The 46,937-nt window shown below is 37.8% G+C and carries 55 protein-coding genes, 1 pseudogene and 2 CRISPR repeat arrays; of the genes and pseudogenes, 18 read left to right on the forward strand and 38 right to left on the reverse strand.

Translation table 11 applies throughout. The features are described from left to right. Positions 1–4: 4 nt before the first annotated feature. On the reverse strand, positions 5–811 hold the full coding sequence (locus V1L66_RS13005; protein ID WP_333006656.1) for an SDR family NAD(P)-dependent oxidoreductase: 807 nt from the start codon (positions 809–811) through the stop codon (positions 5–7). 400 nt (positions 812–1,211) lie between these two features. Between V1L66_RS13005 and V1L66_RS13010 the strand changes: the two genes are divergently transcribed. Beyond that, positions 1,212–1,403 carry a hypothetical protein gene (locus V1L66_RS13010; protein ID WP_016991486.1) on the forward strand — a complete coding sequence of 64 codons (192 nt, stop codon included), beginning with the start codon at positions 1,212–1,214 and terminating at the stop codon, positions 1,401–1,403. 45 nt (positions 1,404–1,448) lie between these two features. On the opposite strand, the gene V1L66_RS13015 is transcribed toward V1L66_RS13010, so the two are convergent. The 6 genes from V1L66_RS13015 to V1L66_RS13040 form a co-directional block, all read right to left on the reverse strand. After that, entirely contained in the window at positions 1,449–1,661 is a 213-nt protein-coding gene (locus tag V1L66_RS13015) for a hypothetical protein (RefSeq protein WP_016991485.1), read from the reverse strand. Between the two features lie 36 nt (positions 1,662–1,697). Then, positions 1,698–2,249 carry a DUF1697 domain-containing protein gene (locus tag V1L66_RS13020; protein WP_333006657.1) on the reverse strand — a complete coding sequence of 184 codons (552 nt, stop codon included), beginning with the start codon at positions 2,247–2,249 and terminating at the stop codon, positions 1,698–1,700. A 94-nt stretch (positions 2,250–2,343) separates the two neighbouring features. After that, positions 2,344–3,381 (reverse strand): aminotransferase class V-fold PLP-dependent enzyme, encoded by a 1,038-nt coding sequence (locus V1L66_RS13025; protein ID WP_333006658.1) that lies wholly within the window; start codon positions 3,379–3,381, stop codon positions 2,344–2,346. A gap of 696 nt (positions 3,382–4,077) precedes the next feature. Beyond that, positions 4,078–4,260 carry a hypothetical protein gene (locus V1L66_RS13030; protein WP_243456430.1) on the reverse strand — a complete coding sequence of 61 codons (183 nt, stop codon included), beginning with the start codon at positions 4,258–4,260 and terminating at the stop codon, positions 4,078–4,080. A 71-nt stretch (positions 4,261–4,331) separates the two neighbouring features. Next, on the reverse strand, positions 4,332–4,886 hold the full coding sequence (locus V1L66_RS13035) for a hypothetical protein (RefSeq protein ID WP_036080962.1): 555 nt from the start codon (positions 4,884–4,886) through the stop codon (positions 4,332–4,334). Between the two features lie 179 nt (positions 4,887–5,065). Beyond that, positions 5,066–5,455, reverse strand: a complete 390-nt coding sequence (locus tag V1L66_RS13040) for a KGG domain-containing protein (RefSeq protein ID WP_016995470.1) — start codon at positions 5,453–5,455, stop codon at positions 5,066–5,068. Positions 5,456–5,681: 226 nt separating this feature from the next. On the opposite strand from V1L66_RS13040, the gene V1L66_RS13045 reads away from it, so the two are divergent. From V1L66_RS13045 to V1L66_RS13060, 4 genes are all read left to right on the forward strand, one after another. Then, entirely contained in the window at positions 5,682–6,302 is a 621-nt protein-coding gene (locus V1L66_RS13045) for a hypothetical protein (RefSeq protein WP_333006659.1), read from the forward strand. 165 nt (positions 6,303–6,467) lie between these two features. Beyond that, complete coding sequence (locus V1L66_RS13050) at positions 6,468–7,175, forward strand: DNA alkylation repair protein (protein ID WP_333006660.1); 708 nt, start codon at positions 6,468–6,470, stop codon at positions 7,173–7,175. Positions 7,176–7,317: 142 nt separating this feature from the next. After that, positions 7,318–7,809: a DUF2975 domain-containing protein gene (locus V1L66_RS13055; protein WP_258858791.1), complete on the forward strand. Its 492-nt coding sequence runs from the start codon at positions 7,318–7,320 to the stop codon at positions 7,807–7,809. Positions 7,810–7,952: 143 nt separating this feature from the next. Then, a complete protein-coding gene (locus tag V1L66_RS13060; RefSeq protein WP_333006661.1) occupies positions 7,953–8,561 on the forward strand; it encodes a copper amine oxidase N-terminal domain-containing protein in 609 nt (202 codons plus the stop codon). A 50-nt stretch (positions 8,562–8,611) separates the two neighbouring features. Here the strand turns inward: V1L66_RS13060 and V1L66_RS13065 are convergent, their stop codons facing one another. Together V1L66_RS13065 and V1L66_RS13070 are read right to left on the reverse strand one after the other, a co-directional pair. After that, positions 8,612–8,890, reverse strand: coding sequence for a hypothetical protein (locus V1L66_RS13065; RefSeq protein WP_036080983.1), 279 nt, complete (start codon positions 8,888–8,890; stop codon positions 8,612–8,614). A 107-nt stretch (positions 8,891–8,997) separates the two neighbouring features. Next, positions 8,998–9,774, reverse strand: coding sequence for an N-acetylmuramoyl-L-alanine amidase (locus V1L66_RS13070; RefSeq protein ID WP_333006662.1), 777 nt, complete (start codon positions 9,772–9,774; stop codon positions 8,998–9,000). A 369-nt stretch (positions 9,775–10,143) separates the two neighbouring features. Between V1L66_RS13070 and V1L66_RS13075 the strand changes: the two genes are divergently transcribed. After that, a complete protein-coding gene (locus V1L66_RS13075; protein ID WP_333006663.1) occupies positions 10,144–11,064 on the forward strand; it encodes an aminoglycoside phosphotransferase family protein in 921 nt (306 codons plus the stop codon). Here the strand turns inward: V1L66_RS13075 and V1L66_RS13080 are convergent. The 4 genes from V1L66_RS13080 to V1L66_RS13095 form a co-directional block, all read right to left on the reverse strand. Next, the gene (locus V1L66_RS13080) at positions 11,050–11,862 is read right to left on the reverse strand and encodes a DnaD domain protein (RefSeq protein WP_333006664.1); all 813 of its coding nucleotides are present in this window, start codon (positions 11,860–11,862) and stop codon (positions 11,050–11,052) included. The genes V1L66_RS13075 and V1L66_RS13080 overlap by 15 nt on opposite strands. A 215-nt stretch (positions 11,863–12,077) precedes the next feature. Further along, positions 12,078–12,497 carry a hypothetical protein gene (locus V1L66_RS13085; protein WP_333006665.1) on the reverse strand — a complete coding sequence of 140 codons (420 nt, stop codon included), beginning with the start codon at positions 12,495–12,497 and terminating at the stop codon, positions 12,078–12,080. A 106-nt stretch (positions 12,498–12,603) separates the two neighbouring features. After that, entirely contained in the window at positions 12,604–12,912 is a 309-nt protein-coding gene (locus V1L66_RS13090; RefSeq protein ID WP_004228634.1) for a hypothetical protein, read from the reverse strand. A 567-nt stretch (positions 12,913–13,479) separates the two neighbouring features. After that, complete coding sequence (locus V1L66_RS13095) at positions 13,480–13,764, reverse strand: DUF5316 family protein (RefSeq protein WP_016993979.1); 285 nt, start codon at positions 13,762–13,764, stop codon at positions 13,480–13,482. A 122-nt stretch (positions 13,765–13,886) separates the two neighbouring features. Here V1L66_RS13095 and V1L66_RS13100 point away from each other — a divergent pair, with 122 nt between their 5' ends. The 3 genes from V1L66_RS13100 (at position 13,887) to csaA (ending at position 14,898) form a co-directional block, all read left to right on the forward strand. Next, a complete protein-coding gene (locus V1L66_RS13100; RefSeq protein WP_238542916.1) occupies positions 13,887–14,222 on the forward strand; it encodes a hypothetical protein in 336 nt (111 codons plus the stop codon). 77 nt (positions 14,223–14,299) lie between these two features. Then, complete coding sequence (locus V1L66_RS13105) at positions 14,300–14,476, forward strand: hypothetical protein (RefSeq protein ID WP_004228639.1); 177 nt, start codon at positions 14,300–14,302, stop codon at positions 14,474–14,476. 89 nt (positions 14,477–14,565) lie between these two features. After that, on the forward strand, positions 14,566–14,898 hold the full coding sequence (gene csaA, locus V1L66_RS13110) for a chaperone CsaA (protein WP_004228641.1): 333 nt from the start codon (positions 14,566–14,568) through the stop codon (positions 14,896–14,898). A gap of 11 nt (positions 14,899–14,909) precedes the next feature. On the opposite strand, the gene V1L66_RS13115 is transcribed toward csaA, so the two are convergent. Then, positions 14,910–15,791 (reverse strand): AraC family transcriptional regulator, encoded by an 882-nt coding sequence (locus V1L66_RS13115; RefSeq protein WP_036081006.1) that lies wholly within the window; start codon positions 15,789–15,791, stop codon positions 14,910–14,912. A 297-nt stretch (positions 15,792–16,088) separates the two neighbouring features. Between V1L66_RS13115 and V1L66_RS13120 the strand changes: the two genes are divergently transcribed. Further along, positions 16,089–16,436, forward strand: coding sequence for a hypothetical protein (locus V1L66_RS13120; protein ID WP_312126097.1), 348 nt, complete (start codon positions 16,089–16,091; stop codon positions 16,434–16,436). Between the two features lie 5 nt (positions 16,437–16,441). Next, complete coding sequence (locus V1L66_RS13125) at positions 16,442–16,654, forward strand: hypothetical protein (RefSeq protein WP_312126099.1); 213 nt, start codon at positions 16,442–16,444, stop codon at positions 16,652–16,654. 37 nt (positions 16,655–16,691) lie between these two features. Here V1L66_RS13125 and V1L66_RS13130 read toward each other — a convergent pair whose 3' ends face one another. The 3 genes and pseudogenes from V1L66_RS13130 to V1L66_RS13140 all read right to left on the reverse strand — a co-directional run bounded on the left by V1L66_RS13130 (position 16,692) and on the right by V1L66_RS13140 (position 18,264). Further along, positions 16,692–17,249, reverse strand: a complete 558-nt coding sequence (locus V1L66_RS13130; protein ID WP_333006666.1) for an isochorismatase family protein — start codon at positions 17,247–17,249, stop codon at positions 16,692–16,694. A 64-nt stretch (positions 17,250–17,313) separates the two neighbouring features. Beyond that, positions 17,314–17,951: pseudogene (locus tag V1L66_RS13135) on the reverse strand (O-methyltransferase). Further along, the gene (locus V1L66_RS13140; RefSeq protein ID WP_026023463.1) at positions 17,935–18,264 is read right to left on the reverse strand and encodes a hypothetical protein; all 330 of its coding nucleotides are present in this window, start codon (positions 18,262–18,264) and stop codon (positions 17,935–17,937) included. The pseudogene V1L66_RS13135 and the gene V1L66_RS13140 overlap by 17 nt, the downstream one beginning before the upstream one ends. 136 nt (positions 18,265–18,400) lie before the next feature. Between V1L66_RS13140 and V1L66_RS13145 the strand changes: the two genes are divergently transcribed. Beyond that, on the forward strand, positions 18,401–18,634 hold the full coding sequence (locus V1L66_RS13145) for a hypothetical protein (protein WP_333006667.1): 234 nt from the start codon (positions 18,401–18,403) through the stop codon (positions 18,632–18,634). 172 nt (positions 18,635–18,806) lie between these two features. On the opposite strand, the gene V1L66_RS13150 is transcribed toward V1L66_RS13145, so the two are convergent. From V1L66_RS13150 to V1L66_RS13160, 3 genes are all read right to left on the reverse strand, one after another. After that, complete coding sequence (locus V1L66_RS13150) at positions 18,807–18,962, reverse strand: hypothetical protein (protein WP_016993988.1); 156 nt, start codon at positions 18,960–18,962, stop codon at positions 18,807–18,809. Between the two features lie 358 nt (positions 18,963–19,320). Beyond that, positions 19,321–19,941: an SDR family oxidoreductase gene (locus V1L66_RS13155; RefSeq protein WP_333006668.1), complete on the reverse strand. Its 621-nt coding sequence runs from the start codon at positions 19,939–19,941 to the stop codon at positions 19,321–19,323. A 76-nt stretch (positions 19,942–20,017) separates the two neighbouring features. Beyond that, positions 20,018–20,404 (reverse strand): hypothetical protein, encoded by a 387-nt coding sequence (locus tag V1L66_RS13160; RefSeq protein ID WP_016993991.1) that lies wholly within the window; start codon positions 20,402–20,404, stop codon positions 20,018–20,020. 513 nt (positions 20,405–20,917) lie between these two features. Between V1L66_RS13160 and V1L66_RS13165 the strand changes: the two genes are divergently transcribed. Then, positions 20,918–21,148: a hypothetical protein gene (locus V1L66_RS13165; protein WP_016993992.1), complete on the forward strand. Its 231-nt coding sequence runs from the start codon at positions 20,918–20,920 to the stop codon at positions 21,146–21,148. A 115-nt stretch (positions 21,149–21,263) separates the two neighbouring features. Here V1L66_RS13165 and V1L66_RS13170 read toward each other — a convergent pair whose 3' ends face one another. Next, the gene (locus V1L66_RS13170) at positions 21,264–21,563 is read right to left on the reverse strand and encodes a hypothetical protein (protein ID WP_016993993.1); all 300 of its coding nucleotides are present in this window, start codon (positions 21,561–21,563) and stop codon (positions 21,264–21,266) included. A gap of 159 nt (positions 21,564–21,722) precedes the next feature. Further along, positions 21,723–21,923 (reverse strand): hypothetical protein, encoded by a 201-nt coding sequence (locus tag V1L66_RS13175; protein ID WP_036081021.1) that lies wholly within the window; start codon positions 21,921–21,923, stop codon positions 21,723–21,725. Between the two features lie 75 nt (positions 21,924–21,998). On the opposite strand from V1L66_RS13175, the gene V1L66_RS13180 reads away from it, so the two are divergent. After that, positions 21,999–22,304 (forward strand): hypothetical protein, encoded by a 306-nt coding sequence (locus V1L66_RS13180; RefSeq protein WP_016993994.1) that lies wholly within the window; start codon positions 21,999–22,001, stop codon positions 22,302–22,304. Here V1L66_RS13180 and V1L66_RS13185 read toward each other — a convergent pair. From V1L66_RS13185 to V1L66_RS13195, 3 genes are read right to left on the reverse strand one after another with little or no spacing between them, the layout of a single operon-like run. Then, complete coding sequence (locus tag V1L66_RS13185; protein ID WP_312126110.1) at positions 22,301–22,984, reverse strand: DUF1963 domain-containing protein; 684 nt, start codon at positions 22,982–22,984, stop codon at positions 22,301–22,303. The two genes, V1L66_RS13180 and V1L66_RS13185, sit on opposite strands and share 4 nt — an antisense overlap. After that, positions 22,974–23,549 carry a DNA-3-methyladenine glycosylase I gene (locus tag V1L66_RS13190; protein WP_312126111.1) on the reverse strand — a complete coding sequence of 192 codons (576 nt, stop codon included), beginning with the start codon at positions 23,547–23,549 and terminating at the stop codon, positions 22,974–22,976. The genes V1L66_RS13185 and V1L66_RS13190 overlap by 11 nt, the downstream gene beginning before the upstream one ends. A 27-nt stretch (positions 23,550–23,576) precedes the next feature. After that, on the reverse strand, positions 23,577–24,173 hold the full coding sequence (locus tag V1L66_RS13195) for a class I SAM-dependent methyltransferase (RefSeq protein ID WP_016993996.1): 597 nt from the start codon (positions 24,171–24,173) through the stop codon (positions 23,577–23,579). A gap of 125 nt (positions 24,174–24,298) precedes the next feature. Between V1L66_RS13195 and aac(6') the strand changes: the two genes are divergently transcribed. Then, positions 24,299–24,733, forward strand: a complete 435-nt coding sequence (gene aac(6'), locus V1L66_RS13200; RefSeq protein WP_312126115.1) for an aminoglycoside 6'-N-acetyltransferase — start codon at positions 24,299–24,301, stop codon at positions 24,731–24,733. A gap of 64 nt (positions 24,734–24,797) precedes the next feature. Here the strand turns inward: aac(6') and V1L66_RS13205 are convergent, their stop codons facing one another. The 12 genes from V1L66_RS13205 to V1L66_RS13260 form a co-directional block, all read right to left on the reverse strand. Beyond that, positions 24,798–24,989, reverse strand: coding sequence for a hypothetical protein (locus V1L66_RS13205; RefSeq protein WP_016993998.1), 192 nt, complete (start codon positions 24,987–24,989; stop codon positions 24,798–24,800). A 455-nt stretch (positions 24,990–25,444) separates the two neighbouring features. Continuing rightward, positions 25,445–26,986, reverse strand: coding sequence for a right-handed parallel beta-helix repeat-containing protein (locus V1L66_RS13210; RefSeq protein ID WP_312126117.1), 1,542 nt, complete (start codon positions 26,984–26,986; stop codon positions 25,445–25,447). A gap of 214 nt (positions 26,987–27,200) precedes the next feature. Further along, positions 27,201–30,543: direct repeats of the CRISPR family, unit length 29 nt; unit sequence CTTTATATTCCACTTAGTTAATGTAAAAC. Positions 30,544–30,794: 251 nt separating this feature from the next. Next, a complete protein-coding gene (gene cas2, locus V1L66_RS13215; RefSeq protein ID WP_009371077.1) occupies positions 30,795–31,058 on the reverse strand; it encodes a CRISPR-associated endonuclease Cas2 in 264 nt (87 codons plus the stop codon). A gap of 1 nt (position 31,059) precedes the next feature. Continuing rightward, positions 31,060–32,046: a type I-B CRISPR-associated endonuclease Cas1b gene (gene cas1b, locus V1L66_RS13220; RefSeq protein ID WP_333006939.1), complete on the reverse strand. Its 987-nt coding sequence runs from the start codon at positions 32,044–32,046 to the stop codon at positions 31,060–31,062. Next, entirely contained in the window at positions 32,043–32,555 is a 513-nt protein-coding gene (gene cas4, locus V1L66_RS13225; protein WP_333006938.1) for a CRISPR-associated protein Cas4, read from the reverse strand. Before cas4 ends, cas1b begins: the two co-directional genes overlap by 4 nt. Before the next feature lie 33 nt (positions 32,556–32,588). After that, complete coding sequence (cas3, locus tag V1L66_RS13230; RefSeq protein ID WP_333006937.1) at positions 32,589–34,817, reverse strand: CRISPR-associated helicase Cas3'; 2,229 nt, start codon at positions 34,815–34,817, stop codon at positions 32,589–32,591. Positions 34,818–34,863: 46 nt separating this feature from the next. Then, the gene (cas5b, locus tag V1L66_RS13235) at positions 34,864–35,598 is read right to left on the reverse strand and encodes a type I-B CRISPR-associated protein Cas5b (protein ID WP_016994003.1); all 735 of its coding nucleotides are present in this window, start codon (positions 35,596–35,598) and stop codon (positions 34,864–34,866) included. A gap of 12 nt (positions 35,599–35,610) precedes the next feature. Continuing rightward, positions 35,611–36,489: a type I-B CRISPR-associated protein Cas7/Cst2/DevR gene (gene cas7i / locus V1L66_RS13240; RefSeq protein WP_333006935.1), complete on the reverse strand. Its 879-nt coding sequence runs from the start codon at positions 36,487–36,489 to the stop codon at positions 35,611–35,613. Then, positions 36,482–38,185, reverse strand: a complete 1,704-nt coding sequence (locus V1L66_RS13245) for a Cas8a1 family CRISPR/Cas system-associated protein (RefSeq protein ID WP_333006932.1) — start codon at positions 38,183–38,185, stop codon at positions 36,482–36,484. The genes cas7i and V1L66_RS13245 overlap by 8 nt, the downstream gene beginning before the upstream one ends. Positions 38,186–38,197: 12 nt before the next feature. Further along, the gene (gene cas6 / locus V1L66_RS13250; protein WP_333006930.1) at positions 38,198–38,935 is read right to left on the reverse strand and encodes a CRISPR-associated endoribonuclease Cas6; all 738 of its coding nucleotides are present in this window, start codon (positions 38,933–38,935) and stop codon (positions 38,198–38,200) included. Positions 38,936–39,794: 859 nt separating this feature from the next. After that, a CRISPR array of direct repeats spans positions 39,795–41,054; the repeat unit is 29 nt; unit sequence GTTTTTCATTAACTAAGTGGAATTTAAAT. A gap of 142 nt (positions 41,055–41,196) precedes the next feature. After that, on the reverse strand, positions 41,197–42,156 hold the full coding sequence (locus V1L66_RS13255; protein WP_333006988.1) for a hypothetical protein: 960 nt from the start codon (positions 42,154–42,156) through the stop codon (positions 41,197–41,199). A 71-nt stretch (positions 42,157–42,227) separates the two neighbouring features. Further along, positions 42,228–42,521, reverse strand: a complete 294-nt coding sequence (locus tag V1L66_RS13260) for a hypothetical protein (protein WP_333006987.1) — start codon at positions 42,519–42,521, stop codon at positions 42,228–42,230. Positions 42,522–42,759: 238 nt separating this feature from the next. Here V1L66_RS13260 and V1L66_RS13265 point away from each other — a divergent pair, with 238 nt between their 5' ends. The 3 genes from V1L66_RS13265 to V1L66_RS13275 are packed head-to-tail and all read left to right on the forward strand — an operon-like array spanning position 42,760 to position 45,141. Beyond that, positions 42,760–43,374, forward strand: coding sequence for a sigma-70 family RNA polymerase sigma factor (locus V1L66_RS13265; protein WP_333006985.1), 615 nt, complete (start codon positions 42,760–42,762; stop codon positions 43,372–43,374). Positions 43,375–43,426: 52 nt separating this feature from the next. Beyond that, positions 43,427–44,155, forward strand: a complete 729-nt coding sequence (locus tag V1L66_RS13270) for an ABC transporter ATP-binding protein (RefSeq protein WP_048390701.1) — start codon at positions 43,427–43,429, stop codon at positions 44,153–44,155. Further along, positions 44,155–45,141 (forward strand): ABC transporter permease, encoded by a 987-nt coding sequence (locus V1L66_RS13275; RefSeq protein ID WP_409072226.1) that lies wholly within the window; start codon positions 44,155–44,157, stop codon positions 45,139–45,141. Before V1L66_RS13270 ends, V1L66_RS13275 begins: the two co-directional genes overlap by 1 nt. Here V1L66_RS13275 and V1L66_RS13280 read toward each other — a convergent pair. After that, positions 45,128–46,780 carry an IS1182 family transposase gene (locus V1L66_RS13280; protein ID WP_258859084.1) on the reverse strand — a complete coding sequence of 551 codons (1,653 nt, stop codon included), beginning with the start codon at positions 46,778–46,780 and terminating at the stop codon, positions 45,128–45,130. The genes V1L66_RS13275 and V1L66_RS13280 overlap by 14 nt on opposite strands. Between the last annotated feature and the right edge of the window lie 157 nt (positions 46,781–46,937).

Consider the following 46,937-nt stretch of genomic DNA (forward strand, 5'->3'; position numbering starts at 1 on the left):
TTATTTATTGACTATAAGATGCTAGCCAGTTATTAGTATCAGCGATGGTTGGGTTAGCGAGATAATGTCCGCCTTCAATTTGCAGTGTTTGGCCCGTCATAAATTTTGATTCGTCAGAGGCTAAAAATACAACTGCATGGCCAATATCATCCGCTTCCCCATGATAGGGTAGCGCATTAAATTTCGCATAAATGGCCAGCATTTCTTCTGGCATATTGTTTTTCGCGGCTGGTGTTAAAATAAGACCTGGTGCAACCGCATTACAACGAATATGATCCTTCCCAAATTGTGTGGCAATGTTTCTTGTCATATTCACCACACCTGCTTTTGTTGCCCCATAGGCTGTACGAATTTGGTCACTGGCGAATGCAGCCATAGAAGCCGTATTAATAATTGAGCCCCCGCCCGCTTTTTGCATATGTGGAATGGCAAAACGACTACCCAGTAGAATCGATTTTAAATTCACATTGACTAAACGGTCCCATTCATCTAAATCAATATTTAATACATCTAAATCTTTCTTCAGGTTAGTTAGACCAACATTATTAAAGAGCACCGTTAATGAGCCGTATTGTTCTACAGTGAAGTTCACGGCCGCTTCAATGGAGGAAGCATCCCCTGCATCAAGGAAAACCGCTGCCGCCTCATACCCATCATTGACTAAAGTTGCTGCTGCTTCTTTCGCACCCTCTACATTAAAATCAGCAATGACTACTTTTGCGCCCTCTTTTGCTAACAAGCTAGCTGCCGATAAACCAATACCAGAAGCCCCACCTGTTACTAATGCCACTTTATTTTTTACTCGATCCATTTTCAATTCCTCCTTCAAATCACACGAAAAAGAGCAAATTAGCTCTCCTAACGTAAAATAGTTTAACATTAAACTATTTAATTTTAAACTAATAACCTTTAGCATTTTATAGCTCCACTGTGAACTTGTTGATTTTACAAAGATCATGAAGATGGCATAAATGATTCAATCACCAATCAGGAAACATCCAATCTTTTCGTTCAAATAGCCAATTCGATAAAGTCAAATGGATTCGCACCATCTAGTTATGTTCCTTCATCTATACAATGAATAACTTGTTATGCTATAATACTTTAGAAAACCTCAAAGGGTATCAACCAATTCTGAGCTACAGTGATGCATATCGCTGTAGTTTTTTCTATGCTATCATTTCCTTAAACTTACATTACGAGGTGAGAATATGGAAACAAATACATATCGTTGTAAAGCCTGTGGCGGTCAATCTTTTTCTGAAGGAAAATTAGATGGCTATGCTGCTTTAAGACCCGTGAATACCAGCTTTTCCTCAGGCTCACTCCTTATTTTCACTGTCTGTACGCAATGTGGAGAAATTGCCTCTATTAAAGCCACAAAACCTGAAAAGTTTAAGTAAAAAACAAGAGAGCACCATTTCAATAATGAAATTTGCTCTCTTGCTTTATGTTTCTTTCTTATTCTTCTTTCCCCATTGATATGGCTTTTTGGACCAATTCCACATCCAAACAAAGAAATAGATGATGACCATTGTGATGACCATCATTGTCACATTTTCTCCCCATGCAATCGGCTCATGCTTCCTCCATTGATTCATCGTTCTAACAATGAAGTACAGTAAAGGATAAATAAAATAACCTACTTGATCCCGTCGCATCTAAGAACGCCCCCCTTTTAGAAAAGATGATTTTCCCTATTCATCAATCATTGTCGCAAGCTTCATCATCGTTTTCCAATTGCGAACTGTAGCAGGCACCTCTAGCTTAGGCAGTTGTTGACTAAGCTTGGCATTGCGAATGCTATCGTAAAATAAAAGATAGACATCTCTCCCCTTGATAATGCAGCGCTCTTTTTCACTTACATATTGTAATAACTTAGCACCGTTCTCTTCAGTTGGAACGGTTGAAAGTAGTGCAACATGGAGACTTTCCCCTGTAGCTGTAGCCCGTGCATCTACTAAGTCTTGTTCTGAGAAAGGACAATTGTTCACAATAGAGCGGAATTCTTCAGCTGTACGGATGATTACTGTACTCGTGATAGTGAAAGTAGTTTGGATGGTCTCTTGAATTTGCTGTTGCAAAAGTGCTTCTGATTCACTCGATTCAAACAGGATATTGCCACTTTGTATATAGGTCCGAATGTTTTGGAGACCTAGTGGTTGCAGCGCATCTCTCAATTCAGCCATTTTTAATTTATTGTGCCCACCTACATTAATCCCTCTTAAAAGTGCTACGTATTTAGTCATTGAATTCCACCTTTCCTTTTATCTATAGTATAGCAATAATTAGGGAATAATAGGAAAAAACTGCACCCTTTCATGCAGGGCGCAGCTTGATTAGCTATACTAATTGGTGGATATCTTCTATTAAGCGATCCACATTTTCTTTGGTCGTAGCCCAGCTTGTGCAAAAGCGCACAACCGTATGAGTATCATCGTATGCTTCCCAAATGGAGAAGGAATATTTTTCTTCCAGCGACCGAAGTAGATGGTTTGGTAAAATCGGAAATTGCTGATTCGTTTTCGAATCATAGCGCATTGCAAAGCCTTTATCGAGAAATGCCTGTCGTATCAGCATTGCCATATCTACCGCATGATGGGAAATATCCATATAGAGCGTATCTTCAAATAGCGTTTCGAACTGAATGCCTAATAATCGGCCTTTGGCAAGCAGCCCTCCTCTTTGCTTGATCATGTAGCGGAAATCCCTTTGGTACGCAGGATTCACGATCACGACTGCTTCCCCAAACAATGCCCCCATTTTAGTGCCACCAATATAAAATACATCACAAAGCTTAGCGATGTCAGCAAGTGATAAATCACTGTCCTGTGCCACAAGACCATAGCCTAAACGAGCACCATCGATAAACAGCGGTAAACTACATTCTCGGCAAACTTCACGTAAGGCGGTTAATTCTGCCTTACTATAGGTCGTGCCATTTTCTGTAGGATGAGATATGTACACTAAGCCTGGCTGCACCATATGCTCATGTGTGCTATCCTGCCAGTGTGCATCATAGCAGGCTTTCACCTGTGCCGCAGTTAGTTTGCCATCATCGCTAGGCAATGTCAGTACCTTATGACCCGTTGCCTCAATAGCTCCTGTTTCATGCACCGCAATATGTCCTGTACTCGCTGCAATGACGCCCTGATGAGGACGCAAAATAGACGCTATCACGGTTGTATTTGTTTGTGTACCACCAACTAAAAAGTGAATGTCTGCCTGCTCCGCTGCAATCGCTTTTTTTATATAGGCTCTTGCTTTTTCGGAATGCTCATCCATACCATACCCTGGAGATTGTTCTTCATTTGTTGCTACTAACCGCTGCAAAATTTGTGGATGGGCACCTTCTGCATAATCATTTTCGAATCGTATCATATCTACTGCTACCTCCAAATTCTCTCTATCTATTCCTCTATCTTACGCCTGTTGCCGCAATTTCGCTATAGCTTAAAGAACAGTTCACAGCTTCTCTAGTAACAATAGTTGCTAGTGATGAGGGGATAAAATTTTACATATGTACTTCGGAAGAGATCGGTGTGCAAAGATGATCTCCTCCGTTTTATTCAGGTTATAAAAAATTTGTCGTAGTTCGATTACTTTGATGAATGTTAGAGCGGGTTCTTCCCTTTTCGGATCACTTTCGACTCTCTTTAGAACGGCTTTTCTCTTTGATGGATCACCTCAACCAAATTTCCTAGCAAGTTCTCCATAATTAGAAGGTTGACCTTCATTCCCCGCCGGAGCCACAGGATGAGTCACTCGAAGTAGCACTAGTATCAGCACACTGTTGGCTGTCTTGGGAGGAAAGATGTGCATCATTTGTTGAAAAATCGTTTGTGGAATGGATATGGTGGTTATGCTCGTTTGATTTGCTGTGAATTTTATTTGCATTACTGATGATGCCTATGACAACGACAACCCCAACAAACACGATAAATATAATCATTTATTCCAGCTCCTTTCAGTCATTCTATAAATTGTAACATTAAATCAACGCTCGGTAGTACAGTTCTATGTAAAATGGCAATAGATAAAATAACACCACAATCGAAAATGATTGTGGTGTTCACATTATGATTGCGATTTGCGTGTGGCAGATTTTTTTGAACGATTTCCTTCGTTCGAGTTTTTCTTTTGCTCTTGTGTTAAAGCATTTTCTTCGCGCACATCTAAATCATCTGGACTTAAATCTGTCGCTAATTCCGCCAACTCTGACTGACGTTTATATTGCTTGCCCTTTGTCAAAATGATCACCTCCAAGTAGTATTACATTGCCCTATTTGGTTTGATCTATTCCTGCGACGGTATGAAATGATTATTTCTAGCTAAACTAATTGCACCATCTGCTGGTTCAAAAGATGGTGATATGCTTGTAAATCTTGCTCATATAATTTCTGATAGGTCGCTAGGCTATGCTGTTTGATATAGTCAAAGTCCTCTTCAGGAACTAGGGGATGTGTACGGTTAAGCATCCATGCATTTTCCCAAGCCGTTTGCTCAAATTGAATATTCATTTCATGTTCTTCAATCAGCATGGCTAAAAGTTGTTCCTGATGATATATTTCTTTTAAGGTATGTTGCTTTTTCATCGTAAAGATTTCAATTGTACGTGGAAGTGATGCCTGTAATGCTTCTCGATCTACTGCATGACCTAGCTCATGCAGGGTCATTGTTTTTACATAAATTTCAAGTGAAGTTGGAAGCATTAGTTCATTTCTTGCCTCTACTAATCGTTTCGCATCAAATCCTACATAGTCCCCAATAAAGTTATAACTCATATTAATACCTGAATCATCTTGTTTTATCTTGACCGTCATGTTCACAGCCTGCACGACGGATTGAATTACCTGAAATAGTTCTTTTTCTTTAATTTGCGTCATTCTCTCGATCCTCATTTCCTCTAAAAACAAATAGAAGCGGATTAAATATATACTACAATTAGGAGAAATTCAACAAATTTATCCTGTGGATGGAGAGGAGCTTAACAACAAAAAAGGCGCTTGTAGTTTAAAACTACAAACGCCCTGTGTGTGAAGGGTTTCGACCTATTTAAAAGTGATTAGTTATTATTGTTATTTCGACGATTTTGGTTGCCGTTGGAGTTGTTACTACGCTGTTTACTGCGTGCTTCTCCACCTTTACGTCCTATTTCTTCATAAAAATCGTCATCGTGCTTTTCAGCGGTAGCTTCTCCGCCTTTGCGGCCAATTTCTTCATAAAATTCTTCGCCGTGGTTTTCAGCCGTAGCTTCTCCACCTTTTCGCCCGATTTCTTGATAAAATTCATGTCCATGATTTTTAGACGTAGCCTCGCCGCCTTTACGTCCAATTTCTTCATAAAAATCACGGTCATGATTTCTGGAGGTAGCTTCTCCGCCTTTACGTCCCGCTTCTTCGACAGTCATGTTTTCATTGTTGTTTCTGTTGCGATTGTTTTGCTTGTTAGCCATTTCTATTCCTCCTAAATATTTTTTTGAGCTTTTTACTAGCTCGCTATTTATATTCCCAGTCAAAACACATCTAAACATATTTTTTTAAAAAATTGATTTTCTTATTGTAATAGAACACTGTGAGGAGCAGATTGCTAACAAGCCCATCAATCATATACATGTACCCTTTCCAATATAATACTAATCTATAGTATGTCATCGAGGATGAAAGAAGGGTGATGGAAAAATGACGACTCTCACAAAGCCATCTATTGGTTTAACACAATTTACAGACTTCACAATGAAGGGAAGTGCAGCTAAAACAAAGTTTGTGAAGGATATAAAATATCAGGGAGATTATCATCCAATAAAAGATTATTGGAAAGCCTTGCGTGATGGGTTAAAAAAATACCATGAGCATCGTTTGAATGATACCTATTTACTCGATATCGTGGATAATGCCCTTCCTGCACGCCAGAAAAATTACCAGGAAGCTGTTAAAGCCTATATAAAATTCTTAAAAAATAAAAACGTTCAGTGGTTTGATCCAGGTAAGGCGAATTGGTACTGTGACGATTTAATTGTTCGGTCCAATCCTGAGCTTGGTTTAATCATTGACGATGTACCCTATCTAATCAAGCTGTATTTTAAAGGAAAAAATGAGCGCATCGATAAACATAAATGTCGATCTGCCCTCACTCTTCTAAAAGACTCCCACTATGCGATTGAACATCCAGACTCTGTTAAACATGCCATTTTAAACGTGCAAAAAGGTCGCTTGATTACAGATGATGATTCAACAGACTATCATCAAATTGCCCTCGAATCGGATGCAGCTCAATTTATGTTTATATGGAATAGGCTCTAGCTAATTGGAAATAGGTACTTCCTTCAATATAAAATGACTGACAAAAATATATTCAGATATGATATTTTATATTCTAATATGATATGCTTTTATTCCATTACAAAAAGACATTCTTTATAGGATAATAAAAATAATCTAGAAAACAGAAATAAAGGAAGTGCTATTATGAATGCTGAATTGGTGATGCAGGAGCTAGAGGCTCTTGGCAAGGAACGGACGAAAAAAATGTATATGTCAAATGGTGCCCATGAGCCGTTATTTGGTGTGGCAACAGGTGCCATGAAGCCTATTGCGAAGAAAATTAAAATCGATCAGGCTCTAGCAGAAGAGCTTTATGCTACGGGCAACTATGATGCGATGTACTTTGCTGGCATCATAGCAGATCCAAAAGCCATGACTGTGGAAGATTTTAATCGATGGATCGAGGCAGCTTATTTTTATATGCTGTCGGATTATGTAGTAGCGGTTACTTTAGCAGAGGCACCGATTGCTCAGGAAGTGGCAGATGCGTGGATTGCCAGTGGTGAGGAATTGAAAATGTCTGCGGGCTGGAGCTGCTATTGCTGGCTATTAGGGAATCGCAAGGATAGCGAGTTTTCCGAGAGCAAGCTAGCTCAAATGCTGGAAATCGTGAAAAATACCATTCACGATGCACCCGAACGCACAAAATCGGCCATGAATAATTTTTTATACACGGTAGCTATTTCCTATGTGCCGCTCCACGAACAAGCAGTGGCAACCGCACAGGCGATAGGTCCTGTGGAAATGAAACGAGACAACAAAAAAAGCACGCAGCTCAATGCGTATGAAATGATTCAAAAGGAAGTAGCACGAGGCAGAATTGGCTTTAAGCGTAAATATGTGAGATGTTAATCATCGCACTTAAAGGCATCGATCCTATAAGGATGGATGTCTTTTTTTAATCGAAAAAACAATGAATTATAATATATTTTTATTGAAAAACGATAAATTTTATTTTAAAATCAATATACTACTACCAGTGAGGTGTTTTTAAATGAAACATAAAAAGGGATCAACCATTTTCCTAAAGAGCGTCATTATTCTGCTTGGTATACCAGTTTTAGCTTTAGGTCTGTTTTGGCTACCTGAGATGGCCAGCCGGGATGCTGCGGCACATCCAGAATCGTCCTATTTGTCCTATCTTTTTTTAATCTATGTGTATGTTCTATGCATTCCCTATTATGCTGCATTGTATCAAGCTTATCGCCTCTTAACGAACATCGACCAGCATAAAGCGTTCTCTAAATCATCTGTACGGGCTTTGAGAACGATCAAAAATTGTGCTCTCACTATTTTGCTCGGCCTTGTGCTAGGCATTGCAACAATTATGATGATGTTTACTGGCAAGGAAGATATTACAGGAATTATTGCGCTGACACTTATCAGCATCTTTGTAACCAGTACGATTGCAACCTTTGCAGCCGTTCTGCATCGACTGCTCCAAAAAGCCATTGATCTCCAAAGCGAAAATCAATTAACGGTATAACAAAATGGCACTAACCAATCTGGACGGTTAGCGCCTTTTTTTGTATCAAAAATATCCGCTAAAACTAATTTCCTATAAAAACATGTCATAATTCTCTTTTTAACAGTATAATAATTACATATTTTAAGAATAGGAGGATTTATATGAAGAAATTGGTTTTATTGATAGCAATGCTTACATTATTTTTCACCACAGCCTCTATTGCGAGCGCACATCCAGGGCGTTTAGATAGCAATGGTGGTCACAATTGTTCTGACAAATCAAAGGCTAAAGGGCTTTGTTCAGGCTATCATTATCATAATGGCAATGGTGGCAATAATGCAGGGTCTTCTTCAGGCGGTCAAAGTTATTCTACGCCAACACCTAAAGCAACTGTAGCACCTGTATTAACAAAGGTTGCTGTCTATTTAAATGACGTGAAGCAAAATTATACGCCTGGCGCTTATATGAAAAATGGCACAACCTTAGTGCCGATGAAGGCGATTTTTGAATCTCTAGGGGCAACGGTTAGCTATGATAATGCAACGAAAAAAGTAACGGCAACAAAGGACAGTAAAAAAATTGTGATTGGTGTGGGGAATAAAACGGCTTATGTTGATACAAACGGTTCTGCATCAACGATCACACTCAGCCATCCTGCTGAAATATATCAAGGTACAACAATGGTGCCTTTACGCTTTGTCAGTCAAGCACTTGGCGCAAATGTAACATTTGATGAGGCAGCACTTGTTGTTTATATCTCAACTAAATAATGGACAAGCCTTAAGCAGTATGCTCCTACAAGGTGCTGCTTTTTTTATTGTTACTTAAAGTTAAAATCATACTTCTTGTTGATTTTACCAGCAATCGTTTCTAGAAATAATGCCACGGTCATATTCTCGACTTCATTTGTATACCATGCTAGTTTAGCGCCATAGTTCTTTTTATTATAATTTACTTCTAATGGCCAGAAATTTTTTGTTTTATACGTATAATCAAATTTTACATAGAGTTGCTTACCATCTGGACATTCCATCACCACCTGGTATAATGGATTTTTTCTTTCCTGTTCAAACTTTACTTTTCTTATTTTGGTTAACATCAAAAACCCCTCCTCTCTTCTACTACATTCGACAAAAGTTTGAAAAAACCTTTATTCAACGAAAAAGGATAAAGCTCATGATGACATAGGAGCTTTATCCTGCACAATTAGTTGGCTATAAATTTGTCGTAATAGCGTTTCAGCATAGTCGCCATTTGCTCTCTTGTTAAGGCGCCTGCTGGATTCATGATCTTACTTCCATCGCCTCGGATAATGCCTTCGCTAATAGCCCATTCCCAAGCCTCTTTATGGGCTGCTCCCACTTCTCTGCTTGTTTGTAAACTAGCTTTTTCAGCTAGTAAGCTTTTCAACGTCTCTATTTCTTGTTTTAGCTCATTATATTGTGACACTGTTAATCCCTCCTCAAGCCCATTTTTAATATCTTGCTGGAACTGTGCTTCTGTAATCCCCATACTTTTTAAATAGTCAAAAGGATCTTTGTGCGAAGTGCCTCCTAGATTTTCCGCAATCCATCGATGTGACTTAATGCCGTTGCCGCTACCATCTAAAACAGCGGGAATCCCTGCCTCTATAGCAAGCTTACGTAACAGCCAAATATAAGCCGCATAGTCCTTTTTAAATTGTTCCTTATCAGCCGTCCTTGCCAATTCCACCTGGGCATAGCTATACGGATTTCCCTTTGGTCCACAGCCATATTGCACGCGATTGACTGGGGCTACTTGTACGATTCTTCCACCACCGCCTACCCAGTGAGAGACAAAGGCATTGGCTTTATTTCGATTCATGTAGGCAATTTCGTTTTCCAATGCATTTGGACCTGTATTGCTGCCATTACCTGATTCATGCGCTACAACGTATTTTACTGCCGTGAGTTCCTGATTTGGTAGCCCTGACATGATCTGTTTTTCAATAACATAACTCATGTTGCACCGTCCTTTCCTATTATTTTTTAGCGACTGACGCTATGCTATTCTTTTCTTCTTTAGGTTTTTTTAGGGTAAACAACAGATGATTTGAGGTTCCTTTCGAGGCTTATCAGCTTCTGTTCGTGCTTAAGGCTACTGCGATCGTTTCACCTCTCTTTCCTCGAAGCTATGAAGTGTGAATGTCACAAAGACATCCACTTACTATTAGTAAATGCTCACACAAAAGTGTTTTCTAGTTAGTTGTGCTCTTTTACTATTTTTTCATTATGATTTTATAACCTCTTTTCTCGATTCCAAGCATTGACAAAGTATTGTTACCTATAGTATTTTAGATCTTCTAAAATATTGAAAGCGAGGAAAGAAAGTGTGCAGGCACTAGAGATTATTCGTCAATTACCAAGCTTACATGGCTTTACACAGCTAGTGAAAATTAACAAAGGCTATTCACCTGATAGCAAGTATCTGGTAACAGTTGGTGAAACGCGCTATTTGGTGCGCCTGTCAGATCTAGCACATCATGACAAACGTGCAGTAGAGTTTTCCTTGCTCCAAGAGTTAGCAAAGCAGGGTGTAAGAACACATAAAGCAGTTGACTATAACTTGTTTCAGGAAGCCAACGTCTCCGCAATGGTCGTTAGCTTTTTAGAAGGCTCGCCTGCCGATGAAATCATTCAGGAACATTCTGACTCTGAGCAATACCACCTCGGTCTTGCGGCGGGAAAGGAATTGAGAAAAATACATCAAGTGAGCCCTCCACAAAAAATTCATTGGGAGACAACGCAGCTCAAAAAGTTTTCTACCTATTTGAAGGCATACCAACAAGATGCCTATCAACTGCCACAAGAGGCTAAACTATTGCGCTTTATTCATGCAAACTTACCACTGTTAAAGCAACGCCCCATCACCCTGCTTCATGATGATTTCCATCTCGGTCACATTATTTGTAAGGGACATACTTACAATGGGGTGATAGATTTTAATGGCTATGATGTGGGTGATCCTTATCATGACTTTTATAATCTTGCCTTGTTTAGTAGACAACAAAGTATCCCCTTTTGTATTGGGCAGATTGATGGCTATTTTTCATCTGCACCAGACGATCTGTTTTGGCGGTTATATGCTCTCTATGCAGCCATGACTGTCTTTTCAACCATTGTTTGGACTCGTCACTATGATCCAGGCTCCTTTGATGATGCGTTGGAAAGAATTCACATGATTTTACAGGATCATGATGACTTTTCATCGATTAAACCTTCATGGTATGCGAAGAATTTATTCACTCCGTAAGAGGGCTAATATTTTTTGCCGCTCTGCTGCAAAATCAATTGTTGGCTGAGATTTTGGTTCCTCCTCACCACGCTGCTGCAACCACTTCGGAATGATTTCCAGTCGTCTGGCTTTAGAAGGTGGTGACGCTTGCTGCTTGCGGGCTTGAAAACGCTGCTGCTCGATAGCAATATCTGCAAGGCTCTTTATGTTCTGATCGCACCAATTTTGTAAGATGCTCTCTACATACCGCCAGCGTAAAACATTATGCTCCACCGCTAGCTTCATCGCATAGATGACCATGTCCTCTGAAAAAATAGTGAGCCAATGACGAATTTTACTAGCAATGTAGGCTGTTAGCGTGCCAAAGCCTTGTTGTGCATAAAAGTGGTAGGCAGTGCTAGTAGACTCCTTATCATCATTATCTTTTAGTAATTGATTATTTAGTAAATTATTATTTAGTAGTGTGGGCTTTTCCGTCGATGGTACGACCGTTGACGAATTTCCCGTTGACGGTATAGCAGCACGTTTTGATGCTTCATAGACGAAAAATTCTACCCTACCGAATTTGCCGTCTTTTCCTCGTTCCTGCACTTTTTGAAGATAGCCAGCCTCTATGAGTTCGTCCAAAATTTTGGCTGTCGCTTCCCGTCCACATTTGCTACGTATTGCTAAATCTGCAAGACTAAATGACCAATCATCTGGTAAAGACAGCATATAGGCAAGCAGCCCCTTTGCTTTCCAGCTTAATTGCTCATCATTTAAAAATGCTTTATCCAAAACAACAAAATTCTCCTTTTTGGCTACTCGATAAATCATGATGATCCCTCTTTCCATCTAATGTCCTTTCTAACTATATAAAGAAAATTTTTAAAAAAGGGACATAAAAAGAAAAAAAAGAACATGCCATGAAGCATGCCCTTTTCAGCAGGTGAAAAGAATTTTTTAGCGAATTCCTACAATATTTAGATAGAAATATAATCATGATCTGTAATGGGTAATGCAAGCAGAAGCAAACAATAACTTCTGCTGTTTTATTTATAAAGCTCTTTATAGACGATGACTTTTAAAGCGGCAATCTCTTCATCAGATAATTTGCCCTCCACCATTTGCAGAGCTTCTTCCTGCGTCATCGAGCCATCCTGCAATTTCACACGAATGTCGTTCAAATCTGTAATGCCGACTTTTTGAATTAAGACTTTTGTTGCCTCTTCTTTTGTCGTAAACGGTAATGTACTGCTATCGACCGTTTTCGCCTCTTCCATATAGGCTTTTAATTGTGGGTCATTTTCAATGGTATTTTTGATTTGTTCCTTTTGTCCGCTATTTTCCAATTCTGTCGACAAGGTATCTACAATTTTTTCAGAGGCAAATTTTGTGCCGAAATGTAGCACACCATACCCTACTACACCAACGAATATAACAATTACCACTAAAAATTTAATCAATCTCAACTATGCTCACTCCTTTATACACGTTCATCATACTATATGGAGCGGGTGTTGAGAAACAATTCTCCCTAGAAATTATGTAAAAAAACCCCATCTATGAAGATGAGGCTTATTTAACGTATTTCAAGTACTTCCGCACAAATTCTACAATGTAGAGAACTTCTTCTTCTGTCATCGTTAACAGCTTGCAAACACGTTGTAGTCTAGCAGGCAATGCTAATTGCTGGCGTACCTGATGAATATACATATATTTGCATTTCCGTGGATTTACTTTGTCTCGTATTTGCTTATATCGTAGGTAAGCATAGCGGGCAAAGGCGTTGAGCATCTCCCGCTCCTGCTCATCACGCTCCCTCTTTTTAGCAGCCTCATCAATGATATCCGTGTCAAATATCTGTGTACCATCTGTTAATTGCATAGTACCACCTCTCTATTGCAAATGTACTCCCTTCTATTAAATGCAACAAAAAAAGCCACACCTAGGGTAGATGTGACACTTTTTATGATTTTTATATGTAACGCTTGGTGGATAGCCTGTAAAACGTGGTGGATGATGGGTACAAACGCTTAGATTGGATTGCTCTTTCAAATCGATGGATAGAATGCTATTTTTGACGGATACAATGTCTTATCTGGCGGATACATCGCTTCTTTTGATGGATAGAAATGCTTAAATTGGATTGCTCTTTCAAATCGGTGGATAGAATGCTTATTTTGACGGATACAATGTCTAATCTGACGGATACAATGTCTAATCTGGCGGATACATCGCTTATTTTGATGGATAGAAATGCTTAGATTGGATTGCTCTTTCAAATCAGTGAATAGAATGCTAATTTTGACGGATAAAATATATAATCTGACGGATACATCGCTTCTTTTGATGGATACACACGCTTAGAATGGATTGCTAATTCAAATCGATGGATAGAATGATATACCTGACTTATACATCGCTTATGCTGATTAATGGCTGCCAGTACCTTCATAAATAATACGCAAAGATTGCTACAATAATGTTTGGTATTGCTAATAGTAACGCGTTATTCATGAGGAGATTGCGTTCGTTTCTGTCTTCATTTGTTTCTGTTGCGAAATTGGCGCGCATTCTATCGCCGCTTGCCATGGCTCCTGACATTAACATGGCAGAAACGAGGAAAATTCCACCGAGTAGCCCTGAAAGCAAATGGGCTTCCTCTTTGCCCCATATGAGAATGGAGCCTATAACACCTAGAATGGACAATATGGTGCCAATGCCTATATACTTCATTTTCAGCCCCCCTTAGTTTATTATACGGCTAACCGCTCTTTTTCGTTTCAATAAACCCCTATTTACCTATACAAAATTTTTCCTTTTCCAGTAAAATAACTAGGTGGAGGGAGGCTATGCAAATGAAAGACAAAATAAGAGCATTAACGAAAATGACCTTAGATGATTTGGTACATAATAGATATGAGAAACTTCAACATGAGAAGATATTAACAGAGGATACTGCTATTTTTCTGCAGGAGGTTTTCGCCTTGCAAGGTACCTTAACATGGCCACTGGATGAAGCTTCCGTAGATATTGATGTGTATGAAATGGAAGACCAAAGTTGCTTTATAACAGAAATTCGCTATTTATGGTTTGATGATGAAGAAAGTGCTGTGGTTCTTTTTTGCAAGGCCTATACAAATGCAGATCAAACAGAGATCACCGCTTTTATGATTGATACGGTTGATGCCTAGTATAGTATCCTCGCCAAACGTTCATAGTAAGTATGGTGTGAAACTCACGCCGAATCATACGACGGAGGGATCAATTTATGAATGGAATTCGTGAAGGTTTAATCCCCACTATACTCGGGTCAGCTGTTACGGCGGCAGGCTATGCAATGAAGCAAAAACATGGTTCTAACAAAATGGTGGCCAATACGATTTTTGGCTTTGGCTTAGCGCACATTGTGTTAGGCGCGATTGACCTGGTAGAGCATCGTCGTTAACAAGAGAAGGGCACGCAATGTGCTCTTCTTTTTTTGTATTTTTTTCTATTAAATGCTAACATTGTCATAAAAGCTTAAGGAGTACAGTGATGGCGACAATAGAAGATTTTATAGCACTTGATATACGAATCGGCACGGTACTAGAGGCGGAGGAACTACCAAAGGCTCGGGTTCCTGCGATTAAAATGAAAATTGATTTTGGTGAAGAGCTGGGCATTAAACAGTCTTCCGCACAAATTACGAAGCGTTATACACCCGAAGTCATTATTGGGAAGCAAGTAGTGGCGATTGTTAATTTCCCACCACGTCGCGTTGCGGGTTTTAAGTCAGAGGTACTAGTCATTGGTGGTGTACCTGTGGAGGGCGATGTGATTCTGTTAACGCCCGATCAGCAGCTACCCAATGGAACGAAAATACAGTAAAGCCTCTCGCATTACGCAAGAGGCTTCTTTTTCTGAAGAGGTATCCAGATTTCACTTGTAAAGGTTGGTGAGGAAAAATCCGTGCTTGAATGGCGTACAATTTCTGGACCAGCAACCTGTTCATAGCCAGATGATGGGAACCACTCCGCATAAATGCGCGCCCATGTTTCCTGCAGTGTTTGGGGGAATGGTCCAACCGCTTCAAAGACAGCCCATGTACAAGCGGGTACATCCAGCTGTGAAAAATGGGGAGACGTTTCGGTTGTGGCTACGCCGATATAATGATCAAGCTCGCCCTTTTCCTCCATTCTGCCCTCGGAAAAGTGAGTGGAGGCTTGGATGATTCCTGTTGGTTCTACATTCGATAGCTTTTTTAGGTGCCCAATATCCTCCATTGTTAATGAACGTGCCATTTCAGTTATCGCTTGATTTTCTCCTTGAAAAACGATGGGTACTCTTTTCATAAGACCAACGATGTGAAACGCTTCTTTTTGTTCGAGTCGGTAATTCATTTCACAACCTCCTTGTATGGTAAGTTGGAAGGTCATTCGTGGAAAAGCTTTTAGGTGCTGACCATTTTGCCTCGCCTCTGATGGTGTGATGCCATGCATTTGCTGAAAGGCTCTTGTAAATGCATCTGCAGAGCGATAGCCATAACGAATCGCGATATCGAGAATTCTCATAGATGAATCTGATAGTTCCAGTGCAGCGAGCGTCAGACGTCTACGACGAATATATTCGGACAGCGGGATGCCTGCTAGAAAGGAAAACATACGTTTAAAATGATATTCCGAGCAATAAGCTAATCTCGCAGCCTCTTGCACATCAATTTCCTCCGTTAGATTGGCCTCGATATATGCAATCGCCTCATTCAACCTTGTTAAAGAATCCACTTCTATCACCTTCCTTATCTTTACTTTAGCAGGAATAGTAGCCCTCCATCCGACAATTGGTGCCCCATTTAGTCGCCTTCCAAAAAATAATCTATCGAACAGGCAGATAACTAGTTTTTGAAGCTACTTTCACATACATATAATAGTGTAAAGCTAATTTTAGCCTTACACCTCCTGACTTGATACTTAGGGTCACTGCTCGCACAGTGGCCCTATGAAAATAAAAGATCATTGTGTTGCATCATAATTTCCGTTACAATATTTGTAAAAATAGTCTATTGAGCTGGAGGCAGCAACATGGATCGTCTTTTCCAGTGGTACAAGTATTTAAAATACATACTCCTTCCTATAATTATTTTAAAATACTTACAAGGTGAGGGTGTACAGAATGTGCATCCTCTCATCATTCTTGAATATGCTCTCCTATTTGGGGTGAGCTTTTTACTCATTATTCTACAGGACTTTTTCGCTATTAGTAAAAAAACAAAATTCCTACTGCGACTCATCATACTGATTATTTTACTATTTTTGTCTATAACTGCCATTGTCTATCAAGCGATAATGTCTATTATTTTTTCAACCCTACTACTAGGCGTGTTAGGTATGATACTTTATTTTCAAAGAAAAGATGAAGGAGGACAATAAAATAAATGGTCAATAGTAAGCGATTACTTTTAAGCATCGGTTGGGTCAATGTGGTAGCTGCCCTTCTCCTATTCCAAGCATTTTGTGGGCTGATGGCGATCTGTATGGGCATCGTACTTAAAAAGGATTATCAAGCACCAACCCATGGGCTAGTCTTGATAGGAGTTGGTATCGTAAGTACGGTTATAGGTTGGATGCTCAATCATTTCTATATGTAAAAATGACCAAGAACCTAGATTCTTGGTCATTTTATAATTAGCGATAACTATGATGTGTTGGTTCAAATAACGCTTCATCGGCGTTTCGCACAAGTGAGAAATGATCCACATTATAATGGCCATGCAGGATGTCGTTATGGTGTGCAACTGTATCTTCTGGTGATAAGTATTGGGAACCATTTGTTGAATGGCCATCTCCCACCAATGTGACATCAAAGCCCTGAATAGTTGCTGCTCTAACTGCTGTATCCACGCAATGCTCGGTTTTGCAGCCCATCATCACCAAATGCTCTACCTCATTGGCCTGTAAATAATCGAGTAAGCCTGTCTTATAAAAAGCGTTCGTAGCCAGTTTATCAAAATAAACAGTGGTAGTAGGTACTTGGATCGCTTGATGTACCTGAAAGCCTTTCCCTTCTCCACCAGCTACATCCCGATCACGCACAAAGATAATATGTGCCTCTGCCTCAGTAGCTTTTTGAATCACGGCATTGATTGTTTGAAGCAATTCATCCTTGCGATAGACGGCTTGTTCATCCTGATTCCCCTCGATTAATTCTTGCTGTGCATCAATGACCACTAGTGCTTGCTTCAAAAGCATCTCTCCCTTAACGTTTGCTAACAATATTTTACCATTAATCGTTAATTTCTGATATGCATTACTTTTTAACTTTTGAAACCGTCATGCCATCCCCAATGGGTAAAAGAACCGATTCCAGCTGTGGATGATTAGCCACGGTGACATTGAATTTTTTCATGATGGCTGTATAACGCTTGGGTGCTGCCTTAGGGTCGCTACACTGCCTCCCGCTAAGACATTATCTGTCACAATGAATGCACCAGGGCTTGCTAGCTGAATACAATAGGCTAAATAATTTTCATAGTTATCCTTATCTGCATCAATGAAGAAGAAATCAAATCGCTGTCCTTCTGCTACAAGCTTTTCAAGGCTTTCCAATGCAGGACCTGTCATATACGTAACATGCTCGCCAAAGCCTGCCTTCGCAAGATTGTTGGCAGCCAGTTGTGCATATTTTTCCTCTAACTCCAGGGACGTCAATGTGCCCTTCTTTTCCATTCCTCTCGCCAGACAAATACCACTATAGCCGCCAAGAGCGCCAATTTCTAAAATAGCCTTAGCCCCAGTCATCGATGCAAGCATCGTCAATAGCTTTCCTGATGATCGAGACACAGAAATCGCAGGCATACCATTTTCGGCAATAGAGGACAGGACATCCTCTAATGTGACATCATACTGATAAAATACCTCATCCATATAGTTATTTATTTGTTTCATGTGCATTATCTTCCTCTTGTAGACTGTCGTTGGTTTCATCTTCTTGAATATCAAACAACTGACTAAATTCTTGGATAACCATATCGATGGCTTTTAATTCACCTACTAAAATTTGCTGAATGGATTGAAACTCTGGCTGTTCTAATTGCTGTTTAATGGTAGCTCGCTTCACATGCAGCATCTCTAAAAATGAAATCGCTTTGCCGCGGCGGAACGTTTTCGCTCCTCGCTGTGGTGCGCCTTCCATGCCTCTGTGGCGTCCTCCACGGTGGTGTCCCTCTCTCATATGCTCTCTAAATCCAGATCCTCTCATTTCAAAAACACTCCTTTTGTATACGTTTGTATACATTGTATACAAACGTATACAAGTTGTCAATTAAACATAATGCTTTCATGCTCCAACATATGTTAGACAATAGGGTAGATGTATCGAAATGGAGGTAAGACAAGTGAAAAGGGTTATAAAATATGTGTTAGGCATCGGGACATTATTGATACTGTCAGGCATATTTTTGATTGGGGCACAATCTCACTATAATCAGAAGGAAATTAAAATTGCCAGTAAGCTGTGTCTCGAAAATGGCGGACAGCCCACTATTATACGCGATTATTTGGCTTTGAATTACTCCTTTTCATGTCAGAAGAACTTAGGTAGTACATATATGGATGGTGAACTGCGGTAAATGTCATGCTAGAAGATCGAGTAAATTTCATCTATCTTTCAGGCAAATGGCTAGCTAACAACACTACTTTTACATATAAATAGTAGTGTTGTTAGCTAGCCTTTCCACAGCTCTCCTGTTTTGAGGTCACTTTCCCCTTGGAAAGTGGCCTTTTTTGGCATGAAAAAAGACGTCATGTCGACGTCTTTAATGTTTGATCGATATCCTCAATCAACCTATCCACTTGTTCCTTTGTTATCTTGATGACATATAATTCTGTCGTTTCGATTCCATCAAGGCTTGTTAGGTGTTTAGGATATTGATAGTTATTTGATATCTCCTTGTCCATACAATCACCTCTTCAATAGATATATTCGACATAAAGTATAGCAAACCTTCTATAAAAAGGAAAATAACAGTATATTTTTTCACTAAAATAGCTATCATTTGGACGATTTAGGATAAAAAAAGGTTAAACCGATAAGTCCATTTAGACTATCCTTGTGTAAAAGTGATTATTGCTTACCAAATTTCGCAATTTTTTTGAGGTAGAATGATCCGATGAAAACAATGATACCTCCATAGACTTTCAGCATCACATTTCTTACAGGCGCCTCCTCTATGATTGTACTGAGAAAGGCACATCCTATGACAATGATCACCATCCCGATGATGGCATGAATATATTTCACCGTATCTCCCCTTTTCTAGTAGGCAAGCCCGACCCGTGTTCTCAAAAATTCCTCACTGAAGATTTGTTGGTAGGCAAAATCTGCTGTATCCGCTACGGAAATTTGGCTGCCTCCCTCTGGCAAGAAGTTGCGTTCAACGCGGTAGTTTCCTGTCCAAGCCCCGTCTGGTAAATAGGTAGGACAAACAATCGTCCAATCCATAGCAGATTGCTGTAATTGTTCGAATACACGTTGGTGCTCCTGTGCAGCAAAGGTTGATTTTCGTTTCGATTCAGTCGATTGGTAGCGAAGAAGAGTTGGTGTTACACGACTTTGTAAGATCCCTGCTGTTCCAATCGTAATGATTCTTGTCACCTGATGCTTTGTCATCGCTTCAAGAATCAATGGTAAGCTAGCCGATAATGTAGTGCCTCCATCTGTATTTAATGCACTCACCACCACATCCACATGATGCATTGCTTGCTCGACATCTTGCTTGTTTAACACATCGCCTTTCATTACATACAGCTGTTGATGCTGTTGCGGTAATTTATCAGGATTACGGACCAATAGCGTGACCTCATGCTGATCCTTTATTGCTCGTTCTACCAAATGGCTGCCGACACGTCCACTCGCGCCTAATATTAATATTTTCATTTCTCTCACCTCTTTTATCATTATATTACAATTCCCTTTATATGAAAAAAAGACACCGATCACGGTGCCTCTCCCTCTATTCATGCTCTAGTAGCTGAACATTGACCATAAATAAATGCAAATTATTCTTTTCGGCTAGCTCATCGATAATCGATTGAATTTCACTTTCTGTACTTACATCAATTTCTTCCCCATCGTGTAATTGAATAGTGATGACCTGGTGCGCTGGAGAGTCTATTAGATAACCGACTGTACTATCAGGCGAGTAGCCTGCCGCCCGTATGGCCTGTAACACTTGTTTTGTAAAATTCGTAGCTTGTAATTTTTCGCCAAGCTCCTCTGCATAGGGCGTCGCTCTTTCGGTGCTCGGGGCTATAGCTGAAGGCTCCCTTTGTACCATCCACAATGAAATCACAACCAGTAAGCACATGAATAAAAAGAAGAATTGCAGGACGCTTTTCATACACTCGCTCCATTTCTCCATGAAATTTACAGGCGGAAGTCTAGCAATCTATTGCCCTGAAATTGTTATTATTCTCACAGCTATGTATGGCTATTTCTCTATTTAATTTTAAAAAAATAATTTTCTTCTTGTACAGAGGGCAAATTACCAAGAAGTTTTGTTTGTGGCTTCATAGATTAGAAATGTAAAGGTTAGCGCTACCATTACTAAAAAACTAACAAAAAGGGAGATTAAAAGATGCAAGATAGTAGATTTAGTCAATATATGAATTGGAATCATAAAAAAGAAAAGTGCTGTGAACAATATGTAAAATGCTATTGTCATTTAGAAAAAAAATGTGAGCACAAACAAGAGGGTTGCAAATGCAAACACAAGCATGAGCATGAACATGAACATTGTCAATGGGAACATAAACACGATCGATGTAAATGTAAGCATAAGGATGACCATTGTAAATGGGAAAAGGAGGATTCTTGCTCTTGCAAAAAAGAGGAGGAAGAGTGCCACTACGAGATGGATTATTCCAAGGATCACAAGTGTAAAGGCTGTATTTGTCATCTATTAAGATGCTTATCTCCTGGCACTTTGGTAGATGTTATTTTAGCAGGTGGCGGTAGCTTTGCAGGAATTTTCTTCATCAGCTTAGATCCTAAAACTTGCTGTGCTACATTCTTAGAGGTAGATGCAGCAGCAACACCACTTATCATTGATTGCCAGCAAATTATTGCCATTAGAAGGGCGTAAATGTTCCACTATCCTATTTGACACCAATTCATATACCATAAAACCTACCATTATAAGCACATTTGATCTTCTGCCAGGTTTGTGAATATCCCTGGCAGAATTTATATTTTTTCCACTATTCATTGACAATGACTTTGACAATGGGCTCTAATTTCCCTATATTCACATCGCCAAGATAATCAACATCCACTACGACAGCTCGTGGCTCAAAACGTTGGATACATTCAATGAGGCGTTTTGTGTTTATTTTCTTCATACGTTGGAAGGGTTTACGAATATCAGACCTTGTCACATATTCTCGAAGCGGACAAGGAATCGTAAACGTCGATAAAATAAATGCTACATTTTGTAATATACTTTCCACTCCTGTAGCATTACCATTTACATTACTTAAAGCCGTTACTTGATGTGTCATTCTATCAACCTTTCTTCTACGTTCATACAATTCGTACTTTGAAAAAAGAGCACTTTGTTATTTATGCTTGCTCATTAAAAATTATGAACGCTTTGTTTTTATGTACCCAATGTTATTTTTATTCAAACAACATCTTAGTTGATAGGCTGACCTACAAGCTTAGCGCATGATGGCGTAGTAAATAACATACAGCCAGCTAAAACAGCCATGGATGATTGCCCAAATGATGGAGTGATGCACACTCCATGAAATCGTAATCGCTAAAACCGATCCAAAACCAATGCCATTTTTGACTACCGTTTTATGCTCCACTTTTTTCACCTTCCTTGTTCTTTTTAACGCTCCTTCTTGCCATCGCAATAGGTTTCCCTCCTATCGTTTTCTATGTTTATTCATGAACGGACAAGGGCAATCTGAAAGAAAGGATGTGATGTTATGACAGTTTTCATGCTGGCTGCCACGATCGGCATCCCCAGCCTTATGGTGTATCTTCAGCTCAAATGGGCTAGCTTTCGCCTTCTTTTCAACATACTAGGCGTCATTGCTGCGATCCTGTTTAGCACGATTGCTGCTACATCTATAACGAACATTATTCTTGAGGATGCGGTCTTTATGACAACGATTCATGCCGTTTTCTTAAACCCTGTATTTCTGATTACAGGAGCATATCTCGGCTTATATTTGATTTACCGCTTAATTATTCAAACAATTGATGATAGAGACAAGCCCTCCTACCTTTAGTAGAAATCACAATAAACGTGCCACGTCTGTGTTGTTAGATTGTAGAAAAAATAAAAATTGCCATGATCTACAATGTTCAAACGCGCTTTTGCATCCGAGGCAATTTGGAAGACAAATGGTGCATCGTCCCCAAAATCAACGCCACTTTGACAAAAGCTTGGATAGCCACCGATTTTATGGAGCGGAAAAAGGTCTTCAACGATATCCTCAAAATATTCGATTTGCTCTTCATGCTCCAACATCAAAATCTCTTCCTCCAATTGAGCTGGAATACCGCCCCCATCCCATGTTGGATAGTCATTCGAGATATACTGGGGTATGAGTGGAAACGCGCGCATTTGCTCATGCTGCCATTCACGCTCTACTAAGCCTTCCAAAGTGGTGTACGTTCTAATCTCAAAATAAGAACTAAGATCATCCTCCATGAGGTGATCCAATAGACGTTCATCGACAAAGACTGTGATTAATTGAAAAGGCTGTAATGCCGTCGGTACATAGGATAGGGCTTGTAGAAAGAACGTAGCGAGCGGCTGATAGCCAGACGGTGGCTGCTCCTCTGGTAAGGACCAGCCGACATAGCCAATCCAGCTTTCCAATAAATCATGTGTGGGTCGAATACCACCTGTTTGAAAAATTGTGGCCTGCTTAGTTAGTTGAGCCCGTATTTGTTCAATTGCCATCTGCTAGCTCCTTCTGGCGACAGCAGCAATCCGTTATATGATCGTTTACTATCCCCACTGCCTGCATAAAGGAATAGCAAATGGTACTACCAATAAATTTAAAGCCATCCTTCTTCAATTGCTTGCTCATACGATCACTAATTTCCGTCGTCACAGGCACCTCTTTAATGGAAGCCCACTCATTAATAAGTGGTTTATGATCTACAAAGCTCCAAAGATAATGTGAGAATGAGCCATGCTTTTCCTGTATTTGGAGATATGCTTTAGCATTTGTCACCACGCTAGCTATTTTTAATTTATTGCGTACAATCCGTGTGTCTTGCTTTAATTCCTCTAGCTTGTCCGCTGTATAATGGATAATTTTTTCCACATCGAATTGATCAAATGCCTCACGATAGCCTTCACGCTTTTGGAGAATCGTCCACCAGCTCAAGCCAGCCTGTGCCCCCTCCAAGCAAAGCATCTCGAATAAATGCTGGTCATCATAGACCGGTACACCCCACTCCTTGTCATGGTATTCCACATACAAAGGCTCATCTAGCTTGACCCAATCACATCTTTTCATTTCTAAACCCTCCATTTTATGTATCTCTTACTTAATAGCTGTAATGCAAAGCCAACCTTTACTTGATTTTTCCGTGACATACACGGTTTGAAATCCAATTTGTTCTAATAATTGCTTCGTCGCCTCAGGTGTTTGATAGGCTTTCATATGATAGTTCATTTTGTAGAGCTCTGCTATGATAATAAATTTCCCTCCGTTTTTCAGAACTCGCCAAACCTCCGCTACATCCTGCTCCAAGGATGGCCAAAAATAATGCGTTTGAAAGGCTGTAATTGCATCAAAAAACTGATCATCGTATGGAATATTTGAAACGCTTGCCTCTTTCACAATGACACTACCACTGGTAACACTTGCTTCATTCAATTTGATCGATTCCTTCACTGCCTGTGCGGAAAAATCTATCCCATAGATTATACCATTTGGATTCAATTTGGATAAAATTTGGAGCGTTTTCCCACCACCACAACCGATGTCTAACACACGATCCCCATCATTGATAGCTCCTTGCCTGATGAACCATGCATTCATACCACGATGGGCGAAATTCATGATCCGTAGCATCGTTGAGCCAATCCATCCATTTGGCTTTTTCGCTTGTTCAATTAACGTTTGTAAGAGTGACATGATTGGATTCCCCCCTTCAAGTACGAATGTTAAAATAGAAAATAGATCTTTAAAATTAAAACGCTTACTAGTTTGTACGTGCTTCAAAACGATTTGTTTCATTTTTTACAAAGGAGGAAGATTTTATGATTCAACAAGCAACACAGAAGGATACTCATGCTGCAGCCTCATTAGCCTTACAGCTCTGGCCCAATCATACACTAGAAGAATTTACAGAAGAGATGACACAGCTGCTAAAGGAAGAAAACGCAGCTATTTTCCTTGCCTATGACGATGACAGAGCAGTTGGATTTGCCCAATGTCAGTTGCGAACGGATTATGTAGAAGGCACCGACTCGAGTCCAGTCGGCTATTTAGAAGGCCTTTTCGTGATGGAGGAATATCGCCAGCAGGGCTATGCTAGACAACTTGTGGAGCAATGTGAACAATGGGCAAAGCTTAGGGGCTGTCTAGAGTTTGCCAGTGACTGTGAATGGGACAATGAAGAAAGTCTAAGGGTTCATCTTCAGCTCGGTTTTACAGAAGCCAATCGCATCATTTGCTTCACAAAAAAATTATAAAAATGGCTAACAAAAAAATCACAGGTGTTGCAAACAATAGCACCTGTGATTTTTCAACATTTTTTTAGTTTAGATATGTATTGTTGGAAATATTTCGTTCGCGCTCATCTATGATTAAATGGATCATTAATGCGAGTTGTTGTTCGATTCGCATATTGTTTAGATGAATGATATCAGCAATCAAATTCTTTTGCTTCTCTGCTAATTCAATCTCCTCTAGCATTAACATAATTTCTTCTTTTGTCAGCCCAAACATACTCATATCACCCCAATACTCTCTCTATTTATTATTGTAAAATCATTATTCCCATTTCATAATTATCGAATATTTATCGTGTTTAATGAACCATTTTTACTAATTATAGGTTAAAACATGGAAAATAATCAATCTATTATCCACATTTATTTAATATTTTTTTTACATTAAGAAAAAACTTTATTATGATTGTTATAATTTATACAAAGATTGTATAAATTTTCCTGTGGAATATTTCAAAATATTGCAGTAATTGCAACAAGACATCTATACCATTATAAAAATATTCTTGCATTTTGTCGAATTATAGAGTTTTTTTATACAAATTAAAATGAATTTATAGCCCAAACATTTCCCTTTTCCCATTTTCCACATGCATTAAACCTCAATATACGAATCCATAAAAAAAGTAATTTCAAAATTGAAACTACTTGTCTTATTTGTATAATCGGCTTTTATATTATTTTTTTAATATCATGTTTCACTATTTCTATTTGCATGTCCTCTATTTGAGAAACCTTTGATGCTGTATCCTTCTGCCATGTCGCTGACTGCACATGCCCTTGCACAAATAATTGGCTGTTTTCCTGTATCACCGCTGGAGCCTTTACTGCAGCTATATCCGTATGGCGCATTTCCAATAAGGATTTATTGGACAGTGCTAAAAACGGTCTAGCTGCCTCATCCACCCTACAATTTTCAATACGGCCCATTGATTGATCTGACCAGATCATGGCATAAGAGCTTTCTTGCCCATCTTTAAAATAGCTATTAGCTACTTCAAAAATCGCATCAATGCAAGTAATTCCGTTTCCTTCCATTTGTTCAAACGTGCAATACTGTGTAAATAATCGGGCATTGTTGATATAGACATGATGGCTTTGCAGCTCTCGAATCGTTGTCTGATGCATCATGATTTTGGCATGGTCGTTACCATAAACACCACCTGATTGCCCAAATTGAATAATTGATTGATGTAGCTTTAATCCACTAGCATCGACAATAATATGAAATTGCTGGTGGTTTTGAATTTTACATTGGTTCACCGAAACATCTGCTTCATCTACAATAGTAAGCCCTACGGCCATACCATTTCGAACATGACATGTATGAAGCTCCACCTTGCTATTTTCTATCAACACCTGCGCCTTGACATGTCGAGAAACTTGGCAATCATAGAACTTGGCTATCGTTTTTTCGCCAAGATACAACCCATGACTTTGACCATCTGAAAAAATAGAATCGGCTACCATTAGCTCACTGCGATGAACCACCATATTTGTATCGAGATGCTCTTTTATTTCACAGCCATCCATTTTGAAAGTCGTGCTGTCAAACAATTGAATACCTACCCCTTGCCCTTGATGAACTAAACAATTGGTCATCGCAATCTCACTTGACGCAGCTATTACTTGTGCCTTGTCATGCCCATGAATTTCACAGTCCTCCATTGTCAGCTTGACATGACGAATCGCAAAAACACCATGCTTCTTCCCTTCCAGCAGCATACAATTCGTCAAGCTCAGCTCACAGTTTTGAGCAATAATCTGCGCCTTCACATGATGCTCAAATGTTGTATCGACTAGAATAACACTGGACCCATTCGCCACTCGCAAACCAAAATGATTCAACGGTGTCGCAAGCACTGCACAATTTTTCATCAGCAGACTACCATAGCTCACCATCATCTGCGTTCGAATCAATTGCTCCTCAATGACACAATTCTCTAGCTGTAAATCACCTTTTACATACAGCCCCTGACCTTGCCGAAACCGTAAATTACGCATCGCCACATGTGTTTGATAACGAATAAAAACGCCACCCTTGATGGTCACATTGCCAACCCCATACAACGTCAGCCGCTTGGCAATATCCAAGCTTTCCTCATAAATCCCATCCCGAATTTCAATCATATCCCCAGGCGCCGCCTCTTCAATCGCCTGCCCGATACTTTGATAACGATGCATAATACTCCTCTTCACCACAAGTACAGCCATTTACACACTCCTAACCAAAAAATGTTCGTACCCTATTTATATACCGAACATGCTTGTGCTTATTCAATTTTGTGTAAAAATGCTGGAATATGCAGACGTTTATTTGGAATGTTTGACGGTTTCATGAAAGTGGCATGGTTTTAGGCAATAAAAATGAACAGCGGTTAAGGGTACGCTGTTCGTTTTTTTGGTTGGTATCGGGGTTTTAGAGTCTATTTATATTCCACTTAGGTAATGTAAAACAAAGAAGGGCGAATCAGAGCTGTGGAAATGGGACGATTTATATTCCACTTAGTTAATGTAAAACAAGTTGTGGTTGTAAACAAGAAGAAAAACGTAATAAATTTATATTCCACATAGTTAATATAAAACTCGTTCGAGGGCAATAAGGCGACGTGGAACAGATATATTTATATTCCACATAGTTAATGAAAACAATATTGCTTACACACTAGTAAAAGTGCATGGAAAAAATTTATATTCCACATAGTTTATGTAAAACCTCAATGTCATTGATGTAATCAGGCAAATCTTCAAATTTATATTCCACATAGTTTATGTAAAACTCAGACAGTGAGCAAGCATTGAATAATGACAAACCAAATTTATATTCCACATAGTTAATGTAAAACATTTTGAGTTCAATACGAATCGTTCAGATTTACAACATTTATATTCCACATAGTTAATGTAAAACGATTATTGTTTATACAATGGTGGTTTATCAAAATTGATTTATATTCAACATAGTTAATGTAAAACGTCCTGTTGTCGGAAATTACTGTTTGCCCGGTCGTTCTTTATATTCCACATAGTTAATGTAAAACAGTTGCATTGCGTTCTTGTATTCGTGTTTCTGATACTTTATATTCCACATAGTTAATGTAAAACATGGGGCTACCCGTGACGGGGTCAAGCCTTTCCAAATTTATATTCCACTTAGTTAATGTAAAACAGAGCTACGTAGGCAGCAATTAGTAGCATCTTGTGGCTTTATATTCCACTTAGTTAATGTAAAACAAAAATCACACCAATAAACGCCAAAATTGTTGAAATCTTTATATTCCACTTAGTTAATGTAAAACACGTTCTTTTTTGAGGTCTACATTTGATGAAAAGAACTTTATATTCCACTTAGTTAATGTAAAACGCCATTAAGACTGATGGATATGTCTATCTTATCTATCTTTATATTCCACTTAGTTAATGTAAAACTGAAGGGATTACTGATGAGAATGCAAAAGATATTGCTTTATATTCCACTTAGTTAATGTAAAACTCAGGAATAACCACGTTAGCAGTTGATCCATTGATTAATCTTTATATTCCACTTAGTTAATGTAAAACCCTTTAAATTCTGTATGGGACATTGAACAGGAATCCTTTATATTCCACTTAGTTAATGTAAAACGAAAGCTTCGTTGATCTGACTGGCACTGAAAAATTGCTTTATATTCCACTTAGTTAATGTAAAACCGAATGGGTTGGCTTAAACGATCTTCAATTTGAATTGCTTTATATTCCACTTAGTTAATGTAAAACCGTATTCTTGTTTTTCTAGTAGATCTAAATATTTTCTTTATATTCCACTTAGTTAATGTAAAACGCGATGCCTATTCGCTCACATTCTTTAAAAGCAAACTTTATATTCCACTTAGTTAATGTAAAACAATGTGTCGCCAGTGGCAATTGACCACTGATTATATTCTTTATATTCCACTTAGTTAATGTAAAACCTGATTGAGGGAGTTCTTTATAAAAGACTTGTAATTCCTTTATATTCCACTTAGCTAATGTAAAACACGCATTGCTTCTAATTTACGAGCCTTTGGTGAATCTTTATATTCCACTTAGTTAATGTAAAACGAGAATCACGTCCTAGCTAATGTTCCTCCAGCTATTGACTTTATATTCCACTTAGTTAATGTAAAACGCTGGACTGGAATAAGGCTCAGAAATCGTTACGTACTTTATATTCCACTTAGTTAATGTAAAACGCGCAACCCCTCAAATATGTAAGTTCTCGATAATCCTTTATATTCCACTTAGTTAATGTAAAACTTAAATAAAAATACGCTTTTTACTGCTGAAGAAGTACTTTATATTCCACTTAGTTAATGTAAAACTTAAATAAAAATACGCTTTTTACTGCTGAAGAAGTACTTTATATTCCACTTAGTTAATGTAAAACGGTAAGAATATGATTTTTTCAGCTGCTGCAGCACCCTTTATATTCCACTTAGTTAATGTAAAACAGACAAATCATTTAATGCTGATGATGTAAAAAATATCTTTATATTCCACTTAGTTAATGTAAAACTATACAATGTTATAATTAATTTAACAAATAAAGCAAACTTTATATTCCACTTAGTTAATGTAAAACGTATAAAGTTGCCGAAGCTGACACAAGTATCATCTGCCTTTATATTCCACTTAGTTAATGTAAAACACTTATTAACTTGCTGTACTCTAACACCTAATAAGTCTTTATATTCCACTTAGTTAATGTAAAACTGTACACCATCTACAAAAAAGTTATACATCTTCTGTCTTTATATTCCACTTAGTTAATGTAAAACATAACGTAAAGCTATTCGTTGTTGCTGGCAAGATTACTTTATATTCCACTTAGTTAATGTAAAACAAAGAGTACTTAAATAATGTTCAGGAGGAATTAACGCTTTATATTCCACTTAGTTAATGTAAAACCGGCTTTAGACATCCACTCACCCTCGCGCCTCACACTTTATATTCCACTTAGTTAATGTAAAACCTGTCCTAATGGCACAAAAATACAAATGTCGATATCCTTTATATTCCACTTAGTTAATGTAAAACTGCGATTTTGCTTTTTAATATTGTGTCCCCGATCTCTTTATATTCCACTTAGTTAATGTAAAACGCATTAGGTATCTTCGGTTTGCAATGGGGAGTACGTACTTTATATTCCACTTAGTTAATGTAAAACAGTCTGCTGGGGGCTGTACTACCCAAGCAGAAAATACCTTTATATTCCACTTAGTTAATGTAAAACGATGCTGCTAATCATCTAAAACTAGCAACTATATTTCTTTATATTCCACTTAGTTAATGTAAAACTTTAACGAAAATACGCAAGATTATACAGCGTATTTTGCTTTATATTCCACTTAGTTAATGTAAAACAAAGTACGAAGAATTTATTAGAGAATTAGTAATGACCTTTATATTCCACTTAGTTAATGTAAAACATAAAGCGCCAGATCCAATACCAGATAAGCCGAATTTCTTTATATTCCACTTAGTTAATGTAAAACGAGCAGGGAAGTACCTATCATGCTGAAATACCTTACTTTATATTCCACTTAGTTAATGTAAAACTAAGTAGGTGTGATGATGACGATAGAATTATTCACCTTTATATTCCACTTAGTTAATGTAAAACCAATGCACTAATCGGAGTACACAGCGCTAAAATAGACTTTATATTCCACTTAGTTAATGTAAAACAGTGAATGCTGCTCAAGGTAGACATACATTTGAAGTCTTTATATTCCACTTAGTTAATGTAAAACCCACCTTAAGCATAATCAAAAAACCCTTATTTTTCAACGCTTTAACGGCTTGTAATTTGCGACAAATATGATTATTTGCAGTCAATCGGTAGTCCAGAAATTTGCCTTTGCAATCAAAGTGCCCTCAAAGCTAGGTATGATATGCCTGGACGGAATATAATATTGTAAAATGATTCACTGCAATTCTACTAAAAGAGAGTTTGAATACAATCGATACACACTTTTCTAGTCTTTACTAATAGAATAGATGACTATAAAAACATGCTCTCAAAATCTTTCTCGACCCCATACACAGTTTTTTTCATATTTTTGGGATTGGCAATTCGGTAAACATAAATTGAATCAATATTCGGATTAGCCTTTGTTGCTAATTCAGCTAGGCATTGTTTTAAAAGTCCTTCCGTAATTTCTCCTTCAAATAAAGAATTTTGTGTCCACGTTAAATATTTTTTCAATACTTTATGGACTTTTCCCACCCGTTTCACATCCACATCATACGCAATCAGTACATACACGCTACCACCACGCTTTCAATGCTTTATAATCTTCATCACCAATCAGATGTTTAATTAATTTATAACATTCTAGACGAATTAAAAATCGGTAAGAGGTTTGTCTGTTTAATTTTCGATGTTTAATGGTTGTGCTCATTCGTTTTTCGAATTCAGCAATAAAAATTTTACGTCCTGTTTCATTTAATAAGCAAATATGTTCTTCGATATATTCGAAATGTTCAGCACGAATCATCTTTTTGTTTATTAACATAAAAATTAAATTATCCATTAACAACGGTTTGAAGATTTCTGCAATATCCAGTGATAGGGAAAATCTTCGAGAACCTGATTCATGTAAATAACTAATTGTTGGGTTTAATTGCGTTTTGTACATTTCAGATAATACAGCTGTATACATTAAACTATTGCCAAATGAAATAAGTGCATTAATTGGATTGGTAGGCGGACGTTTTTCTCTCTTTGTAAATTGAAAATCAGGATTTTTAATAATCTCATTAAAGCATTGATAGTAAGCAAAGCGAATTTTCCCCTCAATGCCCATTAAGGTTTGTATATCCGTAGCATCGGCAACTTGTTTCTTTAGTTGGGTTATTTCATTGATGAATGGCTCTACCTCATCTTTGTAGCGACGAATATTGCGTAACATATGATGAATAGCACTATAGACAAATTGTTGTGCAATATACAACCTTTTATTCAAGTCCATTACATGGGCTGCTTGCTGAACATCAACGAAGCCCGCCACTTTTTTTCGTCTAGGTGTGTAACTACCTGAATAGTAACCGTAGTAATTATAAAAATGTATATTTACATCTTTTTGATTCATCAAATTAAAAAAAGAGGTGTTAAAGTCCATTTCCGCAAATACATGTAGATTTTCTGTATTTTCTATTGGTAATGTTTTTTTCGTACCATCTTCGAATACTAAATAAATAGTAGAATCTTTTCTTTGGATCCTTCCGTTATTAAATAAATATACATTTTTCAATCCTCTTCACCTACCCAGCAAAATGAATAATAAGCACATTTTGTACAATATCTTAATTTTTTCTTCTTAGGAGGCTTGTCTAGAGGAATAATTTGTTGGATTTGGGCTAACCATTTAGGAATGGCCTCTCTATCCTCTTCCGTTAATTCAATTTCATCAACACGTTTTTCTTTTGGATAATGTATTTTGCCTTTTCGATATATCCCCATTTGCTCAAGTACGAATAAATAATATAGAAGCTGCGCCTTATCAGCCTGTTCCATTTTACTACTAGATTTCACTTCTCCTACATAATGCTTGTCCATCATATCAATCCGAATTAAATTTTCTATCAATACTTCTTTTGACTTTTGGCGTTGATAGGACGTATCGTGCAATACTTTCCCTTGTTGTACTTTATCGTCCTCATCCTCAAAGCCAAGTTGATGTGAATGTAACCATAGCTTGCGCTCGCATACTTTCAAATATTGGACTTGCAAACCGGTTGCCTTTAAATCGTCCCATTGCATATGCTTTCACCCCTTGTATGGCATTTTCCATAATTAATGAAAGAAGCTATCTACATCATTTGCAAAAATTAAGCCGAGTTCCTCTGTATATTGATAGGTCACAACTGGGTATTCTGTATAGCGATCAACTCTAATTGTTGAAATAATCTCTCCATTTTTTCGTTTTCTTGCATTATCGTATGCCCAAGTGGCGATTGGCACTGTGAATTTTTGTAACTCGATTAAAAAATTAATCTTCGCCTTCAATTCTAACTTTTTAGTTAATTCATTTTTCATATTCTCTATTTCTAATTCATTTTCCCTATAAACGCCATATGGGATCACTAATTGATTTTGAATATCTCTTAAAGTCGGTTTATTCTCCTCTTGATAAGGTAATAAATCCTCATACCAAGCTAATGTTTCATCGAATGTTTGAATATATTCGCACTCTGCTCCTAAAGCTTCTCTACTATACACTTGCTCTACAATCTTCATTTTAATTTTCTCATCTATTAGCTGATTGTTATATTGCAGTAACACTTCTTTTGATTTAGAAAAAATTGTAAAATCAACAACAGATTTTTTATTGTTTGCAATACCTGATGGTAATGGACCGCCTGTAAAAACATAAATGTTAGGTATATTTTCAACATAATCTCGCGTTCGATAAATACGTCCCATACGTTGAAATAAACCTGATGCCTCTGAAAGCTCAGTAAATAAAATATCAAAATCAATATCAACGCTTGCCTCTACTAACTGTGTAGTAATCCATATTCCCGTGTTTAGGCAATCTTTGTTTCCTAATGCTAAAATTGCATCTTCCTTTTCTTGACGGTGCTTGCTGATAAAACGACTGTGTAAAAGAGAAGCCTTTACCCCTGTTTCTTCAAATTCTTTATATAATTGCTGTGCTTTCGTCACAGTATTCACAATGATTAATACCTTTTGCTCCATTGGATGCTTTAAAATTTCTTCTATCGTCAAATCCTTTTCAACGATTTGCATAAAATGACGCTTAATTGGCTGATTATTGGCATTGAATTTTAAAAATGGGTCTTCTCGTTTTTCAAATGGAACTTCCAATCGTTTCAACGCTTCTATAAAAAGTGGTGGCAATGTGGCAGTCATAATTAAAAACTTACCGCCTATATCCGTAACATACTTCAACCCTAATACGATAAAGGCTGCTAATCTTGCGCTGTACATTTGAATTTCATCAATGATAATTTTGCTATAGGCTAATGTGGCAAGTTTCATTTCAAAGCCTGGGTATAACCCAACAAAATCAATAATTTGATCGATTGTCGTCACTGTAAGCGGCATAGATAAATTTTTCGCATGTGTAATCGTTATTAAATCAAGGTCTTGCTCATCTGCACGTTTGACATATTCAGCATGCATACCACTATGAAGCAATCCTGTATTCTTTTTGCTGCAGCCAATTTCATTAATCAATCTGTCATAAATCGCATTGATGGACACTTTTAATGGCAGCGTGAAAATGCCCTTGTCATTACCAAGCCACCAAAGTGCTGCTTCTGTTTTCCCAATACCCGTTGACGCAATGACTATATGATTCTCTTGTTGGAGAGTATATAAATAGTCTTGCAACTCGTTCCTAGTGCGTTTTTTATTATCGAAATACTTTTTCATTTTTTGCGGTAAATCTTCAGGAGGAATTTCAACTTCATAATCTCCACTTGCCGCATAATCCAACTTGTTTAATAAGCCCTTTATGCGAACGAAACGATACAGATGCTCACGGTTTTTAAGAAATTTTCGATCGGTAAATTTTCGATAATCAAATTTAGGTTCTTCACGAATATTAAAATCATTATTTAATAGTGACACATATTTTTGTAAATCCTTTTTAATCTCATCACCACTCTCGTACATATTTTGCTCTGCCCGTTCGTGGTGATAATAAACAGCTAAAATTAATAACGTAGCATCCTCTTTACCATAGTGAGTGATTAGATTTTTAATCGGCATAAATGCACAGCTTAAGTAATTGTGAGGAATTTCATCTATTTCAGGAAATAAATCCTCTATACGCTCTTCTATTGTGCGTACTTTATTCTGAAATTTGGTATTTGCCTTTCCTAAATCATGGTACGTCACCGCTTGTAATAAAATGTTCCAATCTTTCTTTGACAGTGCATTTGGATAAATTTTACGAAATATTTCCCATTTTTTAATTAAATGGTTTGTATGCTCAATAATCGTTTGTGCGGCGGATGTTTTTGTTGCTGATTTTGCTAATAGCTTTTCAAACATCTACAAACCTCCTTATAAAAAAAGAATGGAGAACATTCCCCCACTCTTATACTAAAAATACGGTATAGCCATCCTGATCGAAAAGCACGTTTTCATATGCAGCAAGATAGTTAGTTGAAGAAGCCGGTACATGAGAAACAATCACCTTTTCCCACTGACGAATGTGCTTTCCTTTAGCAATTTCTAATAATTTATATGTTTTATTTAAACGATAGGATGTACCGATTTTTCCATAAATATCATTCTTGGTCATCGATTGCGGAATAAAAATATCAAAATCAACTCTCTTGTCTTCTTCCATTTCTTGAATTTCTAACTCCACTTCCGTCACTACATTAATCTGCAATAAATCCTCGCGTCTACCTAGTGATAAATATTCAGCAGGTGATTTTAGTGCGTCGATAATGATTGGAATGTATTGCTTGTCCTCTGGTACAATATGCAATACTAGTTCGACATCTACTAATAGCTCTGTTGTGGAAACACCCCGTGTAATCCCATGTGCTTTCCCATCTGATAACTCCACTTTCAACTGATGGCGACCTTGCTCATACGAACTACCAGCAAACTCATAGCGCGTCCATAAATCATTGACCTTTGCATGATATTTCCCCTGAATACTCACCTGCATTGGCACATAACTTGTAAAGCCACATGCCGCATGCACCATGCCAATAACAGTTGAGTATGGGGGCAGTGGATATGATTCCTTTAATTGAAAACTCGTAGGCTTTTTGTAGTTCACTAGGTTCTGATAAGCCTCAATCCGAATCCCCTTCATATGTTCACCTGCTTACTTATAATAGTCTGATACAGCCTGCTCTAGCTGCGCGAAGAAGTCTGCCATTGGTTTTGCTTGTAAACTTTGCTCAATTTCCTCGTCGTTTGCTAATAATCCTTTGACTAAGCCAACATGTGTATGTTGTTGAATATGTGAATCCAATGCTAAAATCCCCTCAACTGTTGCAACGGCAAGCTTATTATTTTGAAGCTTTAATCGATTTTCGAAAAATGGATTTTTTAAATCATAGACACCACCGATAGCAAAAATTGGAGCTAAATTCTCTCGACGCCCTTTTATATCACGATATAAAAATTTTAATGTACGTAATAAAGAAATAACACGCTTAGCACGTTCCTCTAATGGAATTTCGATTTGATCGTTTGTATCAATTCCAATCTTATCTAAATCCACCGTCAGTGTGTAAGCATAAAAGGATTTATGAATTTCACTTTGTGCAATATTTCCACCTCTTAATTCCTCATTAGCTGTTGCACTTTTATGGCGGTCAAACAACCCTTTATTCGTTAAAAATTCTAAATCTGTATTATAACTTTCCAATGCGACAGCATTGGATAAGCGTACCACGGCAGCACGAGTTCTCGTTGGTTTTACCGTTTTCATATAGCCGAACAAATCAATTTCAGGATAATCTGCGATTGTTGCATCTGGGTGAAATTGAATAACGGAGCCATCCATACCTAATGGAGTGTGATTGATATCCATTTGTTCGACAATGTTATAACGCAATGCTTGACGTGAAATATACGTGTACACTTCATGATCTCCGCGGGAAATTTTTTTCAAAGAAGCAACGTTGCCAACACCCTCACCATAGTTGGCACTTTCTGCTTCAACTATCATACTGATTGTTAATCCTTTTTTATTCATTTACTTGCTCCTCCTTTGCCATATCCTCTTTTTCGAAATCTTTTCCATTTAATCCTATTAAAAATGCATAGCCAATTGTTTGGAATTTTTCAATATCACTGAGTGTTGTTGTGAAAAATAGGGGGATACCTAATTTTTCATGGCGTTTGTAGCTATACGCCTGTACAATTGTTTCCATAAATTTATTAGGATTTTTTACTTTTAAAGCATTTAACAAACGGTGTGAAATAGCATTTAATTTTGTTTCTTGACCTCGATATACTTTTCTTAATTCGTAGCCGCTAATCCGAATACTTCTTAACTCTTTATCTGTCATATAATGTGAACCTCCATTTAATACATAATTTGAAATTTTCAGAATTTTATAGATAGAAAAAGTATCCGCATATTTATCATCGATTACTAAACGTATTAAACGATAGAGTAAATCACTAAAGCGTTGTCCATTATAAAAACGTCGTATAACTTCTTGATAGAGGCTGATATAGTCTCCATTTTCCTTAACAAATTTCCCCGTCAAGTAATGGAAGTCATTCCGGCTATCATAAAGCTGCTGTGCTTTGTCACGGGATAACATATTGAATGTATAAGGTCTGGATTCATTATTTTTGTCATATTTAACAATCTGGATATTATCAATTTCTATATTCTTCTTGTTTTCTGCATGTTGATACATTTCATTGATAATTTTTGAATATGCCATTTCCTCCAGCTTATCGCGTGTATATTCTTCTCCTCTATCATTGCGCAACTGGATTTTATTGTAAGCTAGTAACTCGACAATGGATTGATTGCTATTGATAAAGAGACCTATCCCATTTTTCAATGTGAAGCCTAATGGCAGACAACTATACACAATATTACAGATTGGACAAATAAATAAATTGCGCTGATGGTACCAATAATGCGAGGATTTTCTTGCCCCATCAACCCCTAAATTTTGTACCCAAGTAAGATCAAATGCCTCTGAGATAGACTTCATTTTATTGTCACAGCACGCACATGTTAATTTATTTTTTCCGTACTTTTTTTCATCTTTCTTTGACGTTAGAAAATCTTGAGCAGGTTTGATGAAGTAATTAAAATATTCTTCATAGAGATCCTTTTTACTCGCATTGCTGTTTAGGAAGGAGACATTGGACCAAAAACCTTGAATAACTTGATATGTAAGGACACGTGGGATGATAAATCGCTTTGCATCCTTATGCTTTAAATGCTCGACAATTTGTAGTAATGCGTCCACAGCGTCTCCAATTTGCGGCTGTATTTGTTCCAAGGTTTCTTTTTTCCTCTGTGTTACCTTTTTTAAACTTTTTGCAGCCTCTAAAAAATCAAATGGAATCGCAGACAGAAATGGATAGACATTCTTATAACTATTCGATGACAGCCAGTATTTCACTTTTTCAATATGGGCATTGAGCCGTTCTAAGTTTTTTTCATCTCCAATTTCAGTTTTCGCTCTTAATAAAAACTCTACAATAGTAGGATTAGTCATTTTATAGTAATTTGTTTCATGTCCATATTGAGCAGATAAATAGGCAAAATAATGTTCTTCAAAGTTCGCTAAATTGCTTTCTGGAAAACTAATAGTCTGAAAATCGCTCTTACTATACTCTAGCTTTGCATAGTCAAATACACGGCAAAGTCCCAAAATACTGGCATTGTAAATTGTTTCATCTAACTGTAGTTCAATCATTCACTTCACCCCCTATTCATTCACCATTTCAATGCAGCCTAGCATTTGTGATCTTCTAAAACCAATGCCCGTCTGTGTTAATAAAGCTAAATCTTCTGGATGTCCTCCTAGTACAAAGCTTCCTTCAAAACCATTCAAATAAAGAATTCCTTTTTCATTTAAATTTTTAAACTTGTCATGCTTTAACTGCACAACTTTTTTATGCATCATTACAGGTGTAAAAACTAGTGGCTGATGCAATGTCCGCCCAGCAACAGATTTTAGGCATTCATTTGCTGCATAATTCAATTCCTTCTCATAATCAGGATCATCAATATTTAAATATTGATTGTTTTTATCTTTAATAACGATGGTGCTGTTTGTTTTAAATAGAGCTTGAGATTTTGTAGGTAATTTTTCAGATAAAAATTTAACATGCTTAATGTGTAGGGTGTATGACTTATATTGCATTTGCTGATGCTCAAGTAAGCCATTATACAGAGTTATCATAAAATTTATATCAGAAGAAGAAATGGTCATACGAATGTCTTGATGGATGATAAATTCATCACCTTCTAGCGTGTAACCATTTACATAAATCGCTCCTGTAAAAGGACGCATCGCCTTGTTAGCTTGATGTTCCTTAAAGCTATACAAACTTTCCTTTAATTCTGGATTGACAGAAGATAGTCCGGCTTTAACTACACTCCCAGCTAAAAAATGATAATGCTTAGGTATTTTCTCCGCTTCCATAATGATCTGCAACCTCATTTGGCTTCACCTCCTTTTTATTTCATAGACTACTCCCAGATATAGTAAGGATATTTTTAGGAGCTAATATACATTTATAGTAATTTATTTTTTATAATTAGTCAATATTTTCTAAAAATTAAATTATTATTAAAACTATATAGGATAACTATTTATTTTGTGATTTTATTCTCATTTATTTTCTTAGCTTTTCTTGATAAGATAGGAGAATCATGTTTAACTAAGTGGAATTTAAATATATATTTTTAAATAATGTTTAATTTTTTAGAAAACTACCTCATTTTTTATTAACTATGTGGAAATTTACTTACTTCAAATTCTTACTTTCTTTAAAAACAACAAAAGAGCCTACTTGAGACTAATTCGAGTAGGTTTTTTATTTTAGTAATTCTAACTAAACTTCATTTAATTTCCTTTACCCTCTTCACTACATCCAATCAATAACCGACAGTAACTAGTAGCAACCAAGAGCCTATATTCCTCCCCAAGCATGAACTTTACATTGAAAGTGTTAAAGCACTAAATATACGCCGATTGCACATGATGAGGATTTAACACATGTAAGGCAAATTTATAAAGCATGAAAATATTTAACATAGATATAAAACTCACTATGAGAATGTGCTCGTCATGAACTATTACTTGAATGAAATGGATTTTCCCCTCTTTATAAAAAATTGCAGTGAATCATTTTACAACATTAAATCTCTTCAATGCTTACCATGCCTAGATTGAGGCACTTGAATAACAAAGGGAAATTTTTGAACTACAGATTGACTGCAAAAAAATGATATTAGTCTCAAAGTACAACCTGATATAGCGTTGAAAAATAAGTTTTTTTTGATTATGCTTAAGGGGGGTTTTTCATTAACTAAGTGGAATTTAAATTTCGGACAACTCAAGTACGGCGTAGGACGGGGCATAGTTTTTCATTAACTAAGTGGAATTTAAATCTTGCAGATGGTAGCTCCCAGGAAAGATCAACACGGTTTTTCATTAACTTAGTGGAATTTAAATTTTTTTTTTTGAAAACAACCTGACCTGGTGCATCCCCGTTTTTCATTAACTAAGTGGAATTTAAATCTTTTAAAAAAGTGTCAACCCCACAAAACTCCCACTCGTTTTTCATTAACTAAGTGGAATTTAAATATAATGCTCATTATTTCAATGAGGAAACAAAGAAATCGTTTTTCATTAACTAAGTGGAATTTAAATACACCTGCAGTCTTGATTCTTTTAACTAATTCATCGTTTTTCATTAACTAAGTGGAATTTAAATACTTGATATGTTTTAGTAGGACGGAAATCAGTTAATGTTTTTCATTAACTAAGTGGAATTTAAATAGGACGGAATGGAGCGAGCAGATTTGCGGATGAAATGTTTTTCATTAACTAAGTGGAATTTAAATATGTCCGCGTTGAATACGTCGTCTGGCGCACATTTTGGTTTTTCATTAACTAAGTGGAATTTAAATGAACAATTAGATATTATTGCTGAGTATGGTGGACAGTTTTTCATTAACTAAGTGGAATTTAAATATTGAAATATTAGCGATACCACCATTCAGTAGTAAGGTTTTTCATTAACTAAGTGGAATTTAAATCAAGATCAGTAATTTTACTTTCCACTTCAGTAAAAGTTTTTCATTAACTAAGTGGAATTTAAATTTTACAGCTATACTCACTCTATACGTATCATACCTGTTTTTCATTAACTAAGTGGAATTTAAATTTCATATAATTCATCTATCTCACACTTGAGGATAAGTTTTTCATTAACTAAGTGGAATTTAAATTGCTATCTGCATGTTCTTCTAGAGCATATCGGCACCGTTTTTCATTAACTAAGTGGAATTTAAATTTTCAATTCTCATCGAAATCTTCGCAGTCGCTCTTTGTTTTTCATTAACTAAGTGGAATTTAAATGACAACGATGGATCGGACAAGCTTGTGCAAATCAAAGTTTTTCATTAACTAAGTGGAATTTAAATGACAACGATGGATCGGACAAGCTTGTGCAAATCAAAGTTTTTCATTAACTAAGTGGAATTTAAATCTCGTAACACTTGATTAGCTAGAATTTGATCTTCGTTTTTCATTAACTAAGTGGATTTATAATAAGTAAATAGGTTAGGAAGTTATTGTCCAACTGAAGGCATTTTTATTAGCAAGTGGCATTTAAACCCTTGCAATCTATTATTCTCTAAAAAAACCAACAACAACCGAATTCCCTCGGTCATTGCTGGTTCTTTTCATTTACATTATTTCTTGCGTTTCACAAATACAATAACAAAAATAGCGGCTAGGGCTGCTAGGATGGCGATCATCCATACTGTGTTTGAGTTGGATGTTGTGTCATCTGCTGCGGCTGCTTGTTGCTCTTCTCTTGGTGTAGCGTTCGAAGACTCCATTTCTTTGGCATCCTCTTTCACCACTTGTGCAGTGCTAATTTGCACATATTGTAGTGTTGCTTCATTCGAGGCAGATGCTTCATGCTCGTGGCTTGCGTCGTGACCTTCTGCATGATCGCCGTGAGTTTCCTCTTGCCCACCGTCATGACCATGATGGTGATCTGCTGCTGTTGTGAAAATAGAGCGTTCTAGTTGTTGCCCTACCCAGCTTTTGGCATCTGTTGAATCGGCAAAGATGCGAGGGTGTCCTGACAGCATGTATGTTTTACCGTCGATGATGATTCCTGTTTGGTCACCTGTGACTACCTCTTCAATTGTACCTGTTGGTCCTTCTGCAAAGCCGCCCATTTGAATAAGCGTATGTCCGCCCATATCAAATGTAAGGTGCTCTGTTAAAAATGCAATGTACTCTTCTTTCGTCATGGTTGCTTCAGGATTGGCTAGCTCAAGTTTATGATGAAAAAGTGCTGTATTTATTTCCTTGTACGTAATATCTCCCTCTAGAGAAGACACGTAATCCTCTTTTTGAGCTGCTTGTGCTAGCTCATCCACTGTTGCTCCCTCAAGGCCGAAAAAGCCACCTACCCAGCCTGCAAAGTCCTTGCGTGAGAGATTGTCTGTTGGGTTTAAGGCCATATCTTTGCCATTGTACCCAAGAAGCCCAATACTGTGTAGTACCATAATGTCCTGAATATTGGCGGCTGTTTCAGGGACATCCGTGAATAGTGTACTTTTATCCATCGTATGGGCGTAGGCAACGGGTGCCATGAATAAAGTACTCATCAATACTAAAAGTAAATATTTTCTCAAAATGATTCCACCTTCCAATGCCTTAGTATACAGATGAAATGTGAGGGAAGTTTGAAATCCACAGGTACTTTCTATAGCTTAAATTGACGAATCAGGGCGTTTAGTTGTTCAGCCATTTCTGCTAAATGCTCGGCACTATGTTTAATTTCCGCCATGGAGCTTGCAGTTTGCTCAATGGTAGCCGATGTTTCCTGAATACCTGCCGCTGATTGTTCAGAAACAGCAGCAATTTCATCGACTGCTTTATTAATCGTGACAGTATTGTGAACAACCTCCGCTAGCTCCACTGACATACCTTCAATGCCTGTCGCAATGGCCTTAATAGCATCCGCAATTTGATTGAATGTCGTATTGGTTGCGGCCATTTGCGTTGTGCCCTTTTCTACTTCCTCATCGCCTTACTCTAGCGAGAAAGTTACTGAATCGGAATCATCCTGAATTTTTCTGACGATCGCTGTAGGAGAAGGCGACCGTAGCTTCTCTTGCACTTGGCTTATGGGGAAATCAAAGGGCTGCTGTGTTGTTGTATCATTATAACAGTAAATTGATAACCTTCTATTAAATGGGCATGCTTATGACATTTCTAAATAAAAATAAAAAAACTTGAATCGAAATGATGACTTGCTGAGTCTAATGGTCGAAAAGGAGGCGATTTTCATTAAGAGCACCCAACAAACTCTTGTAGCCTTAGCCCAACAAGGTGATGAGCAGGCGTTTTATCAGCTCATTGAGCAGGAGCAGCATAAGCTTTACCGAATGGCCTATGTCTACGTACAAAATGAAAACGACGCCGTAGAAGTTTTTCAGCAAACCATTATTCGAGCCTATGAGGGGCTACCGCAATTAAAGGAGCCTCACTATTTTGCCACTTGGCTTACCCGCATTATGATAAATTGCTGTAAAACCTATATTGCGAAGAAAAAAACAGTTATGCCTGTTGAACCACAAACTTTCGAGGATTTAACAAGCGCATCTCCTACATACATCGAAGAAGAGCTGGATTTATGGCAGGCTCTTTGCAGGCTTGAGGAAAAGTACAAAACGGTGCTATTGCTACGATTTTATCAAGATTACTCTGTCAAGGATATTGCGGCGATTTTGCAATGCCCTGAAGGTACCGTGAAAACACATATTCGCCGTGGCTTGCATGCATTACGACAACAATTAAAGGGGGCATATCTCGATGAGTGGGTTCAATCCGCTGAAAGAAGTCATTAATGCAATACCCATCCCTGAAGGACGTTTAACAGAGGTGCTACGTGTTGAAGGGATGTCCAAAATTTATCAGCAAAAGCATCATACTGTGAATGCCTTGAAAAATATCCATTGCACCATTTATCAAGGAGAAATGGTGGCGATTATGGGGACAAGCGGCTCTGGTAAAAGTACTCTTCTGAATATGATCAGTGCAATCGATGAGCCAACAGATGGAGCATTATTTTTATTTGGCAAGGAAGCGCAGGCTATTTATCAAGAGCCAAAAGCATCGCAATTCCGAAAAGAAAATATCGGCTTTATCTTCCAATCCTTTCATCTGCTAAAGGATTTAACCGTCGAGGATAATATTGCACTTCCCCTTATTTTAAATGATATTCCTAGCAAGGAGATTAAGGTGCGTGTGCAGCACATGATGGAAACCTTAAACATCGCTGCTTGGGCAAAGCATCGACCACATGAGCTTTCTGGTGGACAGAAGCAACGTGTCGCCATTGCGCGAGCGATTATTGCCAATCCTCCTATTTTACTGGCAGATGAGCCAACGGGGGCTTTGGATGTTCATACAACAGATGAAATTTTAGAACTGCTTGTTGCTCTGCAAAAAAAGAACCAGCAAACGATATTACTTGTCACACATGACCCCTATGTGGCTACCTATGCCAATCGGGTATTGTTCTTCCATGATGGGGCGATTGTGGATTCCTATCAAAACCGGCAAAATGAAGAGGATTTAGATTGTATTCTAATGAAATTCAAGGAAATAACGAGGGGGGATCGCTAATGTTTACGATGCGCAATATTGCCCTCAAGCTTTTTCGTGCAGCTTGGGCAAATGTCCTAACGAGTATTAGTATTATTACGATCTCGATTTGCCTGGTGATGACGATGACCGTCTACATTTGGAATGCGAATAGCCAGATGAAGGCAGACATCCAAGCGTTGTATGGGGAAATGGATTTAATGGTTGGTTATAATCCTGATCAGCAAAAATTGTTGACGACAAATCAAATAGAGGAGCTTTCTACTCTAGCCGGTGTCACACAAGTGTCCCGCTTATCGATAGCCCATACAATCGTTGAACATGAAAAATACACCGCATTTTATACCGTTGGCGTTGAAAATGATGACCTTGTGAAAAGTCGCTACCATTTTGCGGTCAATCTTGGACCGAACGATGCCATTCTTTCGGAAAATGTTGCCCGTCTTTTCAACAAACGAGTTGGGGACTCTATTCATATTCAATCAAAGGATTTTATCGTGCAAGAAATTTTACCGACGATGAAAGGCACTGACAGCCCTAATATCATCCTCTTAGCGAATGACGTAGTTAAGGCATGGATGAACAACAGTCAGCCACAAACGGCAGGCATATTTGCGCTCATTAAAACTGATGAGGGGCGTGCCAAGGCTGTAGGCGCAGAAATCAAACAACTGGATGAAACATTACGTGTTGATGTTATGAGTGATTACGATGTCATTAAAAGAAATTTACAGAGCTTAATGGTTTTTATGATTGTACTATCCGTTTTTATTTTACTCATTTCAAGTGTCCTATTGCTGTCCACATTCCAGCTATTATTTTATAAAATTAAAGAGCAGCTCATGATCTTACGGGCTCTCGGGGCATCCGTGAAACAGGTTGGACGTATAGTCAAGCTCCAACTATCACTGATCATTAGCTTTGGCGTTATGCTTGGAACAACGCTGAGCCTTGTGATAATAAAAAGCTGGCTACCACGAGGCTGGGACAGAACTAGCTTCGAATAAGGAGAAAGGAGAATTTGAGTTCGCTCAAATTCCCCTTTCTCCATTTTTTACTATTTAATTTTATATGTTCTTGTTTGTTGGCCGTGTATTTTCGTAAATTCACGGCCAGTAATGCGAGCCCCATTTCGTTTTCTACCTTCGATTTTCCTCGTACAGAAAATCGAGTGAAACGCAAATTAGCCTTCAAGAATCCAAAAACTGGCTCCACGTCAATTTTGCGTTGACGATAAATGGTACGCGTTTTTTCTTCTGAAAGCTTTGTTCTTATATATTCTTTTTGTTGTTCCCATTTTTCATTCACCATCATTTTTCGATTGGTGCCTTCTTTTGCTTTTGTACATGATGAACGGAATGGACATCCTGAACAGTCCTCGCATTCGTAGATGTTGAACGTATGTTGGAAGCCTGTCCGATCATTCCGTACAGTTTGATTTTTCCATTCGAGACGTTTCTGATTCGGGCATGTATAGGTGTCTGTTTCTTTATCATATGGCCAGTTATCGGTGTTAAATTGGTTTTGTTTGTACTTTTTCTTTTGCTCCTTCTCATACATGGTATAGGGAATCAGTGCTTCTCGTTTTCTGTTCGAAAGGATCTCCTCATAGTTTTGTTCACTACCATAACCTGCATCTGCGACAATGTATTGCGGTAACTCGAAATAATGCTGCTCGATTTCATTTAGAAATGGAATGAACGTACGTGTATCCGTTGGGTTCGGAAAAATGCTGTAGGCAAGCGCATACTGACCTTCTGTTGCGATTTGTACGTTATAGCCTGGTTTTAGTTGTCCATTCTGCATGTAATCGTCTTTCATTCGCATAAACGTCGCATCTTTGTCCGTTTTTGAATAGCTGTTGCGTGTGTCAAAAATCTCAAAATCTTTTTCGTACCTCTGCTTACGAATCAGCCAGTCATGTACTTGTTTTAACAGTTGCTTTGGCGTTTTTCGTTCACTACGCAGCTGTTTCCGCATCCCGACATCATCCGTACTATCGATTTTTTGTGTATAGTCCTCGACCACTTCCTCTAACTTTTCAGCGATTTGCGTGAGTTCTTCCATAGAAAGCTGCTCCTCATCTTCACGTTGCAATGCTGGTATAATTTGTTTTTCAAGTAGCTCATTATACAATTGATTCGATTTTTCAACGAGATTGTGATGATGTTTTTCCACTGCTTTCTTCCAAACGAACGTGAATTTATTGGCATTTGCTTCAATCTTCGTACCATCAATAAAAATGGCCTCTTGATCGATGATTTTTTCTTGGACAAGCTGGACACGGAACTGCACAAAACACTGGCGAATGAGCTCTTTCATATCGGGATGAACACGGAAACGATTGATCGTACGGTAGCTTGGTTCATACCCTTGGGCCAGCCACATCATCCGTATACTGTCTTTGGTTAGGTCTTCTATTTTACGGCCAGAGAAAACCGATTGCGTGTAGCCACATAAAATAATTTTAAGCATCATGCGTGGGTGATAAGATGGGCAACCTGTTTGGCGTTGAAAGGAGTCGAAGGTTCTCTCAGGAATACTTTCGACTAAATGATGGATGGCAAAAGCAATATCATTTTCTTGTAATGGAACTTCTAAATCTAGAGGCAAAACTAATTGATTCATGTTATAATTTTTGAACATAAGGATCCTTCTTTCCTGTAAAATTTTGTGTGGTAACTTTATTTTATCAGAAGTGGTCCTTATTTTTATTCAATAATTATTGAAAGCCGTTGAAATTTTACTCATCGTAAAATTTCAACGGCTTTTTCAGCTCAAAGGTGGGTTTTGTCCCACCCTC

This window comes from Lysinibacillus sp. IITD104 (genome assembly GCF_036698265.2).
GTDB classification, from domain to species: Bacteria; Bacillota; Bacilli; order Bacillales_A; family Planococcaceae; genus Lysinibacillus; species Lysinibacillus boronitolerans.

Bases quoted from the DNA above. Each gene is read 5' to 3' on its own strand.
- V1L66_RS13020 (WP_333006657.1), bottom strand. From the start codon at position 2,249: ATGACTAAATACGTAGCACTTTTAAGAGGGATTAATGTAGGTGGGCAC.
- V1L66_RS13005 (WP_333006656.1), bottom strand. From the start codon at position 811: ATGGATCGAGTAAAAAATAAAGTGGCATTAGTAACAGGTGGGGCTTCT.
- V1L66_RS13010 (WP_016991486.1), top strand. From the start codon at position 1,212: ATGGAAACAAATACATATCGTTGTAAAGCCTGTGGCGGTCAATCTTTT.
- V1L66_RS13275 (WP_409072226.1), top strand. From the start codon at position 44,155: ATGTTTACGATGCGCAATATTGCCCTCAAGCTTTTTCGTGCAGCTTGG.
- V1L66_RS13180 (WP_016993994.1), top strand. From the start codon at position 21,999: ATGACAGTTTTCATGCTGGCTGCCACGATCGGCATCCCCAGCCTTATG.
- csaA (WP_004228641.1), top strand. From the start codon at position 14,566: ATGGCGACAATAGAAGATTTTATAGCACTTGATATACGAATCGGCACG.
- cas4 (WP_333006938.1), bottom strand. From the start codon at position 32,555: ATGCAATGGGACGATTTAAAGGCAACCGGTTTGCAAGTCCAATATTTG.
- V1L66_RS13055 (WP_258858791.1), top strand. From the start codon at position 7,318: ATGAAACATAAAAAGGGATCAACCATTTTCCTAAAGAGCGTCATTATT.
- V1L66_RS13050 (WP_333006660.1), top strand. From the start codon at position 6,468: ATGAATGCTGAATTGGTGATGCAGGAGCTAGAGGCTCTTGGCAAGGAA.
- V1L66_RS13040 (WP_016995470.1), bottom strand. From the start codon at position 5,455: ATGGCTAACAAGCAAAACAATCGCAACAGAAACAACAATGAAAACATG.
- V1L66_RS13160 (WP_016993991.1), bottom strand. From the start codon at position 20,404: ATGAAAAGCGTCCTGCAATTCTTCTTTTTATTCATGTGCTTACTGGTT.
- V1L66_RS13150 (WP_016993988.1), bottom strand. From the start codon at position 18,962: ATGGACAAGGAGATATCAAATAACTATCAATATCCTAAACACCTAACA.
- V1L66_RS13100 (WP_238542916.1), top strand. From the start codon at position 13,887: ATGAAAGACAAAATAAGAGCATTAACGAAAATGACCTTAGATGATTTG.
- V1L66_RS13060 (WP_333006661.1), top strand. From the start codon at position 7,953: ATGAAGAAATTGGTTTTATTGATAGCAATGCTTACATTATTTTTCACC.
- V1L66_RS13105 (WP_004228639.1), top strand. From the start codon at position 14,300: ATGAATGGAATTCGTGAAGGTTTAATCCCCACTATACTCGGGTCAGCT.
- V1L66_RS13140 (WP_026023463.1), bottom strand. From the start codon at position 18,264: ATGAGAGGATCTGGATTTAGAGAGCATATGAGAGAGGGACACCACCGT.
- V1L66_RS13170 (WP_016993993.1), bottom strand. From the start codon at position 21,563: ATGACACATCAAGTAACGGCTTTAAGTAATGTAAATGGTAATGCTACA.
- V1L66_RS13245 (WP_333006932.1), bottom strand. From the start codon at position 38,185: ATGATTGAACTACAGTTAGATGAAACAATTTACAATGCCAGTATTTTG.
- V1L66_RS13045 (WP_333006659.1), top strand. From the start codon at position 5,682: ATGACGACTCTCACAAAGCCATCTATTGGTTTAACACAATTTACAGAC.
- V1L66_RS13120 (WP_312126097.1), top strand. From the start codon at position 16,089: ATGGATCGTCTTTTCCAGTGGTACAAGTATTTAAAATACATACTCCTT.
- cas6 (WP_333006930.1), bottom strand. From the start codon at position 38,935: ATGAGGTTGCAGATCATTATGGAAGCGGAGAAAATACCTAAGCATTAT.
- V1L66_RS13015 (WP_016991485.1), bottom strand. From the start codon at position 1,661: ATGCGACGGGATCAAGTAGGTTATTTTATTTATCCTTTACTGTACTTC.
- V1L66_RS13090 (WP_004228634.1), bottom strand. From the start codon at position 12,912: ATGCAATTAACAGATGGTACACAGATATTTGACACGGATATCATTGAT.
- V1L66_RS13270 (WP_048390701.1), top strand. From the start codon at position 43,427: ATGTCCAAAATTTATCAGCAAAAGCATCATACTGTGAATGCCTTGAAA.
- V1L66_RS13070 (WP_333006662.1), bottom strand. From the start codon at position 9,774: ATGAGTTATGTTATTGAAAAACAGATCATGTCAGGGCTACCAAATCAG.
- V1L66_RS13125 (WP_312126099.1), top strand. From the start codon at position 16,442: ATGGTCAATAGTAAGCGATTACTTTTAAGCATCGGTTGGGTCAATGTG.
- V1L66_RS13080 (WP_333006664.1), bottom strand. From the start codon at position 11,862: ATGATTTATCGAGTAGCCAAAAAGGAGAATTTTGTTGTTTTGGATAAA.
- V1L66_RS13035 (WP_036080962.1), bottom strand. From the start codon at position 4,886: ATGACGCAAATTAAAGAAAAAGAACTATTTCAGGTAATTCAATCCGTC.
- V1L66_RS13155 (WP_333006668.1), bottom strand. From the start codon at position 19,941: ATGAAAATATTAATATTAGGCGCGAGTGGACGTGTCGGCAGCCATTTG.
- cas7i (WP_333006935.1), bottom strand. From the start codon at position 36,489: ATGAATAAAAAAGGATTAACAATCAGTATGATAGTTGAAGCAGAAAGT.
- cas5b (WP_016994003.1), bottom strand. From the start codon at position 35,598: ATGAAGGGGATTCGGATTGAGGCTTATCAGAACCTAGTGAACTACAAA.
- V1L66_RS13210 (WP_312126117.1), bottom strand. From the start codon at position 26,986: ATGGCTGTACTTGTGGTGAAGAGGAGTATTATGCATCGTTATCAAAGT.
- V1L66_RS13190 (WP_312126111.1), bottom strand. From the start codon at position 23,549: ATGAAAAGATGTGATTGGGTCAAGCTAGATGAGCCTTTGTATGTGGAA.
- cas3 (WP_333006937.1), bottom strand. From the start codon at position 34,817: ATGTTTGAAAAGCTATTAGCAAAATCAGCAACAAAAACATCCGCCGCA.
- V1L66_RS13095 (WP_016993979.1), bottom strand. From the start codon at position 13,764: ATGAAGTATATAGGCATTGGCACCATATTGTCCATTCTAGGTGTTATA.
- V1L66_RS13065 (WP_036080983.1), bottom strand. From the start codon at position 8,890: ATGTTAACCAAAATAAGAAAAGTAAAGTTTGAACAGGAAAGAAAAAAT.
- V1L66_RS13205 (WP_016993998.1), bottom strand. From the start codon at position 24,989: ATGTTTGGGCTGACAAAAGAAGAAATTATGTTAATGCTAGAGGAGATT.
- V1L66_RS13280 (WP_258859084.1), bottom strand. From the start codon at position 46,780: ATGTTCAAAAATTATAACATGAATCAATTAGTTTTGCCTCTAGATTTA.
- V1L66_RS13195 (WP_016993996.1), bottom strand. From the start codon at position 24,173: ATGTCACTCTTACAAACGTTAATTGAACAAGCGAAAAAGCCAAATGGA.
- V1L66_RS13025 (WP_333006658.1), bottom strand. From the start codon at position 3,381: ATGATACGATTCGAAAATGATTATGCAGAAGGTGCCCATCCACAAATT.
- V1L66_RS13185 (WP_312126110.1), bottom strand. From the start codon at position 22,984: ATGGCAATTGAACAAATACGGGCTCAACTAACTAAGCAGGCCACAATT.
- V1L66_RS13260 (WP_333006987.1), bottom strand. From the start codon at position 42,521: ATGGCCGCAACCAATACGACATTCAATCAAATTGCGGATGCTATTAAG.
- V1L66_RS13165 (WP_016993992.1), top strand. From the start codon at position 20,918: ATGGATTATTCCAAGGATCACAAGTGTAAAGGCTGTATTTGTCATCTA.